At 65.9% G+C, this 57,671-nt stretch carries 46 protein-coding genes (2 of these 46 only partly in view); 18 read left to right on the top strand and 28 right to left on the bottom strand.

What is annotated here, in order from left to right:
- From ACIGJB_RS00690 to rfaE2, 3 genes are all read left to right on the top strand, one after another.
- Positions 1-548: the 3' portion of a ferritin family protein gene (locus tag ACIGJB_RS00690; RefSeq protein ID WP_483710106.1), read on the top strand. The gene continues 310 nt to the left of window position 1, outside the view; 548 of the gene's 858 nt are visible here — the last part of the coding sequence; its start codon lies beyond the left edge, outside the window; the stop codon is at positions 546-548.
- Positions 549-1,210: 662 nt separating this feature from the next.
- Positions 1,211-2,164: a LysR family transcriptional regulator gene (locus tag ACIGJB_RS00685; protein WP_483730937.1), complete on the top strand. Its 954-nt coding sequence runs from the start codon at positions 1,211-1,213 to the stop codon at positions 2,162-2,164.
- A 65-nt stretch (positions 2,165-2,229) separates the two neighbouring features.
- Entirely contained in the window at positions 2,230-2,724 is a 495-nt protein-coding gene (rfaE2, locus tag ACIGJB_RS00680) for a D-glycero-beta-D-manno-heptose 1-phosphate adenylyltransferase (protein ID WP_483730936.1), read from the top strand.
- Between the two features lie 57 nt (positions 2,725-2,781).
- Here rfaE2 and ACIGJB_RS00675 read toward each other — a convergent pair whose 3' ends face one another.
- The 3 genes from ACIGJB_RS00675 to ACIGJB_RS00665 form a co-directional block, all read right to left on the bottom strand.
- Complete coding sequence (locus tag ACIGJB_RS00675) at positions 2,782-3,531, bottom strand: SPOR domain-containing protein (RefSeq protein ID WP_483730935.1); 750 nt, start codon at positions 3,529-3,531, stop codon at positions 2,782-2,784.
- 83 nt (positions 3,532-3,614) lie between these two features.
- The gene (locus tag ACIGJB_RS00670) at positions 3,615-4,442 is read right to left on the bottom strand and encodes a type III pantothenate kinase (protein ID WP_483730934.1); all 828 of its coding nucleotides are present in this window, start codon (positions 4,440-4,442) and stop codon (positions 3,615-3,617) included.
- Positions 4,439-5,299, bottom strand: a complete 861-nt coding sequence (locus ACIGJB_RS00665) for a biotin--[acetyl-CoA-carboxylase] ligase (RefSeq protein ID WP_483730933.1) — start codon at positions 5,297-5,299, stop codon at positions 4,439-4,441. Before ACIGJB_RS00665 ends, ACIGJB_RS00670 begins: the two co-directional genes overlap by 4 nt.
- A gap of 306 nt (positions 5,300-5,605) precedes the next feature.
- On the opposite strand from ACIGJB_RS00665, the gene ACIGJB_RS00660 reads away from it, so the two are divergent.
- Genes ACIGJB_RS00660 through ACIGJB_RS00640 form a run of 5 tightly spaced genes read left to right on the top strand, consistent with a single transcriptional unit; the run spans position 5,606 to position 10,379 of the window.
- Complete coding sequence (locus ACIGJB_RS00660) at positions 5,606-6,619, top strand: MlaE family ABC transporter permease (RefSeq protein WP_483732368.1); 1,014 nt, start codon at positions 5,606-5,608, stop codon at positions 6,617-6,619.
- Positions 6,616-7,485 (top strand): ABC transporter ATP-binding protein, encoded by an 870-nt coding sequence (locus ACIGJB_RS00655; protein ID WP_483730932.1) that lies wholly within the window; start codon positions 6,616-6,618, stop codon positions 7,483-7,485. The genes ACIGJB_RS00660 and ACIGJB_RS00655 overlap by 4 nt, the downstream gene beginning before the upstream one ends.
- On the top strand, positions 7,482-8,423 hold the full coding sequence (locus ACIGJB_RS00650; protein WP_483730931.1) for an MlaD family protein: 942 nt from the start codon (positions 7,482-7,484) through the stop codon (positions 8,421-8,423). The genes ACIGJB_RS00655 and ACIGJB_RS00650 overlap by 4 nt, the downstream gene beginning before the upstream one ends.
- Positions 8,424-8,471: 48 nt before the next feature.
- The gene (locus ACIGJB_RS00645) at positions 8,472-9,107 is read left to right on the top strand and encodes an ABC-type transport auxiliary lipoprotein family protein (RefSeq protein WP_483730930.1); all 636 of its coding nucleotides are present in this window, start codon (positions 8,472-8,474) and stop codon (positions 9,105-9,107) included.
- A gap of 12 nt (positions 9,108-9,119) precedes the next feature.
- Positions 9,120-10,379, top strand: a complete 1,260-nt coding sequence (locus tag ACIGJB_RS00640; protein ID WP_483730929.1) for a VanZ family protein — start codon at positions 9,120-9,122, stop codon at positions 10,377-10,379.
- A 13-nt stretch (positions 10,380-10,392) separates the two neighbouring features.
- Here ACIGJB_RS00640 and ACIGJB_RS00635 read toward each other — a convergent pair whose 3' ends face one another.
- The 11 genes from ACIGJB_RS00635 to pxpB all read right to left on the bottom strand — a co-directional run bounded on the left by ACIGJB_RS00635 (position 10,393) and on the right by pxpB (position 27,812).
- Entirely contained in the window at positions 10,393-11,940 is a 1,548-nt protein-coding gene (locus ACIGJB_RS00635) for a ShlB/FhaC/HecB family hemolysin secretion/activation protein (RefSeq protein WP_483730928.1), read from the bottom strand.
- 193 nt (positions 11,941-12,133) lie between these two features.
- Positions 12,134-12,592, bottom strand: coding sequence for a hypothetical protein (locus tag ACIGJB_RS00630; protein WP_483730927.1), 459 nt, complete (start codon positions 12,590-12,592; stop codon positions 12,134-12,136).
- A gap of 66 nt (positions 12,593-12,658) precedes the next feature.
- Positions 12,659-13,039, bottom strand: coding sequence for a DUF6984 family protein (locus tag ACIGJB_RS00625; RefSeq protein WP_483730926.1), 381 nt, complete (start codon positions 13,037-13,039; stop codon positions 12,659-12,661).
- A 150-nt stretch (positions 13,040-13,189) separates the two neighbouring features.
- Positions 13,190-13,414 carry a hypothetical protein gene (locus ACIGJB_RS00620; protein WP_483730925.1) on the bottom strand — a complete coding sequence of 75 codons (225 nt, stop codon included), beginning with the start codon at positions 13,412-13,414 and terminating at the stop codon, positions 13,190-13,192.
- A 2-nt stretch (positions 13,415-13,416) separates the two neighbouring features.
- Entirely contained in the window at positions 13,417-22,380 is an 8,964-nt protein-coding gene (locus ACIGJB_RS00615; RefSeq protein WP_483730924.1) for a two-partner secretion domain-containing protein, read from the bottom strand.
- 563 nt (positions 22,381-22,943) lie between these two features.
- Positions 22,944-23,594 (bottom strand): pyroglutamyl-peptidase I, encoded by a 651-nt coding sequence (gene pcp, locus ACIGJB_RS00610; RefSeq protein WP_483730923.1) that lies wholly within the window; start codon positions 23,592-23,594, stop codon positions 22,944-22,946.
- A gap of 15 nt (positions 23,595-23,609) precedes the next feature.
- The gene (locus tag ACIGJB_RS00605) at positions 23,610-24,560 is read right to left on the bottom strand and encodes a DUF979 domain-containing protein (RefSeq protein WP_483730922.1); all 951 of its coding nucleotides are present in this window, start codon (positions 24,558-24,560) and stop codon (positions 23,610-23,612) included.
- A gap of 3 nt (positions 24,561-24,563) precedes the next feature.
- Positions 24,564-25,292 carry a DUF969 domain-containing protein gene (locus ACIGJB_RS00600; RefSeq protein WP_483730921.1) on the bottom strand — a complete coding sequence of 243 codons (729 nt, stop codon included), beginning with the start codon at positions 25,290-25,292 and terminating at the stop codon, positions 24,564-24,566.
- Between the two features lie 100 nt (positions 25,293-25,392).
- On the bottom strand, positions 25,393-26,133 hold the full coding sequence (pxpA, locus tag ACIGJB_RS00595; protein WP_483730920.1) for a 5-oxoprolinase subunit PxpA: 741 nt from the start codon (positions 26,131-26,133) through the stop codon (positions 25,393-25,395).
- Between the two features lie 12 nt (positions 26,134-26,145).
- Positions 26,146-27,165, bottom strand: coding sequence for a 5-oxoprolinase subunit C family protein (locus tag ACIGJB_RS00590; protein ID WP_483730919.1), 1,020 nt, complete (start codon positions 27,163-27,165; stop codon positions 26,146-26,148).
- Positions 27,162-27,812, bottom strand: coding sequence for a 5-oxoprolinase subunit PxpB (pxpB, locus tag ACIGJB_RS00585; protein ID WP_483730918.1), 651 nt, complete (start codon positions 27,810-27,812; stop codon positions 27,162-27,164). Before pxpB ends, ACIGJB_RS00590 begins: the two co-directional genes overlap by 4 nt.
- Positions 27,813-28,226: 414 nt before the next feature.
- Here pxpB and ACIGJB_RS00580 point away from each other — a divergent pair, with 414 nt between their 5' ends.
- The 3 genes from ACIGJB_RS00580 to ACIGJB_RS00570 all read left to right on the top strand — a co-directional run bounded on the left by ACIGJB_RS00580 (position 28,227) and on the right by ACIGJB_RS00570 (position 33,712).
- Entirely contained in the window at positions 28,227-30,194 is a 1,968-nt protein-coding gene (locus ACIGJB_RS00580; RefSeq protein ID WP_483730917.1) for an IucA/IucC family protein, read from the top strand.
- Positions 30,191-31,438, top strand: coding sequence for a rhizoferrin export MFS transporter (locus tag ACIGJB_RS00575; RefSeq protein WP_483730916.1), 1,248 nt, complete (start codon positions 30,191-30,193; stop codon positions 31,436-31,438). Before ACIGJB_RS00580 ends, ACIGJB_RS00575 begins: the two co-directional genes overlap by 4 nt.
- A gap of 159 nt (positions 31,439-31,597) precedes the next feature.
- Positions 31,598-33,712 (top strand): TonB-dependent receptor, encoded by a 2,115-nt coding sequence (locus ACIGJB_RS00570; RefSeq protein ID WP_483730915.1) that lies wholly within the window; start codon positions 31,598-31,600, stop codon positions 33,710-33,712.
- 103 nt (positions 33,713-33,815) lie between these two features.
- Here the strand turns inward: ACIGJB_RS00570 and lipA are convergent, their stop codons facing one another.
- The 3 genes from lipA to ACIGJB_RS00555 all read right to left on the bottom strand — a co-directional run bounded on the left by lipA (position 33,816) and on the right by ACIGJB_RS00555 (position 36,105).
- Positions 33,816-34,811, bottom strand: a complete 996-nt coding sequence (gene lipA, locus ACIGJB_RS00565) for a lipoyl synthase (RefSeq protein ID WP_483730914.1) — start codon at positions 34,809-34,811, stop codon at positions 33,816-33,818.
- A gap of 49 nt (positions 34,812-34,860) precedes the next feature.
- Positions 34,861-35,571, bottom strand: coding sequence for a lipoyl(octanoyl) transferase LipB (lipB, locus tag ACIGJB_RS00560; protein ID WP_483730913.1), 711 nt, complete (start codon positions 35,569-35,571; stop codon positions 34,861-34,863).
- A gap of 165 nt (positions 35,572-35,736) precedes the next feature.
- Entirely contained in the window at positions 35,737-36,105 is a 369-nt protein-coding gene (locus tag ACIGJB_RS00555; protein ID WP_483730912.1) for a DUF2917 domain-containing protein, read from the bottom strand.
- 203 nt (positions 36,106-36,308) lie between these two features.
- Between ACIGJB_RS00555 and ACIGJB_RS00550 the strand changes: the two genes are divergently transcribed.
- Entirely contained in the window at positions 36,309-37,268 is a 960-nt protein-coding gene (locus tag ACIGJB_RS00550; protein ID WP_483730911.1) for a transcriptional regulator GcvA, read from the top strand.
- Between the two features lie 4 nt (positions 37,269-37,272).
- Here ACIGJB_RS00550 and ACIGJB_RS00545 read toward each other — a convergent pair whose 3' ends face one another.
- From ACIGJB_RS00545 to ACIGJB_RS00515, 7 genes are all read right to left on the bottom strand, one after another.
- A complete protein-coding gene (locus ACIGJB_RS00545) occupies positions 37,273-38,319 on the bottom strand; it encodes a tyrosine recombinase XerC (RefSeq protein ID WP_483730910.1) in 1,047 nt (348 codons plus the stop codon).
- A gap of 35 nt (positions 38,320-38,354) precedes the next feature.
- Positions 38,355-39,026 (bottom strand): DUF484 family protein, encoded by a 672-nt coding sequence (locus ACIGJB_RS00540; protein WP_483730909.1) that lies wholly within the window; start codon positions 39,024-39,026, stop codon positions 38,355-38,357.
- A gap of 83 nt (positions 39,027-39,109) precedes the next feature.
- Positions 39,110-40,252 (bottom strand): rod shape-determining protein RodA, encoded by a 1,143-nt coding sequence (rodA, locus tag ACIGJB_RS00535; protein WP_483730908.1) that lies wholly within the window; start codon positions 40,250-40,252, stop codon positions 39,110-39,112.
- 11 nt (positions 40,253-40,263) lie between these two features.
- Entirely contained in the window at positions 40,264-42,561 is a 2,298-nt protein-coding gene (gene mrdA, locus ACIGJB_RS00530; RefSeq protein ID WP_483730907.1) for a penicillin-binding protein 2, read from the bottom strand.
- A gap of 37 nt (positions 42,562-42,598) precedes the next feature.
- Positions 42,599-43,111, bottom strand: coding sequence for a rod shape-determining protein MreD (gene mreD, locus ACIGJB_RS00525; RefSeq protein WP_211945930.1), 513 nt, complete (start codon positions 43,109-43,111; stop codon positions 42,599-42,601).
- Entirely contained in the window at positions 43,111-44,076 is a 966-nt protein-coding gene (mreC, locus tag ACIGJB_RS00520) for a rod shape-determining protein MreC (protein WP_483730906.1), read from the bottom strand. The genes mreD and mreC overlap by 1 nt, the downstream gene beginning before the upstream one ends.
- Before the next feature lie 187 nt (positions 44,077-44,263).
- Positions 44,264-45,307 carry a rod shape-determining protein gene (locus tag ACIGJB_RS00515; protein ID WP_483710076.1) on the bottom strand — a complete coding sequence of 348 codons (1,044 nt, stop codon included), beginning with the start codon at positions 45,305-45,307 and terminating at the stop codon, positions 44,264-44,266.
- A 620-nt stretch (positions 45,308-45,927) separates the two neighbouring features.
- Between ACIGJB_RS00515 and gatC the strand changes: the two genes are divergently transcribed.
- From gatC to gatB, 5 genes are all read left to right on the top strand, one after another.
- Positions 45,928-46,227, top strand: a complete 300-nt coding sequence (gene gatC / locus ACIGJB_RS00510) for an Asp-tRNA(Asn)/Glu-tRNA(Gln) amidotransferase subunit GatC (RefSeq protein ID WP_483730905.1) — start codon at positions 45,928-45,930, stop codon at positions 46,225-46,227.
- A 64-nt stretch (positions 46,228-46,291) separates the two neighbouring features.
- On the top strand, positions 46,292-47,797 hold the full coding sequence (gatA, locus tag ACIGJB_RS00505; RefSeq protein WP_483730904.1) for an Asp-tRNA(Asn)/Glu-tRNA(Gln) amidotransferase subunit GatA: 1,506 nt from the start codon (positions 46,292-46,294) through the stop codon (positions 47,795-47,797).
- Complete coding sequence (locus ACIGJB_RS00500) at positions 47,794-48,258, top strand: hypothetical protein (protein ID WP_483730903.1); 465 nt, start codon at positions 47,794-47,796, stop codon at positions 48,256-48,258. The genes gatA and ACIGJB_RS00500 overlap by 4 nt, the downstream gene beginning before the upstream one ends.
- An 8-nt stretch (positions 48,259-48,266) precedes the next feature.
- Positions 48,267-49,349 (top strand): dienelactone hydrolase family protein, encoded by a 1,083-nt coding sequence (locus tag ACIGJB_RS00495; protein ID WP_483730902.1) that lies wholly within the window; start codon positions 48,267-48,269, stop codon positions 49,347-49,349.
- 85 nt (positions 49,350-49,434) lie between these two features.
- Positions 49,435-50,892, top strand: coding sequence for an Asp-tRNA(Asn)/Glu-tRNA(Gln) amidotransferase subunit GatB (gatB, locus tag ACIGJB_RS00490; RefSeq protein ID WP_483730901.1), 1,458 nt, complete (start codon positions 49,435-49,437; stop codon positions 50,890-50,892).
- A 725-nt stretch (positions 50,893-51,617) separates the two neighbouring features.
- On the opposite strand, the gene ACIGJB_RS00485 is transcribed toward gatB, so the two are convergent.
- The 4 genes from ACIGJB_RS00485 to ACIGJB_RS00470 all read right to left on the bottom strand — a co-directional run bounded on the left by ACIGJB_RS00485 (position 51,618) and on the right by ACIGJB_RS00470 (position 57,019).
- Entirely contained in the window at positions 51,618-52,529 is a 912-nt protein-coding gene (locus tag ACIGJB_RS00485) for a transglutaminase family protein (protein ID WP_483730900.1), read from the bottom strand.
- Positions 52,526-55,147: a circularly permuted type 2 ATP-grasp protein gene (locus ACIGJB_RS00480; RefSeq protein WP_483730899.1), complete on the bottom strand. Its 2,622-nt coding sequence runs from the start codon at positions 55,145-55,147 to the stop codon at positions 52,526-52,528. The genes ACIGJB_RS00485 and ACIGJB_RS00480 overlap by 4 nt, the downstream gene beginning before the upstream one ends.
- The gene (locus ACIGJB_RS00475; protein ID WP_483732367.1) at positions 55,144-55,815 is read right to left on the bottom strand and encodes a tetratricopeptide repeat protein; all 672 of its coding nucleotides are present in this window, start codon (positions 55,813-55,815) and stop codon (positions 55,144-55,146) included. Before ACIGJB_RS00475 ends, ACIGJB_RS00480 begins: the two co-directional genes overlap by 4 nt.
- Before the next feature lie 232 nt (positions 55,816-56,047).
- Positions 56,048-57,019 (bottom strand): magnesium and cobalt transport protein CorA, encoded by a 972-nt coding sequence (locus tag ACIGJB_RS00470; protein WP_483710067.1) that lies wholly within the window; start codon positions 57,017-57,019, stop codon positions 56,048-56,050.
- Between the two features lie 198 nt (positions 57,020-57,217).
- Here ACIGJB_RS00470 and minC point away from each other — a divergent pair, with 198 nt between their 5' ends.
- Positions 57,218-57,671 carry the 5' portion of a septum site-determining protein MinC gene (gene minC, locus ACIGJB_RS00465; protein WP_483730898.1) on the top strand. It continues 347 nt past the right edge of the window, so 454 of the gene's 801 nt are visible here — the first part of the coding sequence; it begins with the start codon at positions 57,218-57,220; the stop codon falls past the right edge of the window.

The raw sequence follows: 57,671 nt of genomic DNA, 5'->3' as shown, positions 1-57,671 counted from the left end.
CGGTGCGCTTCGAGTTCGACCCGGCCCCGCCGCTGGAAACGCTGATGCTGCATTTCTGCGGCGAGATCCGCCTGAACCACTGGTACCGCCGCGCGGCCGAGTGGCATTCGGAACCGGTCATCAAGCATATCTACCGCACCTTGTCGCAGGACGAAGCCCGCCACGGCGGCGCCTACCTGCGCTACATGAAGAAGTACCTGGCGCAGTTCGGCGACAACGCGCGCGCCGCGTTCGCCAAGATCGGCGTGCTGATGGCCTCGGCGCGCCGCACCGAGAAGCCGCTGCATCCGACCAACCTGCACGTCAACAAGGCGCTGTTCCCGAACGACACCGTGCAGTCGCGCCTGCCCGATCCCGATTGGCTGGAAACGTGGCTCGACGAGCAGATCCGCTTCGACGAAGGCTGGGAAAAGAAGGTTATCGAGCGGATCCTGCACAATATGTCGCTGCTGTTCGAGCGCACCTTCGAAACGGTGCAGGACCTGAACCGCTATCGCAAGGAACTGAACGCCAGCCTGCAGGCCGGCGGCGGTGAGCAACCGGCCTGAACCCAGGACTGACTCCCGCTGACTGAAAAGCCCCATCGCATCGATGGGGCTTTTTTCATTGGTGCCCGCCGTTTTGGATGGACGAACGCACCGGCATGGTGACATCCGCCCGAAATCCCCCTGACACAATCGTCGTGTAGCGATGGGGCGAAACAACGCATCAATACGCTCAAAATCGCCGCGGCATTCAAAAGGGGCCAGGATGCTACCGGCAATATTGCCCGCCCAGGTAGTAACGGGTTACCACATCGCTTGCATCGTCGGACACCTCGCCCTCGCGGCGGGCTTGCCGTCTGGGTTTCCGGGTTTTTCACGAAATCCTTGAAATCACAAAAAAGAAAAACTAAATCACCACCGCAGATTAATGTGGTAACGATTTTTCATTATTAATGTTTGTTTCCACAAACATTAGACGATTCAATCTAGTCATTTTGTAAGGGCCTGGAATATACGATAAGATAATCGCACCTCCTGTTCTGGAGAGGTCTTGCTGTAGTGCCCATAGCCCGAATGGGTGAGCCACCCTGCGTTGAAGCGGGAATCCCATTCCGATATATCCGGATTTTCCACCAAAGCATGGAAATTCCCGTACAAGACCGGTTATTCGATCGGCCGGAATTTTAATTCGGCACGCGGCAACATAATCGCTAGGGAGTTGAATATTGCGTCACATTGATTTCAAGGCCCTCGATGTCTTTCTCCACGTCATGCGCCACGGCGGTATTGCCAGCGCCGCCGCGGCACTTGGCATGCGCGCGCCCACGGTGGTCTACGCCATCCGCAAGTTGCGTGAAGTGACCGGCGACCCGCTCTTCCTCGAACGGCGCGGCAACCTGGTGCCGACCGCGCGGGGGCTGAAACTCGAGAAAGCTGCCTCCGGCATGCTGCAGAACTGGCACGGCCTGATCGAGCACAACCGCCAGGCGCCGCGGCTCGCAGGACCCAGGCAGACGCTGCGCATCGGTCTGTCGATGGCACTCGGCGACCCGGCGCTGACGCAAATCCTGGCGCGGCTCTCGGCCGCGCTGCCGGAGCGCCAGATCGTCTCCAGCGTGCTCGACAATGGCCGCCAGGTGGGCCTGGCGCTGCGCAAGGGGCTCATCGATTGCGCGGTGACGGTCGATGGCGTGGTATCGCTCGACGGCATCGCGAGCGAGCACATGCTCAGGGCCCAGCGCTGCATGATCAGCCTGCCGACGGTGGACACCGGCCTGTGCAACGGCCAGCGCGAGCATTGGACCCTGCTCAGCGACGATGCCGATTCCGACAGCCCGGTGCGGCGCTACCTGGCCGGGGCGGCCGATGGCGTGCGCCTGACCGTGGCGCCGTCCTGGAACGGCCAGCTGGCGCTGTGGCGCTCGCGCGGCGGCCTGACACCGGTGCTGAAATTCAACGTGCCGTGGATCGATGGCGCCAGCGCGGCCTACGTGACCGAGGTGCCGCCGGGCTTCCCTGCCTGGGCCAACCTGAGCCTGTTCTACCTGGCCGGATGCGCCGAAGCGCCGTGGCTCGACACGGTGCGCCGGGAGCTGCTGACGGTGCTGCGCGGAATTGCGGCGGCCACCATGCCGCTACCGGCCAATGACGACGCCCTGTCATGGCGGCGTGCCGGCTGAATCGGCTGCCAGCGGACCAACCGGCGTGGGGTACCATTCCGGGGATGAAAAACCTGGCCCCAGACATGTCCGTACCCGCCTTCGAATCCAAACTGACCCTGCCCGACGATGCCGCGGCGCTGGCCGCGCGCATCGCGGCGCTGCCGCGCCCGCTGGTCTTCACCAACGGCGTCTTCGACATCCTGCACCGGGGCCACGCGACCTACCTGGCCCAGGCGCGCGAGCTCGGCGCCAGCCTGGTCGTGGGCGTCAACAGCGACGGCTCGGTGCGGATGCTGGGCAAGGGCGACGACCGCCCGCTGAACCATGAATCCGACCGCATGGCATTGCTGGCCGCGCTGGCTTCGGTGGACCTGGTGGCGATGTTCCGCGAGCAGACCCCGGTGGAGCTGATCCGCCAGGTGCGCCCGGATATCTACGTGAAGGGCGGCGACTACGACATCGAGACGCTCGAGGAAACGCGCCTGGTGCGTAGCTGGGGCGGCACGGCCATCGCCATCCCGTTCCTGCACGACCGCTCGACCACCAAGCTGCTGACCAAAGTCCGGCAGCATCGTTGAAGCAACGGGCCGGCGCCCTGGCCCCCACATCCGCTTTCTTCCACCGAATCCGGATACTCAGGCGGCGCCGCAGGGCAGCAGCGTCTCGGCGCCGTAGCGCTGGCGCATTGCGTCCAGCCGTGCGCGCGCCGCTTCGTCGGCACCGCGCACGCGCAGCCACGGGCGCATGAACGGGTGCGGCGCGTCAGCCAGCACGGCGGTGCGCACGCCCTGTCCACGCAGCGTCTCCAGGTAGTGTTCGGCGTGTTCGCGCTCGCGGAACAAGCCTAGCGATACCGTGAACCACTCCGCGTCTGGCGTGCCGCTGGTGACCACCGCATAGTCGGTCACGTTGCGGCGGCGAAGTTCGGCCAGCTTGCGTTCGAGATTCTCGCGCGTGGGCTGGGACGGCAGGTGGATCCACCAGCGCACCTGTTCGCGGCGCTCGAACTGCTCGACCTGCCAGGAACCACCGGAAAGGTCTTCGGCCGCGCGGCGAACGGCCTGCGCGCTGAACCCGCCGATTTCCACGCACTGGCTGTTGTCGCTGCCCGCGCCCGCTGCCGCTGCCGCAATGACCTTGCCGGCCGGACCCGCGCTGCGCGGAACCGCCTCGGGCGCCGGCGGCGCGGGGCGAAGCTCCATGCGTTCGGTGCGCACCTGCTGCCGCAGCCGTGCCGGTTCGCGCGGCGTGCCGAGCCAGCCCGACATCGGGTCCGGGCCGAACGCGCCCAGCACGGCCGCGAGCAGGAAAACGTTTGCCAGCAGCAACAGCGGCAGCAGGATCGACAGCCAGTGCGGCCGGTCGGGCGGGCCAAGGCGGAACATGGGGCGGGGCGATGTGAAAGGGTCGACGCGTGGACGATTGCCGGGGCGCAGCGATAACGGCGGCGGCGGCGGCGGCGTGGCGCTCAGGCCGTTGCCATCGCGTGCAGCCCGAGCAGCACGAGATTATCGTGCATCTCGAACGGCACGGCGAGCGCTCCCGCCAGCGCGTCCCGCGCGCCGCCCGACAGCAGGCAACGCGTGTGACTGCGCGCGCTCAGCGTGCGCCAGGTCCGTTCGACGGCGCCGGCCTGCGCGGCCAGGCAGCCCGCGGCAATGGCGTCATGGGTGTTGTCAGCCCACGACAGGCGCATGGCAGCTGCGGTGCCGGTGTCTTCCACATCCAGTGCCGGCAGTTGCGCCGTGTTGCGCGCCAGCGTGCCGAGCATCAACGCCAGGCCCGGCAGGATCAGGCCGCCCTCGAAGCATGCCCGGCCGTCCGGCTGCGCCGTGATGATATCGAGCGTGGTTGCCGTGCCCGCCGTGACGATCAGCAGGGTCTCGCCAGGCAGCCAGCGATGCGCGCCGACGCTGCTGACCCAGCGGTCCACGCCAAGCTGCGTGGGCTCGCGATAGCCGTTGACGAGGTCGCCGTGGCTGGTCGCGCTGCGCACCCATTGCACGGCGGGGCATTCGCCGAATGCGGCCACCAGCATGGCGTCGACCTGCGCGGCAATCACCGGTCCCGCGACATTGGTGATCCATACCGGCGGCATCGGCCCCTCGCCACGCAGGGCGCGCAACGTGCCGGCCAGTGTGTCCATGGCGCCGCCTTCGGTGTGCGCAAGGGCGCCGCCGTGCCGCCATGGCGTGGGCAGGTGCCCAGGTTCGGCCACGTGCGTCCGGCCAGCCTCGCACCAGGCCCATTTCAGCCTGGTGTTGCCGATATCGACCAGCAGCAGCGGCGCGCTCATGCCGCGCCCCCGGCGGGCCGCAACGACAGCTCGCCGCTGTTAATGCGCTCCATGCCCGCTGGCGTTTCCAGCAGCAGCTGACCATCGCCGTCGACGCCCCGCGCGATGCCTTCGGCCAGCACCTTGCCATCGTGCAGCAGCCGGACGGGCTGGTCGCGATACGCATCCAGTGCGGACCATGGCGCCGCCATGGGCGCAAAGCCCTGCGCCAGGAACAGCTCGCGCATCGCACCCAGCCGCGCAAGCACGGCGGCCAGCAGCGCGGTGGCGTCGCGCTGCGCGTCAAAGCCCGGCACGGCCTCGGCCACGCCGGCCAGTTCGCGGCCGAGCGCAAGCTCCATTTGCGGATCGCGCACCAGGTTCAGGCCGATGCCGATCACGGCCCATACGCGTTGCGGGCCTGCCGGCACGGCCTCGATCAGGATGCCCGCCAGCTTGCGCCCGTCGATCTGCAGGTCGTTCGGCCATTTCAGGCCAACGCGCGCACCCAGGCCCGCGTCGACATCGTCAAGCGCCTGCGCGAGCGCCAGTCCGACGGCCAGGCTCAGGCCGCTCAGCTGCGACGGCGCCAGCGCCAGCGGCAACGCCACCGAGAACGTCAGCCCCGCCTGCCCCTGCCATGGACGGCCCTGGCGGCCACGGCCGGCGGTCTGGCGGTAGGCCAGGCGCAGGGTGCCCGCATCCGACCAGGGCGCCTGCCGGCAGGCCTGCGTCAGGTCGGCGTTGGTGGAGCCGGTCTCTTCGACCAGCTCCAGCGTCCACCCCTGCAGCGACTGGGGCAATGCCGCGCGCAGGGCGGCGGCGTCGATGCGCCAGGATGGCGCGTGGGCGGGCTGCGGATCGGGGGCGGCGGTCATGGGAAAGCGAGGAAAGGACGTGGCAAGGGCATGGAAAGCTGGTAGGCGGCGCCGGTCCGGCTGGCGCTGGGAACCGCCGTGATGCAAGCGCCGGTTCCAAGGCCGCATTGTAGCCGCGGGCGCCCTTTCCTCGCGCCACCCCGGCCTGTGGCTTAGAATCGGGACTAAGCCATCACATTGTCCTTGCCCTTGGAAAGTCAGACGACGCCTGCCTTCAACATCACACACGAGGACGGAAACGTCAGCGTGCAGCTGTGCGGTGACTGGACCGCGCTGGCGCTGGCCGGTTGCCATCAGGCGCGCACCATGCGCTCCCGCCTGCACGCGCTGGCGGATGCGCCCGACGATGCCCACTGGTCGCTGGCCGGCGTGGACAAGCTCGACCACGTGGGCGGGCAACTGCTGTGGCAGGCGTGGAACGGCAAGCTGCCCGAGCGGCTCGATGCCAGCGACGGCCAGCGCCGCGTGTTCGAGCGCATCGCCAACCTGCATAGCGAAGGCTGGAAGAAGCATATCGTCGAGCGCTTCAACCCGATCACGGAATTCGGCGGTTCGGTGCTGTCGTTCGGCGCGCAGGCCGCCAACGGCGTCAGCATGCTCGGTCAGCTCGCCTTCGACCTGATCCGCTTCGCACGCGTGCCGCAGCGCGGACCGTGGCGCGAGATTTCAGCCAATATCTACAACATCGGCTACAAGGCGCTCGGCATCACGGCACTGGTCGGCTTCCTGATCGGCATCGTGCTGTCGTACCTGTCGGCCAACCAGTTGCGCACCTTCGGCGCCAGCACCTTCATCGTCAATATCCTCGGCATGGCCGTGATCCGCGAGCTGGGCCCGGTGCTGGCCGCGATCCTCGTTGCAGGGCGCTCGGGCTCGGCCATCACCGCGCAGATCGGCGTGATGCGCGTAACCGAAGAACTCGACGCCATGCGCGTCATGGGCATTTCGCACGGCTTCCGCCTGATCATGCCGCGCGTGGTCGCGCTGGCCGTGTGCATGCCGCTGCTGGTGGCATGGACCGACGTGCTGGCACTGGCCGGCGGCATCATCTCCGCGCGCATGCAGCTCGGCATCAGCCCGACGTTCTTCCTGCGCGCGCTGCCCGACGCCGTGCCCGTGGCCAACCTGTGGCTGGGCCTGGGCAAGGGCGTGGCCTTCGGCATGCTGATCGGGCTGGCCGCCTGCCACTTCGGGCTGCGTATCCGGCCCAATACCCAAAGCCTGGGCGAAGGCACCACGGCCTCGGTGGTGGTGTCGATCACCATCGTGATCATCGCCGATGCCATCTTCGCCGTGATGTTCAAGGACGTGGGCATATGAGCACCGCGACCAGCACGATCCCATCGGCCACCTTGCCCGCCGCCTCGTCCACCTCCCCGCCCGCGCGCGGCGAAGCCGTCATCGAGGTGCGCGACCTGGTCAAGCGCTACGGCAAGGCCGTCGTGCACGACGGCGTGAACCTCAATGTGTACCGCGGCGAAGTCCTGTCCATCGTGGGCGGATCGGGCAGTGGCAAGACCGTGCTGCTGCGGCAGATCGTCGGGCTGGAGCGGCCCACGTCAGGGTCGATCCGCGTCTTTGGCGAAAGCCCGGCCCGCCTGAAGCCCGCGCAGCTGCAGGCGCTGCGCAATCGCTGGGGCCTGCAGTTCCAGGGCGGGGCGCTGTTCTCGGCCTTGTCGGTCATCGACAACATCGCGCTGCCGCTGCGTGAACTCCGGGCCCTGCCCGACAATCTTATCTGCCAGGCTGCCCTGCTCAAGCTGCAGATGGTGGGCCTGTCGGCGCGCGATGCCGACAAGATGCCGTCCGACCTGTCCGGCGGCATGATCAAGCGCGTGGCGCTGGCGCGCGCGCTGGCGCTGGAGCCGGAGCTGCTGTTCCTGGACGAACCCACCGCCGGCCTCGACCCGATGGCCTCCGACGGTTACGTCGAGCTGATTCGCGAGTTGCGCCGCGAACTGGGACTGACCGTGGTGATGATCACCCACGATCTCGACACGCTGGTGGCGCTGTCCGACCGCGTCGCCGCGCTCGCCGACCACAAGGTGCTGGCCGCGGCGCCGATCGGGGAAGTCGTCAAGGTGGACCACCCGTTCATCCGCGACTATTTCCTGGGCGAACGCGCGCAGCGCGCGATGCAGGCCCTGCAGCCGGCCAAGGGCGGCGCGCAACCTGGAGAAGCATGATGGAAAACAAGTCACACGCCTTCCTTGCCGGCCTGTTCACGATCGGCCTGGCCGTGCTGGTGCTGTTCGCGATCTTCTGGTTCAGCAGCGACCACGCCGTGCGCGTGCCCTACGACCTGATCACGCGCTCCACGGTGAACGGCCTGGGGCCGCAGGCGGACGTGAAGTACCGCGGCCTGGAAGTGGGCAAGGTGGTGTCGATCCGCTTCGACCCGCAGGTGCCGGGCCAGATCATCGTGCGTGTCAACGTGAACCAGGACACGCCGATCACGCGCACCACGTATGCCACGCTGGGCTTCCAGGGCGTGACCGGGATCGCCTACGTGCAGCTGGACGACACGGCTGCGGAAGAAGGCGCGGTCACGTCGCCGCCGCTGCGCACCTCGCCCAAGGCCGTGGCGCGCATCGCCATGCGGCCGGGATTCTTCGAGGAACTGGAAAAGCGCGGCGACTCGCTGCTCACGCAGGTCGAGACCATGATGACCTCGCTCAACGACATGTTCCAGACCAGCAACCGTGCCGAGCTGATGGCGGCCATCCGCTCGATCCACAAGACCGCTGAAGACTATTCGAAGCTGTCGGCGTCGCTCGAACCCGCGGCGGCACGGCTGCCGCAGGTCGCCGAGAACCTCAACGTGACGCTGCAATCGACGCGCCGGCTCACGCAGGAGCTGGCCAATCCGAACGGCACGGTGCTGCGCACGGTCGATACGGTCGGGCGCGACCTGCAGGGCGCGGCCGAGTCGATCCAGTCGGCCGCCGGCACGCTCAGCCAGGAAACGCTGCCGCAGATCAACGGCCTGGCGCGCGACGCACGCCAGACCGCGCGCACCTTCGAACGCGCCGCCGGTCAGTTCAGCGACAGCCCGAACAGCCTGCTGTTCGGCTCGCCGACGCCGGTGCCGGGCCCGGGCGAGCCCGGCTTCAGCGCGCCGTGACCCCGCCGTGACCCATATGCCAGCCCTGATGAACCAACGAGGCCAATCGTGACATCGACACCAGACCTGCCCACCGCACGCCGCGCCGCCAGGACCCTGTTCGCCGCACTGGCCGTTGTGTCCGCTCTTGCCGGCTGCGCGCTGACCCGTTCGTCGCCGCCCGTCACGACCTATGACCTGGGGCCGCCGCTGGCCGCGGAACAATCTGCCGGGACGCTGCCCAAGCTGCCGAAACTAAGAATCGCCCAGACCGACGGCCCGACCTGGATGGAAAGCAATGCGCTGTTTTACCGCCTGCAGTACTCGCAAGCGCAGCGGATGCAGTCCTATGCGACGCAGCGCTGGGTGATACCGCCCACGCAGCTGTTCGATGGCCGCCTGCGCGAAGCCGTGGCCGCGCGCGGCGCGCTGACGTGGTTTGGCGATACCACCGTGCCCGCGCTCAAGATCGACATGCTCGAGTTCGAGCAGGTGTTCGACAGCGCCACCGAAAGCCGCGGCGTGGTGCGCGTGCGTGCCACGGTGTACCTCCACGGCATGATCGGCCAGCAGACCTTCGCCGCGCGCGAGCCCGCGCCCAGCGCCGACGGCGCGGGTGGCGTGAAGGCGCTGGCGGACAGCACCGACAAGGTCATCGCCGACATGCTGGCCTGGGCGGCCACCCTGCCCATGCAGGGCAAGTAGGACGACAGCACCATGGTGCCGGCCCGCACGCCGCCCGCCATGCCGCCGCAGGCGCCACTGCCTGAGGTGGACGCGCCCCGGCACTCGCCGCTGGCGCGCGTGGGGCTGGTGTGCTTCTCGCTGCTGGTGGTCTACGCGAGCCTGTACCCGTTCAGCGGCTGGGTCGACAACGGCATCTCGCCGTTTGCATTCCTGACGGCGCCCAAGCCGCGCTACATCACCGAGTTCGACCTGCTCACCAATGTGCTCGGCTACTGTCCGTTCGGCGCGCTCGTCGTGCTCGCGCTGCATCCGCGCATGTCCGGTGCGCGCGCCACGCTGATCGCACTGGTAGCGGGTGCGCTGCTCTCCGCCTGCATGGAAGCGCTGCAGACCTGGCTACCGAACCGCATCTCGTCGAACATCGACCTCATCACCAATGCGCTGGGGGCGCTGCTCGGCGGTGCCGTGGTGGCGCCGTTCACGTCCGCGCTGATCGACCGCGGCACGCTCACGCAGCTGCGCAGTGCGTGGTTCGAGCCGCATGCGAGCTTTGCCATCATCCTGCTGCTGCTGTGGCCGTTCGCGCAGATCTTTCCGCAGGAGCACCTGTTCGGCATGGGCGGCATCGTGCGCGAATGGCTGACCGATCCGGACTCATGGCCGATGCAGGTTTTGCAGATGCTGGTGCCGTCGCTGCCTGCATGGCAGGAGAGCATTGGCCTGCGTCCTGACGACATGCAGAGCCAGCAGTTGCTGGAAACGATGGTGACAGCCAGCAGCTGGCTTGGCACCGGTCTGTTCGCTTCGATCTCGATGCGGCGGCACGCGCCGATGCTGCGAATCCTGGCCGGACTGCTGGCCGCGGCGCTGCTGCTGAAGGCCGCGGTGGCGGAACTGCAGTTCCCCGATGGCAACGCTTTCATCTGGCTGTCCGAAGGCGGCCGCTTCGCGCTGCTGACGAGTTCGCTGGCGCTGGCGCTGTTGCTGTATGTGCCACGCTGGCTGCGCGCGGTGCTCGCCATGGCTGCGCTGATCACGCTGGTCATGCTCACCAATGTGCTGCCATCGAATCCGTATGCATGGATCTCCGAGCAAGGCTGGAGAATGGGGCGGTTCGTGCATTTCAACAGCCTGGCGCAGTGGCTCGGGTGGCTGTGGCCATTTCTGGCGTTCTGCTATGTGATGTGGCGGTTTGAACAAGTGAGCCTGATCCGGCATGAGCGGCGCAAGGCGGCTGCGGCGCGGCGGGAGGCGGTCAAGCGGGAGAAGGCGGTGGTATCGGAAAATTGATGGAGGCGCGCCATCAGAACTCTAATCCCATCTGCGCGGCAATGTTTGTACCGTGGGTTCGGAAGTTGTCCGGCTTCATGACCGGCGTACCGAGTGTGACCTCGTACGACAGCGCGGCCAGGCTCCCGAGCCGCCATCGTCCACGTGCACCGATGACGGCACCCATCAGCGTCTGTCCGACCAGAAACGCCGCAGACGGGCCGCTGATGTGGCCCATGTCGAAGCCCACGAACGCCTCCTGCCCCGTGTTGCCGATCTGCCAGGCCAGGTCGTTGCGCATCGTCACGCCGTTCTCCGCGGCGAGCGTCAGTTGCTCATCGAAGCCGCGTACCGAGTAACGGTTGCCGATTACGAAGTAGTCGGAGGGCAGGATGCGCGTCGGCGCGTATTGCATCCGCACGGTGCCCTGGTAGCGCAGGCGTTGGCCGCTGACCTGGAACGGAATCATCAAGCCCAGGTTGCCTAGCAGGATTTCGGACTCGCCGTCCCAGGCAGGATCGCCCAGTACGAAACCGGGAGATTTTGAATGGCTCGGCAGTGACTGGCGCCATGCCGCGCCGATATCGAAGACGCTCGCCCCGAAGTACTGGCGATGCGAGGCGCCGAGTTCGTAGCCGACGAAGTCCCGATGCTGCACGGGCAGGTCAAGGCCGTTAATGGTGCTGCTGGCCGATTTGCGGAATACCTTGCCGTAGAGGCTGGTCTTGCCCGAGGCATTGCGAAACGGCACATAGCCGAGGCCCGCTTCAATCTGCGTGTTGCGTCCGCCATAGACGATATCGCCATCGAAGCCCGCGACGGTCTGCTTGTAGTGCGACTGGTTCGCGTTGAAGAAGGCGTTCCAGTAGCCGAACGGGATGCTGTAGTTGATCGCCGACGAGCGCGTGCCAGCCGAGCCGTTGCCGTAGTTGGCGTTGGTATTGCCGGAGACGGTGAGGCTGTCGTACAGGAACAGCGGCGAATCCACGGTCAGGGTGCCGCCCATCTGGTACTTGCCCGTGTTGTCGAGACCGGCGTTGTCCGCCATGATGAGGCCGTGCCAGCGCTTGCCAGTGCCGGGCTTGACGACCAGATCGGCTTCGCCCGGGTTGTCACCCGGAACCAGATCGATGGTCGCGTCGGCCTGGCCTTGCAGGCGGCGGATGTTCTCCGTGCCCTGGTCAAGGTCGCGCTGGTTGACCAGACCATCTGGTCCGGTGGGCAGCGCCGTGCGCCACCAACCGGGTGTGCCTTCGGATTTCAATTGATTGATACGGCCAGCGACAACCTGAAGGCGCAGCGTGCCAGTGGAAAGGTTCTGTTCGGGAATGAATACGCGTGTGGTGACGAAGCCTTCGGTCACGAGGCGTGCTGCGAAGTAGTCGCGAATGGCTTGCAGGCCCTGCTTGCCGGCGCATTGGTTGATGAGGATGTCTGATTCCCGGGTCAGCCAGGTGAAGGCGTCGGCGCCATCCCAGACTACGGACTGGATGGGAAAGCAAGGTGTTTCGGTTGGGAGGATCAAAGGGCTAGACCTGGCGGGCTCGGCAGCGGCGGGCGAAAGCACGTCCGGGCGGGCCATGGCGCGTTGCCTGACGGCTTCCTGCTGCTGCTCCTGGCGGCGCTCGATGGCGTCGTTGGGAGTGACTGAGGGGAAGAATGGGAGGGATTGGGCTGCGGCAACTGAAGGCAGGGTTAGGAAAAACGAGGCAAAAAGGGGGACACCGCGCGCCTTGCGGCGAGCGTCAGAAATGGATGACCACATGGAATCGCGCCTACTCGTCTTGTTCGTAATCCGTGCTGACTTCTCGGAGAACTGAACTCTCCTTTCCGACGAGAAGCGAGCCAAGTCCGAAGATCGCCAATGCGAATGCGACCAGCGGGAGCAAATTTACCTGGGCAAGCAATTGCAGCGCAGACGCAATGATTTGCAACAGCATGACGCCAACACACAATCGCCAGACTATTTCATTGATATCGCTTTGCAGCTTGTACGACAGATAGACTATCCCGGCGGTCCAGAATGCGTTCTGAATGGCAGGAATCGCATACAGCAGCAGGCGGCTCCCACCTGCCGGGATTTGCGCAGCAGGCGTAGCGAGGGCTGCCACCAATTGAAATCCTGCCGTGACGCCCGACGCTAACGCGAAGATATAGAGCGCGACTTGCGCAAGTGCATAGCGGTCCGATGTCAGTACGGAAGGCGGTTTGAATTGTATTCCGAATAAATTCATAATGTATTCCTGATACTGTTCACAACAGAAGCAGGTTCCTGACTTAGCCGAGGGAACCTACAAAGCCTATGCCGCGGTTCCGCCAGTACCTGACCCAGGAAATCTCGGAAAATCTTCCTTTTCCCAGTTATCTGGAAGCTCAATTATTGGTGAAAAATCAACTTTCCAAACATCAACTGAACAAGGAAAGTCATTTCCATTCAAGAACAATGTGGCAATCAAAACAACACCATCCTTATCCACTGATTTCGCGGCCGCGCCTACCATATCTATTTCTTCATTCTCGTACTCCGGCGGCAGCTCTATCCAAAAACTACCCATTCCGCCATCACCAAAGGACTCCACACGCAGATCTTGCATATCCACGAGCGATCGTACTTTTTGGACAGCGCCTATTTCCCCTAATCGCAGGAAAAGGTTCCTTTCCTTTTGTGAAATTAGCCTCACCTTTTTTACCCCTAACGGTTATTCGCCCCACGTTTACGCTGCCATCGAACCAAGCCACCTCCCTATTTGACACCGAGCAGCTCAGGGGCCAGATCGGGCCAGCCAGCACTGCCACGGCGCACGTCGAAGTCAAAGAACGCCTGCTGCCGATCAACTGCTCTCTCCAGCATCACTTGATTCGACTGTCGCAAGCACATAAACGTCGTCGTCCCGCATGAAGGCTTCCACTTCATAAGCAGCAGGAAAACTTGGATCCCCGAAGACTAGTACCACTGTAACGACGGTGCCAGCAGGCAATATTACGGTCCGAGTTTCGCCAATTACCGTGGCTTCGACAGGTTTTGACAACTTAAAGGTGTCGTTCTCTTTCATCATTTTCACTTCTTTGCAGGAATGCCCGTTACAAGGCGGACTGTACCTGATCTGTCCTTCATGAACACAAATGTCGTGTCGATGGTTTTCCCATTGGCGCCGTTGATGGAAATCACTTGCTCATACGTTTGCCCATACTGAGTTGCCTTCGTCGGTACGGCTTTCGCCGGGTCAAAGTACAACTGCTTGGCAAGATCTTGCCAATTACTCTGATCGAAGCCCAATGCCTGACTAAACCAATTTGCCTTTGTTTGATTCTGCGTGTGTGTCGGATCAAGCAGATATCCATTCAGTTTGTCTTCAATGTTTGAAGGGTCGAACCCCTTCTCACCATTTGCGCTGCTATTCCGTCCTCCCACGTGTTCATTGTCACTTGACGCGAGAGCGTTGCTCGGCACTTGCGTCTCAGGAGAGCCAGGAACCACAATTCCGGGAGCTATAGGGACCGGCATACCATTTGGCGTCATTCCCGTTACCGGACCGGTCACCACAGCGGGCGTTGGTGGCGTCCCGTTACCCCCGTCTTTCACATCGATCAGCGGATTCGGGTCGCCTTGCGGAGCACCGCCGCCAATTCTCGGGAACTGGTTCACCACATCGCTCGGGAAGTTGAGGACGTCCTGCCCGATCTTCTGGACACCACGACTGAACTGATCCCACTGACGCGACACAATGTCCTTCGCCTGTTGAGGCAGTGTGTAATCGAACCGCCCACCTGCCAGCCTCTGGCTGTCCACCCAAGCCAGCTCAGAGCTCAGCCTGGTGGCGTCCGCGTCGCTGACGTACTTTGCCAAGTATTCCGGACTGTTCGGCGAGAATTCCGCCCAGCACTGCACTCGATAACAGGCCGCATCGGTCAGCCGCTTTTCCTCTGCGGCATCACCGTTAGCCTTCGCGTGAATCAGGTCCTTTTCGCTCTGATGCAACTGCCGATTAAACCGATCCACATTCGCCGCCGTAGCAGCGCCGGAACCCCCGCCAACTAACCCACCAAGCCCGCCACTCGCAATATTCGCCGCAAAATTCCCCAACGCCTCATCCACCGCCGCATTGCCCGTATCAGCCCGTCCGGCAATCGCCCTGCTCAACTCCCCAAGCTTCTCCCCGGCAAGCGATGCCGCAGCAGCGCCGCCGGCCCCGGCCAGCGCATTGCCGCCACCCAACCCCGCAATAAATGCGCCGCCAGCCGCATGCAACGCCGCCCGATAGCCGCCGCCGTCCCTCCAGCCATCGATATCAGCCTGCGCCGCCTCCATTGCCGCCTGATTCTCGGCACTCGGATTTACCCGGTTCGCTTCGGCCGCTTCGGCATACCGCTTGTTGGCATCCTCAAGCTTGGCCTGCGCAATATCCCCAACCGTCTTCGCCACCGCCTCACCCGCCGCCTGCGCCGCCGCCATCGTGTCGGCCTGCTTGTTCAGCAGCTTCTCCAGATCCGGATTGCTCCCCACCTGGCTGTTGGTGCCGGTCGTATCCCGCCTGAGCGTCGCAAGATCCTGCTTTTGGTTGGCCGAGTCCGTGATCGTGATGGTTCCATCGGCAATCGCCGCTTGCGCCGCGCCATCCTGGCTGCCGCTCTTGTGCTGCGGAATCATCGGGCTGATGCCGCCGGTGTTCTTGCCTGACGTCTGCCCGCTGCTCTTGTCGCTGTTGTTGCTGCCAACAGTCCCGCCACCCGACACGCCGTACGATGTAGCGCCGTAGTCCGAATGGTTGGCGATATCGCTCCACGAGAGCGTGCCGGTGCTCAGGCGGTTTTTGTCCTTGCCGGCCTCGCTGTCAATCAGCGCGCCCTTCAGGTCGGTGTTGCCCTTCACCGTGATGTCGAAGCCGCCCTCGCCTGCAAAGATGCCCGACTGCTCCGAGACATTGGCATAGCTGCCATCGGCCTTGCCCTTGGACGCCGAGAAGCTGCCGCTGGCACCGCCCTGGCTGATGCTGATGCCGCCGCCAACGCTCTGCTGCCGCGCGTGGGAATCACCGGTGTCCTGACGGCTCGCTAGATTCAGGCCGCCGCCCACGTCCATGCCGACCGTGCCACTATGGATCGTCGCGCCCTGGATGTTGGTATCGTTCCCCGAAACGATCACGACGGACTCCTTCCCCCGCACATGACTGTTGCTTTGGGTCGCACCCACGCTGTCCGAGTTGCCCTTCGTCTGCGACGCGGACGCGGAAACGCCGAAGCCCGCGTTGTCCTTCCCCAGTCCGTACGAAACGCCAACGCTCGCGCTGGTGGACTTGTTGGTGCTATGGCTTTCATCGGTATCCGTGGCCGAGACGATGTTGACATCGTGCTTCGCCCCAAGCGCCACCTTGCTCGCGTCGATCTCCGACCCGACGATGTTCAGGTCGCCCGCAGTCCGGTTGCCGTCGGCATCCACGCCGGTAGCAACGAACTTGGCAGTGCCGCCAGCCCTCACGCTTGAGCCGTCATGGCTGGTGCTGTCCTGCGTCAGCGTCTGCTTGCTGTGGGTGGTCCCATACGAAAGCGTCACCGCTGCGCCCTCCATGGCCCCCTTGCTGTCCATCAGCTTGCCGGCGTCGTAGATATCCCGCGTCGCAGCCATGCCCCACAACGCGGAGGCACGTCCGTCCTCGCTCTTTGAGGCGTTGCTGATCTTGTTGCCCGCATCGAGCGCCGCTCCGGGCGCGCCGCCCGATACACCGAGCGTGAAGCCACTCTGCTTTACCTCGTGCGTCTCGTCATGGTGCTGCCGGTTCTTCGCCGCATCGATGTTCACATCCGCGCCGACGCCCGTGATGTCCTGCTTCGCAATCAGGTCGCTGCCGTTGACCGTCAGCGTGCTTCCCGCCTTCATGTTCACGCTGCCATCCGTCGAGCCCACCAGGCTGCCCGCCTGTTGCGTGCCACGGTCGTTGATGGTGTCCTTCTGGTTCCGGCTGCCATAAGAGATTCCACCGCCCGTCGCGCCGAAGCCGGACTTCTTCTCTTCTCTGAAGCTATATGCGGAGGATTCCGTCTCGGTCCCCGTAATGCCAAGGTTGCGTTCCGCCGTCAGATTGAGGTCGTGTGTCGCAACCACCGTGCTGCCCGCGACAGCAAGATCCCGGTCGGCCTTCATCGTCACCGTGTCCCCCGAGAACGTACTGCCCATCGCCTCCATCCGGCTGATCGCGTCGATCGTATGCGTCGACGACTTCGACAGGAAGCCACCGCTTGTGCTGCCCTGCTCGTCCCGGATCGCCACGCTGGCCTGGCCTGCCGTCACGTTGATATCGCGCCTGGCGTGGACGTCCAGTTTTTCCCCCGCGTTGACATACGCCGCCTTGGCGTTCACGTCCTGGTCGGCGGCCAGCGTGACGTTCTTGCCCGTTATCTGCGTGCCGATGTCCGCGCTGTACGCAGTGCTGGTGCGATTGCGCGAATCGGTCACGGAATCCCGGCGGTCGCCCACATGCACCGTGTCGAGGTTGATGTCGCGCTCGGCGTGCATGGCAAGATCGCCCGTTGCGGTGATGCTCGCTGCCAGGGCGTTGACGTCCCGGCCGGCTTTCAGCGTGGCGCTATCTACATTGAGGACGGATACGCCGCTCACCGCGGTGTGGCTTGTAGCCGTTTCGCCGATCCGGTTGCTGCCGGTAGCCGTTGTCGAGGTCAGGTTGATATCGCGCCCCGCGGTTGCCGACAGCTTGCCTGCATTGATAGTGCCCGCCAGGTTGTCGATGTCCTGCTTTGCATCGAGCTCCATGCTGCCGGCGGCGAGCGTGCCGCGCTCGTTGATGATGCTGCCGGCTTCGATCAGCATCACCTTGCGACTGGCGATCGTGCCGGCGTTCTTCACGTCGCCGTCAGTCTGGATAGTGACGTTGTTGGCAGAGATCAGCGTGCCGTCCCCCTTGATGTCGCCCACGCGCGTCATCAGGTACACCTGCGGCACCAGGACCGTCTGCGTACTACCATCCGGCAGCTGGACGGTCTTCTCCACGAGCCACACGATGTCGCTCGTCAACGCCCGCATCTGCTCCGGCGAGAGTTCCGTGCCGACGGTCAGCTGGTACTTCCGAGCGAACGTCACACCCGCGTTCATCAGGCCGATGTATTGCGATTGATTGTCGGCATAGTCGCCTGTGAAGCGCTGGCCTGTGGCGAGCATCACCGCGTCGGCCACCAGTCGTGCCTCATAGAATCCGTCGCCCAGGCGCTTGAGGACGTTGCCCGGGTCACGGCCAAGCTGATTCAGCATGTAGTCGCTGGACATCCACTGGCGCTGGCTGGTGAAACGCGGATCAGTCTCGATCAGGTAATGCGCACCCGGTTGCGTGTTGACCGTGAACAGCGCATTGCGCGGCACCGCGAGCGATGGCGTGACGGTACGGATGACAGCACCGCCGAGCCAGGAGCCAGGATCATTGGCCTCCAACTGCGGACCGGACGTCGCCCCGCCGGTGTCCAGCGACACCTGCATCATTGTCGGCGCGTTGGAGATCGGCGCAATGCCCGGCTTGGTGCCCACGTTGGTTCCCGTGCCATTCACGAGCTGGTGATCCAGCGAAGAGCCCGTCGCCAGAACGACCGGCAGGGTAAGGTCGACAGGCGGCAGCGCGCCCGGCTTGATCCGGCGGTCGGGATCATTTACCCCATAGTTGACGTAGTACCAGTCTTGCGAGCCCGAGATCGATTCGATACGGGTGCCGGTATAACCACGGTTGTCCACGGGCGCGGGGACCTTGAGCGTGCCGCCAACCAGAATCTGGCTCTTGTCGTTCACGACGGCGCCGTTCAGCCTGGCGTCCCCACCGACAAGAATGCGTGCAGGGTCCGTGCTGGCGACGGTTTCATCGCGGACGCGCGTTTGCTCCTCGAGCACGTAGAAATCCGAGACCGAACGTGCGTGAAAGTCCTTGTTGAACGCCTTGATCTTGTCGTTGAGCGCCTGGTACTTCGGGAAGTTCTCATCGTGCCAGGCCTGGTAGGCCCGCTGGGCGGTCTGACACGATGCCGGCGCGTCGTTCGCGCATGGACCCTGGAATGGCGGAGGAGCGGAGCCCGGACGTGCAACATCGAACTTGTCCCAGATCGCATCGTCGGGCTTGTAGTAGAAGCGCTCATTGGTCACGCTCACGACATTGCCCACGTTGTCCGTCTCACTGAACTGGGCAAAGGCGAGGCCCACGGGCGACCACTGGTCTACCGGTGCAAAAGAGTTGTCGCCCTCCACCTGATAGCTGCCCCACGCGAGGACAGGCCCGGCCGTTCCGTCCATCCGGCGCGACCAGTCGAAGGGCGGGCCAAACTGCGAGAACGGATACTGGTCCGAAGGCAGGACCAGCCAGCGCGGGGCGCCCCGTTCATTGCCATCCTGGTGGAGCCACCCGAGATCTGTGGCCGGATGATAGTAATCGGTCGCGCCGTACTTCCAGTCGAAGAAGATCGCCGTGGCGGGATCAATGTCGACCGCAGTGCCTTTGAGGCGATAGATGAGTTGAGTGACCGTCCCGGTGTCCGTCACCGTCGTCGCAAAATGACTGTTCTGATTGAGGATGCTCGCTGCATCGATATTCGCATTGCGCGCCACGTCAATCGTCGCCGACGCGTTCGTCAGTGAGCTGGCGCGACCCACGACGTTTCCACTGTCGTCCAGCGCGCCGCCCACATTCAGGTCTTGCGACGAATAGATCAGCGCGTGTTCGCGGTTGACGATATCGGGCGCGCCAAGATTCACGTCTCCGACGCGCGAAGCAATGACGCCACCATTGCCGGTTGCGGGATTCGCATCATTGACGATCTTCTGGCCGGCGCCAATGGATACCGAATCGCCGTAGATGCGGTCCACGTTGGTCACCGCGGTGCCGGCATCGACGCGCACGATGCCACCGTCGATCAGTCCGCTGTTGGTGACCGCCTGGTCCGCCCGCAGATGGCTGGATTCCTGCCCGAACAGTTCGCCGGCATTGGTGATGTTGCGGCCATGCACGTCCAGCGCTTGTCCGGCGCTGAGGATGCCGGTATTCGTGATATCGCCCGAGGTATCGAGCGTCGTGTTTTGGCCTGAGGTGACGGTGCCGGCGTTATTGAAATCGCTGGCCAGATTCAGCGTCACATCGCCCTTCGACTGCACCGTTCCGTCGCCGGTCAGGCTGGTGCCGGAGACGAGGATCGCCTGATCCGCCGACAGCAAGCCGCGCGTGTTGGTCGTCGCAGCAACATAGAGCTGGGCTGTGCCGCCGGATGTTGTCTCGCCACGACTGTTGTCCAATGCAGCGGTCGTGGCAATCAGCGTAGTATCGGCGCGCAGCGCACCCTGCGTGTTGTCGATGACGCTGGCCGCCAGCTTCACCGCTCCACCCTCCATGCCAAGCGGGTTGTCAACGGTGCTGCCAAGCGTGTTGCGATTGAAAATTGTGCCCGCCCGCACGTCGAGCGTGCCGCCGGCATGTGTATGGCCGGCGGTGTTGTCTAGGACGTTGGCAATGCGCAGCGTCGCGTCGCCATTGGATGCGACTTTGCCGTCCGCATTGGCGAGGCTGTCACCGGTCATCTCGAGCGGCCCGTCGGCAATGATCTTGCCGGAAGTGTTGTCCAGTGTCGTCCCGGTGAGTTTGAGATCTCGCCCGCCTGACACGGTGCCGCCGTGATTGTTCAGCGAGCCCGTGTCGAACGTGAGGTCCCCGTTGGCGACGGTCAGACCGCCCTGGCTGTTGTCATAGGGCTGACCGTGGGTATCGAGCGACATCGTGCGCGTCGCCTGAATCACGCCGCTCCGGTTGTTCAGCGCACCCGTTCTGGCGCTGAGGTCTCCGGCGGAAATCTTACCGGCAGCATTCGCAAGCGCGTGGCCACCGGTGTCCAGTGACAGGCGTTGGCCGGCCGACATCTGGCCCGCATCGTTCACGATCGGGCCGCCTGTTGCGGTCAGGTCGATCGCGGCCAGCGCCTTGCCGCCGGTATTGTCCAGCGGACCGGTAAGCGACAGGCTTGACTGGGACGACCCCAGCGAGCCGCGTTGATTGTTGATCTGGCCGGCGGCTACGGTCGCCGAACCATTGGCCGCCAGCGTGCCGCCCTGGTTATCGATCCTCCCCGGTGTGCGCACATCCAGCGTGCCTGCGCTCGTGATTGATCCGGCTGCATTGGTCACGTTGCCCGCGCTTAGCGCGGTGGCGCCCGTTCCGCCCTGAATGGTGCCACCGGCGTTGCTCAGTGCCTGATCGCCGGCGTCGAGCAAGACGCTTTGGCCGGCCATCTTGCCGTTGTCATTGGCGATCGTTCCTCCAGATACCTTGAGGTCTCGCGTCGCGAGCGCCTTGCCATCGGTGTTATCGATCGTGCCCTGTAACGTGAGACTGCCCTCCGTCGATCCCAGCGTGCCACTGCGGTTGATCACGCTTGCCGCGGTCACGGTCGTGTCCCCTGTGCTGGCAATGGTGCCGCCGGTGCTGTCGATGACTTGCCCCGCCGTGAGATCGAGCGCGCCGCCGCTGGTGACCGTACCGGCCTGGTTCTGCAGGCTCGCGGTGTAGATCGTAGCGCCGCTGCGGCCGGCAACCAGCGCACCGCCCTGATTGTCCAGATCGCCGCCGGCATCGATTCGCAGCGCGGCACCTTCCCCACGGGCATTGCGATGGATGATGTCGCCTGACGCAGAAAGGTTTGCCGTACCGTGCGAGATGACTGAGCCGTTCGACAGGTCGAGCGTCTCGGCGGACAGATTCGCGTCCCCGCCCGCGACGACGCTGCCGCTGGATTGCAGACTGATCTTTGCGACGAATTTCGCAGTCGCGGCGACCGTCACGTTGGCGTTCTCGTCGACCCCTGCGCCGATGGTCCCCGAGTTGGCAATGCGATCCGCCTGCGCCAGCAGGTCGGCGCCGGCGGCCAGCGTGCCGCTGTTGGCGAGTTGCCCCTGAGTCGTCGCGATGATGCTGCCGCGCGTGGTGATCGTGCCGGCATTGTCGATGTTGCTGCCGGCAATGGTCGCTGCCCCGGACGACTGCAACCGCGCACCGGGCACGATACGGACATCGCCGTTGACGTCCAGCGTGATGTCGCCCGTGGTCGCAGCGATATTGCCGCCAATATTGAAGCCCACGCCTTTCTCTGTCCCTACCAGCCGGATCGCGCCGGCATACATGGACCCGAGCGCTGACGCATCGAGTGCAATCTGCGGTGCCGCACCCATCCCCGCCTGCGGCGTTGCCCCAAGGCTTTGATGGTCGATCTGGTTGGCGCCTGTCACCGCATTGAGCCGATCGGCCCAAACCTGCGCATTGACGGAGATCGCGCGTGAGAGCAAATTGACTTGGGCCTGCGGACTGGACAGGCCCTGACCATCGATGGCGATGCCGCCCTGGCGCACGTCAAAGCCAGTCAGCTCGCCGCCGGCGCTGAAAACCGGTCGCCCCGTACTCAGCGTAAAGCGGTCGGCATTGATGGTCCCGCAACCCGAACACGTAATGCCCGCCGGATTGGCGATCACCAGCGAGGCGCGATTGCCAGCGATCTCCTGCATGCCCAGCAGTTGCGAGGGGTTGGGCGCCGTGACCTGCTGCACGATGGTGCCCGCATGGTTGTTGCCCAGCTGCATATTCCCCTGTACCCAGCCGGCTATCTGCGTCTGGCTGTTCTGGCCCGAGTTATTGACCACCACCCCGGAGGGGCCGACGTTGTACCGGATGAAGTGATTGATGCTTGTGCCGCCCGGACGGTTCGGTGGCGCGATGTTCACGACAGGCGTGCCGTTGGCTGCCGTGCCGACGTATGGCTGCGCGCCTGGCGCACCCTTGTCGACCTGGATCCGCAGGGTCTGTGCGTGCAGCGCCATCGGCAAACCCGTCATGGCTGCAGTGAGCGCAGTGAACCAGAACACTGGCACGAAGACTGACGACCCTGCACCGGCGCCCACACATGCATTGCCAGCTTTGCCGCAACCTTTCGCGCATTCCTGCACGGCAACCAGCATATCGCGCGCGGCGCTGAAGATCAGACGATATAGCTTGGAATTCATGACGCCCGCCATTGGATTGCAAACACCAACGGAGCCAGATCAGCTCCGCTATCCAGTGGCGGCACGGCATTCTGAAGTTGGATGCAGCGGCGTCGGTGGACGCCTTGAATAGTTCCATCCAATTAAGGGGAAAAGCGATAGTAAATTTCAGAAGATAAGCTGAATATTGAGGTGGATTAAAATTTGACTTCAGCCTGTCTTATATTTCGCTAAGAAATTTCTGCAAATAAATGCGGATTTTCATGATTGGGAGTGAACGCGTATTGAATAGCCGGGCGAACACCGTAATGGGAACGGCACGGCTTCAACCTGTGCTGAAATAAAATCTACGGAGAAAGTTCGCCGGACTGCTGGTCCGATCGTGCACCGGTGCGACTGACGCTGATCCGGCATATGCGGGTTTTTGGCAGGCACCGAAGCGTTCGGGGCCAGTGGGGTGATGTTGTGAGTGAGTTGACTGAGCTAGTCAGCGCCGTAACTTCGTGGCGGCTCTTGCCCTCACCCCCGGCCCCTCTCCCGCGAGCGGGAGAGGGGCGGAACCATCGGTGTCGTAATCCGGGCGCTCAATGCAATTGCCCGCCCTGCTCCCGCACATCGACTTCCGTCGTCAGCGTGGTGGCAACAGCCTGGCGGATGCCGCGAATCATCATCTCCAGCGACATGCTGGGCTGGCCCGGATGGCGCGCGGCCTGCTCGGGCAGATAGGGAATATGAATAAACCCGCCACGCACGCCTGCGCCGGCAGGCCTAGCAAGGCAATGCATCAGGCCATAGAACACGTGGTTGCAGACGAACGTTCCCGCCGTTTGCGACACAGCGGCAGGCACGCCGGCCGCGCGCATGTCGCGCGCGATCGCCTTGATTGGCAACGTTGAGAAGTACGCCGCCGGACCTTGCGCAGCAATCACCGTGTCGATCGGTTGCGCGCCGGCGTTGTCGGCAATGCGGGCATCGTCGACATTGATGGCCACGCGCTCGACCGACATTTCCATGCGTCCGCCCGCCTGCCCGACCGCGATGGCCACTGCGGGCTTCAGCTCGCGCAGCAGCGCATTCATCGCATCGATGGCCACGCCAAACACACACGGCAACTGGCGAGCGACGACCACGGCATCGCCAATGCGCTCGCCGTCCAGCGCGCGCACCGCCTCCCACGACGGATTGATCGGCTCGTTCTCGAACGGCTCGAAGCCTGTGAGCAATACGGTGCGCATGGCGGGTCTCCGGATTTACATGAGGAAGTACAGCAGCGCGATGTTCGCGACGAGGATCGCCAGTGCGGTCGGCACCTGCGCGCGAATCACGGCGTTCTTGTCTTCCAGCTCGAGCAGCGCGGCCGGCACGATGTTGAAGTTCGCCGCCATCGGCGTCATCAGCGTACCGCAATAGCCCGAGAACATGCCGATCGCCGCCATCACCGCCGGATTGCCGTGGAACATGCCGACCAGGATCGGCACGCCGACACCGCCGGTCATGACCGGGAATGCCGCAAAGCCGTTGCCCATAATCACCGTGAACAGCGCCATGCCAACGCAGTACACCACCACGGCGACCAGCTTGTAATCCATGTTGATGTAGGCAGTGGTCAGGTGCGCCACGGCCTTGCCCACGCCGGCATCGGCGAACACCAGGCCCAGCATCGCCAGCATCTGCGGCAGCACCAGCGCCCAGCCGAGCGATTCCGTCAGCCGGCGCGATTCACGCAAGCCCTGCGCGACCGAGTCGCGTGTGAGCCAGCACACCACACCCAGCGAGATCAGGCAGCCGATGCCGAGCGAAACGAAGGTCACGTTCTTCGGGTCGAGCAGCGGAATGCCGGCGATCTTCACATCCTTGAACAGTACGGTACCGATCACGGTCACCACCGGAATCAGTAGCGCCGGGATGAAGAGCTTGTTGCCGAGGCGGCGCGCGCTGGCGCGGCGCTCTTCTTCGGGTAGCGTGTCGTGCTTGCCGTGGCCGACCCCGCCGAAGCCGGCAATCAGCGCCATCACCACGGCACCGATACCCACTGCCGCGGGCGGCAGGCGGTCACCGATCAGGAAGACCGCCGCATACAGCAGCCAGAACAGGCCCGTGCTGAAGCGGCGCGGATGTTCGCGGTCAGCGAAGGTCAGCAGCGCGGTAATGGCCAGGACCAGGCCCGCCAGCCAATACAGGTACTCGATGGAAATGATCATGGCTTACTCCCCGCTCTTGGCAGCGACATCGGCAGCGGCGGCCTTGCCGCCAAGCTCGCGCTCGAGCCAGAAGTCCAGGCGCCTCAGGCGCACCGCGTGGATCAGGAATGCGCAGACCGCGGTCGGGATGCCCCACACGGCAATATGCAGCGGCTCCACGTCGATGTTCGACGACAGCAGGAACGTGTGCATCAGCGCGATGGCGCCGAACGCCACGAAGATGTCCTCGCCAAAGAACAGCCCCACGTTGTCGGTGGCGGCGCAGAACGCCAGTATGCGCTGACGCACGGGCTCCGGCAGGTGGCCGAAGCGGTTCTCCGCAGCACCTTCCGCCATCGGTGCCAGCAGCGGGCGCACCATCTGCGGATGGCCGCCGAGGCTGGTCAGGCCAACGGCTGCCGTCAGCTCGCGCACGCCGAGATAGACGATCAGCAAGCGGCCGACGGTGGCCGACGCGATGCGCGCGATCCACGCCTGCGCATGCTCGCGCAGCCCGTGCCGCTCCAGCAGACCAATCACGGCCAGCGGCAGCAGGATGATCAGCGGCAGGTTGCGCGCCTTGACGAAGGCGGTGCCGATCGCGGAGAAGATCTGCATCACCGGCATCGACGCGGCAATGCCCGTGGCAATGGCCGCAAGGGCCACCACCAGCATGGGATTAAAGCGCAGCACGAAGCCGATGATGATGACGCCGACCCCGATGAGGGGCCAGAGGTTCACTGCCTGTTCCATGGGGGCACCAATAAGAGTGTGATGGAGGCAAGCGGCCTTCAGCCGTCAGACGGCACGACGGGGAAGGCCGCGGGAAATGCCGGAGGCCACGGTTGTGGGCCTAGGCTCCGGCGCGGACTGCAATGCCTTCGGCGCCGAGCCGCTCGCGGATGCGGCGCGCAAAGGCCAGCGCATGGGCGCCGTCGCCGTGCAGGCACACGGTCTCGGCGCGGATCGGTACCCAGCTGCCGTCGATGGCGCGCACGCGCTGCTCGCGCACCATGGTCAGCGTCTGGTTCAGGGCGACTTCCTCGTCTTCATGCAGCGCGCCCGGCGTGCCGCGCTTGACGAGCGAGCCGTCGGGGTTGTAGCCCCGATCGGCAAAGACTTCTTCCTTGACGCACAGGCCAGCCTGGCGCGCCACGTCGATCATCTTGCTGCCGGCCAGGCCGAACAAGACGAGATCGGAATCGAAATCGCGCACGGCGCGCACGATGGCCTCGGCCAGCGCCGGGTCGCGCGCGGCCTGGTTGTACAGCGCGCCGTGCGGCTTGACGTGATGCAGCTGGCCGCCCTGCGCGCGCACGATCGCGGCGAGCGCGCCGATCTGGTACAGCACGTCCGCATAGACCGCTTGGGGGTCGCGCTGCATCTCGGTGCGGCCGAAATTCTCGCGGTCGGGGAAGCTCGGGTGCGCGCCGATGGCCACGCCCTTTTCAATGGCCCACTTCACCGTCTGCAGCATGGTGGCAGCATCGCCCGCATGCCAGCCGCACGCCACGTTGGCGGAACTGATCAGCGCAAGCAGCGCCTCGTCATTGCCACAGCCTTCGCCAAGGTCGGCATTCAAATCGATCTGCATTGCGGTTCTCCTTCAGGCTGCGGCGCGCGTGCGGGTACGGCGGCGCGCGGCTATGGTCATGCCATCGCCCTGCCATTGCAGGGCCTGGTCGATCTGGCGCAGGTAGCGATCCACCGCTGCCTGCGCGGCGGCCGCCTCTTGGAGCGTGACGCGCACGAAACGCACCGGTGCGCCCAGCGGCACCTGCGCCAGGCGCCAAAGGTCTGCGCCGATCACGACGCCGATCTTTGGGTAGCCGCCGGTGGTCTGCGCATCGGCCATCAGCGCGATCGGCTGGCCGGCCGGCGGCACCTGGATCACGCCCGGCACCACGCCGTGCGAAAGCAGGTCGGCGCTGCGCTCCGTCTTGCGCGCGAGCGCGGGGCCCTGCAGACGCAGGCCCATGCGGTTGCTGTTCGGCGTGATGGTCCACTCGGATTCCCACAGCGCAGCCTGCGCAGCGGGTTCGAAATCGTCGTACTCGGGGCCGGGCAGCATGCGGATGGGCATGACACCGCCGGCATCGGCACACGGCAGCGCCCACGACGGCGCCTGCACGCCGAGCCAGTCGGAGCCCTCCGCCACGCCGGGACGTGCAGCGGCAAGCCGGTCGCCCTCATGCAGGGCGCGGCCGCCAAAGCCGCCGAAGCCGGCTTTCAGGTCAGTGCTGCGCGAGCCCATGACAGGCTCCACATCGATGCCGCCCGCCACGCACAGGTAGACACGCGTGCCGCCGCGCGTGGCGGGCAGCGTCAGCGTCTCGCCACGGTGAACATCGAAGGCGTGCCATGACCAGACCGATACGCCGTCGAGGTTGGCGTTGCACTCGGCGCCGGCCAGCGCCACGCGCATATCGTCGTGGAAACGCATGGCCGCACGGCCCAGCGTGAATTCGACAGCGGCGCAGCCGGGGGCGTTGCCGAGCAGCCGGTTCCCGATGGTCAGCGCCAGCGGATCCATGGCGCCGGAGCGACCCACGCCGAAACGGCGAAAGCCGGTGCGGCCAAGGTCCTGCACGGAGGCCAGCGCACCAGGTCGGATGATCTCGATCATGCGATGACCTCCTCGGCAACAAAACGCACGGTATCGCCGGGGGCGAACAGCGAAGGCGGGTCGCGGTCAGCCACGAACAGCGCGGCATCGGTACGCCCGATCAACTGCCAGCCGCCCGGAGCCGAGGCCGGATAGATGCCGGTCTGCTCGCCGCCGATGCCAACCGAACCGGCCGGGACCGCCAGCCGCGGCTCGCGCCGGCGCGGCGTGGCCAGTTCCGGCGCCAGTCCGCCCATGTAGGCGAAGCCCGGCTGGAATCCGAGGAAATAGACCACATACTCGCCCGCGCTGTGGCGGCGCACCACTTCCTGCGGGCTCAGGCCCGTATGCGTGGCCACATCGGCCAGGTCGGGCCCATGCTCGCCGCCGTAGCGCACGGGGATCTCGACGAGCCGGCCGGTGGCCTGGCTCGCCTCGCCCGAGGCCCAGGCGAGCTTCAGGTTGCGCTCCAGCGCGGCGACATCGGCCGTGCTGTCGAAGATCACCGTCAGGTTGTTCATGCCGGGCACGACGTCGACCACGCCGCGCCAGTCGGCGGCGCGCGCTGCCATGGCCCAGATGCGGCGCTGGACTTCCAGCGAGGCCGGCGGCGGCGCGCTGTAGAGCAGCGCCTGTTCGGCAAGACGGTGGACGGTGCATTGGGACATGGCAACTACAGGCGGAAACAAGACTGGCCACGGTGTATGCAGTGTAGGCACCAAAATACCGGGGCACGAAGGGCGTCGAAGGCATCGAACGACACCGGCGCGATTTAATCGTACTTCATCGACAATTTATCGATGAATTCATCATATCGAAACCCTCTCGTGGCCGGCACCGGGGATGACCCTAGGTTTTTGGTGGGCCAAGGAGGGGTCCCGCATGACAAGATCGAGGAGGAGGCCAAAAGCCATATGTAATTGCAAATGATATTCGTTTACGTTTAAACTACCGGGCAGAAAAAAACACACCATTCCCGGATCGCGTATCCGGTCATCGATCGGTCCCTACATCAGACCCCCTTGCGTCGCGGGGCGAGTCTCTGGCTCGTCCGCACGCGTCCCTGACCCGTAGGAGCCATCGTGCAACGCCAAGCCGATTCCGCCGCCCTTGCCACCCCTGTCGCCGCGGCCGACAACCTGTCTCTCGAAGCGATTCCCGCGCTCGCCCAAGCCGGCGTCCATGCCGCGCACTGGTCCGACGCCCGGCAGATGGCACGCCGGCGCGTGCTGTCACGCCTGTTGCAGGCGCTGTTTCGCGAAGCCTTGCTCAGCCCCGACCAGTTGATCGTCGACACATGCGCGGACGTCATGCTGCTGCCGGTCTGGCAGCAACGGGTGCTGCTGCGCTTCACCGGCCTGCGCCCTGGGGCGCTTGGCAGCTGGATCCTGGCCGGCGACGTGACCGTCCTCGCGCACGGTCGCCCGCCCGTTCCTGTGGAGCGACCGTCGGCCCTGCTCAATTGCCTTGGGCCGCTGCTCGATACGCAGGATGCCGGCGCCGAGAGCCTGGCCGCCATCATCCGGCTATCGATCGAACTCGACAACAGCCAGGACAACGACACGCTGTGCCAGGCGTACCGGCTTGCCTGGGGTGAACGGCTGGCGGCCGAACGCGCCGCCACCGGGGCACGGGACGCCATCAGCCTGCTTACGGGCGATGGCACGCCTCCCGCTCTGGCGCGCACCGAGCAATGGGGCACGGGCGGGCATCCCTGGCACCCGGCCTGCAAGACTCGCCTGGGGCTGGCACCCGGTCAGGTGATCGCGTTATCGCCGGAGTTCGAGGCCCAGGTGCAGGTCGGTCTGACCGCGGTGGCCGCGCACCGTGTCAGTGTGACGACCATGGAAGGCACGCCGCGGTATGTCGCATGGTTCGCCGCCACCTTCCCCGAGGCGATGGCCGGGTTCCGCAAGGCACTGGCGCAACGCGGTCTCGCACCCGAGGCATGGCTGCCCTTGCCGGTGCATCCGTGGCAGCGCGATGCGGCGTTGCGCGAGACCTTTGCCGCCGAACTGACCACCGGCGAGCTGATTCTCCTGCCTGACCTGTCCATCGCCGCACGCCCCACGATGTCATTTCGCACCGTGGCTGCCGACGGTGCGCCGGGTGGCCCGATGCTCAAACTGCCCGTCAGCATGAGGCTGACCAGCGTGGAACGCACGGTATCCCCCAAATCCGCCGTGATGGGGCCACGCGTCAGCACCCTGATCGAGCGCATCTTGTCCACCGATGCGGCGCTTGCTCGCGTGCTGTCGGTCGTTCCCGAACGCCATGGCCTGCATCTGATCGACGCCGACGACAATCGTGCGCGCCATCTGTCGATGATCGTGCGCGACAACCCGACCACGTGCGTTGCCGGCAACCATCGCCTGCTGCCGGTCGGTGCGTTGTTCACCCCGGACTTCACCGCCGACATGACGGCCACTGCCGCGCCTGTGCTGCTCGACACCGTGCTCGCGCGCCAGGCCAACGGCAGCCGCGCCGAACGGGCCATGCGCTTCTTTGACGCCTATCTGCACGTGGCGATCCCGGCCATCGTCGGGCTCTACCTGCGCTACGGCATCGCGCTGGAAGCGCACCAGCAGAACACCTTCGTCGTGCTCGACGCGGCGGGCATGCCGCAACGGCTGGTGGTGCGCGACTTCGGCGACGTGAAGATCGCGCTGCCAGCGCTCGAGGCGCAAGGCTTCTCCATCTCGCCGTTCCGTGCCGGCCACACCACGTACCCCGATCGCACCATTGCGCGCAGGAAGCTGATCCATGCCTTCCTGCTGTGCCACATCGGCGAACTGGCGCTCGCGCTGTTTCCCGAGCACGGCAGCGCGCAGGGCTTGCGCCAGTGGCATGACGCCATGCATACCGTGTTCGAACAGCATCGGACCATGCTGGATGCCGACACATGGGCGCACGAGCGTCACGCGCTGCTGCAGGCACCGTGGACCTTCAAGACCTTCGTCCGCATGCGCCTGCGCGACCAGTCGGACGACATGCACGCCACGCTGCCCAATCCATTGGCGAACGTTGCCGCGCCGGCGGTGCCAGCATGAATCCGTCGACTGACGCCGGCGCCTGGCGCCGCGCCATCCGATGGCTGCTGGTCATCCAGGCGCTGTCGATGGGCGCGATGGAAATGACCGGTCCATTCTGGCCTCTGTTCCTGCGCGAACTGGCGCCGGTGCCGCACGTGCCGTTCGCATGGGTGGCCAGCGCGGCGTACTTCGCGCCAATGGCCGCCACGCTGCTGACCGCGCCGTGGTGGGGACGCCTTGCCGACCGCGTCGGCGCCAAGCCGATGATCCTGCGCGCGCTGATCGCGCTGGCGGCATCACAGCTGTGGACGGTGTATGCCGATTCCGCCGCCAGCGTGCTGCTGGCGCGTACCGTGCAGGGCGGCCTGGCCGGCTTCCTGGCGGCGGCACAGGTCTACGCGATGCGCGTGGCACCGGCCGATGCGCGCCGCCGCGTTTTCGCCGACCTGCAAACCGTCACCGCATGCGGCAGCTTCATGGCGCCGCCGGTTGGCGCATGGCTGGTGAGCGCGACGGGCTTCCGGCTGGCCAACACAGCCGGCGCGGCGATCATCCTGGCTTGCATTCCGCTCGCCATGCTGTGCCTGCCATCGGCCGCCCCGGCGCCGCGCCGCCAGGCGCCTCTCGCCGCCACGTCAGCTGCGGCGGCTCCCACGCCGCTGGGCGGCCTGGTCATCGGCCTGCTGCTCGGCACCATGGCCGTGCAGGCCGCGCGAATCATGCCGCAGGCCTTCCTCGCGCCGTACATCACCGAGACGCTGCACGGCTCGGTGATGCTGGCCGGCATCGCCTACAGCGCCACGGCGGCCACGCTCGCGCTGTCGGCGCGCTGGTGGGCAAGGCGCTTCGCGGGATTGCCGATCCACCTCACGCTGGGCCGTGTCTGCGCGCTCGCTGCCGTGTGCGCGGCAACGGCACTGTGGCAAGGCTACGCGCAGGGCGAGACCGGCTTCATCGCTGCGCGCCTGGCGTGGGGACTTTGCCTTGGCGGCCTGCTTCCGGTACTCAACAGCCTGGTGACCGAAGCCAGTCCGGAAGACCGACAGGGCTTCGCCCTGGGCCTGTGCAGCAGTGCGGCCAAAGGCGGCGCGCTGGTTGGCCTGGGCGTAGCCGCGGTCTCGACCGGGCTGTTCGGCTGGCGTGCGGGATTCGTCGCCATGGCGGCCGTGTACGGCGTGGCGCTCGTGACGCTGCTGTTCGTGCGTTGGGCAGCCACACCTGCTGCCACAGCCCCGGCGGGCCTGACCATGCCCGGCGGCTGATTTTCGGCAATCGCTGGCATATGGGCCAGGCCGCGATCAGGTCTGACCGGATCCAGCCATGCCTGGCACGCGAATTCGTACATCGACAAAGCGAGGGCGCCCGCCCGCGCACCTTGCCTGATCACCAACCAGGTCAACTTTCTTTTCATGGAAACCGCAATGCCAACGAAACGCCTGTGCCTGTCCCTGGCCGTCCTTGGATCCCTGCCGTTAGCGCCTGGCGTCCGTGCCGCCGAGGGGGCGCCCGACGCAGGCACGCTGCCGGCCGCCACCGTCTCGGCCAAGCGCGACGATACGAGCTACGACGCGCCAGTCTCGGGCACCGCCACCAAGATCCCGGTGCCGTTGCGCGAGATTCCGCAATCGGTCAACGTCGTGCCGCACGCGGTGATCGAGGACCAGAACGCGCTGTCGATCAACGACACGCTGCGCAATGTGCCGGGCGTGTCGGCGTCGCTGGGCGATGCGCAGCGCGACCAGGTCACCATCCGCGGCTTCTCGTCGATCAACGACCAGTACGTGGACGGCCTGCGCGACGATTCGCTGTACTTCCGCGACTTATCGAACATCGACCGCATCGACGTCCTGAAAGGTCCGTCCGCCGTGCTGTACGGCCGCGGCTCCGCGGGCGGCATCATCAACCGCGTGACCAAAAAGCCGGTGACGCCGACCATGGCGGAGATCGGCGTGCTGTTCGGCACCAAAGGCCAGAAACGCGCCGATTTCGACCTGAACACCTCGGTCGGCAACGACGCGGTGCGCGCGCGCCTGAACGGCGCCGTGGAGGACTCCGGCGGGTTCCGCAACGACTACTTCCTGCGCCGGCAGGCGCTTGCACCGTCTTTCCTGTTCAACCTGGCGCCGGACACCAGACTGACCCTGCAGTTCGACTACCTGCACGACAAGCGCATTGCCGACCAGGGCATCCCGTCGTACCACGGCCGTCCCGCGAACGTGCCGATCAGCACGCGCTACGGCTCGGCCAACGCGGGCGATGGCAATGTCGACAGCACGGTCAAGAGCGCGACCGCCACGCTGGACCACCGCTTCAACGACAAATGGTCGTTCCACAGCGCGGTACGCACCTACGAATACTCGCTCGGCCGCAACAACTACGTGACGGTCAAGAGCGTGAACGACGGCCCGATCCCGACCGTCACGCTCAACGTCAACCAGCGCAACCGCAGCGACCGCGGCACCTTCTGGCAGAACGAACTGACCCAGAAGGCCGAGACCTGGGGTATTGAGCACACGCTGCTGTACGGCATCGAACTGGGCTACCAGGACAAGAGCGACCGCGTGGCGGGCCTGAAGCAGAGCTTCACCTACAGCCTGTTCGACCCGGTGCTGCAGGTGCTGCCGACGGTGCCGGCCAGCGCGGTGCCCAACAACTACGGCCTGTCGCACAACGAAACCTACGCCATGTACGCGCAGGACCTGATCAAGCTCTCGCAGCAGTGGACGGTGCTGGCCGGCCTGCGCTACGAGCTCCTCAAGCAAAGCCGCGACGACCTGACGCCGAAGAACCAGGACATCTCGCGCAACGACCGGCCGTTCAGCCCGCGCGTGGGTGTGGTCTATCACCCGGTCGAGCCGCTGTCGCTGTATGCCATGGCAAGCCGCTCGTTCCAGCCGGTGTCCGACAGCTTCGTGTTCTTTCCCAACAGCAGTTCGCTGGCCCCGCAGTCGACCACCAACTACGAGATCGGCGCCAAGTACGACCTGTCCGCAGGCGCCAGCGTGACGGCCGCGCTGTTCGACATGAAGCAGACCAACCTGACCTCGGCCGACCCCGTCACGCTGCAGGGCGTGCCCATCGGCACGCAGCGCACGCGCGGACTGGAGTTGTCGTTCACCGGCGAGATTGCCAGGGCGTGGTCGCTGATCGCGAGCTATGCCTACCTGAACGGACGCCTGGACAATCCGTACGACAAGAGCGGCGGCGTGGCCGTCAGCGGCAACCAGCCGTCGCTCACGCCACGGCATAGCGGCTCGCTGTGGCTCAAGCACGACCTGCCCTACGGCTTCTACGTGGCCGGTGGCATGCGCGCCGAAAGCGCGCGCTTCGCCTCGCAATACAACGTGACGACGCTGCCGGGCTATATGACCGTAGACCTCGGCGCCGGTTATCGCAGCCGTCATGTCGACGTGACGCTCACCCTGCAGAACCTGTTCAACCGCGCCTACTTCATTTCGGCCCATGGCGCGGCCGAGAACTACAACATGCCCGGTGCGCCGCGCACGGCGCTGCTGGCGTTGCGCTACAAGATGTAGGGCTGCTGGCAGCGCGCCAAAAGGAAAACGCGCCGGCCGGGACAGAACCCGGCCGGCGCGTCAGCGTGGCTGCGTGACAGCCTGATCGCGTCAGGCGAAGCGCTCAGGCAAACCCGGCCTGATGCGCCTGCTGATCCGCATGGTACGAGCTGCGCACCATCGCGCCCACAGCGGCGTGCGTGAAGCCCATCTTGTAGGCCTCGTCCTCGAACATCTTGAAGGTGTCGGGATGGACGTAGCGCAGCACCGGCAGGTGGTGGTTCGACGGCGCCAGATACTGGCCGATGGTCAGCATGTCGATGTCGTGCGCGCGCATGTCGCGCATGACTTCGAGGATTTCCTCGTCGGTCTCGCCCAGGCCGACCATCAGGCCGGACTTGGTCGCCACGTTCGGGTTGCGGCGCTTGAATTCCTTCAGCAGCGTGAGCGAGTGCGCGTAGTCGGCGCCCGGGCGAGCCTGCTTGTACAGGCGCGGCACGGTTTCCATGTTGTGGTTCATCACGTCCGGCGGGCAGGCCTGCAGGATGTCCAGCGCCTTGTCGAGACGGCCGCGGAAGTCAGGGACGAGCACTTCGATGCGGGTCACGGGCGACAGCTCGCGGGTCTGGCTGATGCAGTCGACGTAGTGCTGGGCGCCGCCGTCGCGCAGGTCGTCGCGGTCGACGCTGGTGATCACCACGTAGTTAAGCTTGAGCTGGGCGATGGTGCGCGCCAGGTTGCCCGGCTCGTTCACGTCGAGCGGATCGGGGCGGCCATGGCCGACGTCGCAGAACGGGCAGCGGCGCGTGCACTTGTCGCCCATGATCATGAACGTGGCCGTGCCCTTGCCGAAGCATTCGCCGATGTTCGGGCAGCTCGCTTCCTCGCACACCGTCACCAGGTTATTGGCGCGCAGGATGTCCTTGATCTCGTAGAAGCGCGAGTTGCCGGTGGCGGCCTTCACGCGGATCCAGTCCGGCTTCTTGAGCTTCTCGGCCGGCACGATCTTGATGGGGATGCGCGCGGTCTTGTCGGCAGACTTCTGCTTGCGGGTCGGATCGTACTGCTCCGCGGGGGATTGCGGGGCTTCGCTGGAGGAGGCGATCAGGGCGTCGCTCATAAATTTCTCCGCACGCGCAACGGCGTGCAATTCGCTTGTCAGCTTGTCACTAAGAGGCCAGGGCCGGCGTGGCGGCAGTCTTGTCGGCCGCCAGCGCACGGGCCTCGCGCGCTGCCAGCACCTCGCACAATGCCGCCGCCAGGCGTCGCGCGATGTCAGCTTGTTGTGCGGCGGTCACGGGCTGGTCCTGCCAGTGTCCACCGGCAGTGGCCATGTCGACCGTTTCCAGTCCGGCATAGCCGCACGGATTGATGCGCAGGAACGGCGCCAGATCCATCTGCACATTCAGGCTGACGCCGTGATAGCTGCAGCCATTGCGGATCTTGAGCCCGAGTGCGGCAATCTTCGCGCCCCGGTGCGGCCCGTCCGACAGGTAAATGCCGGGGGCGCCGGGCTTGCGCTCAGCCGCGAGATTATACGCGGCAAGCGTGTCCAGCACGGCCTGCTCGATGTCGTTCACCAGCTCGCGCACCATCAGTTTGCGACGCTTGAGATCGAGCAAGAGATAAGCCACCACCTGGCCCGGGCCGTGATAAGTGATCTGTCCGCCACGGTCGATCTGCACCATCGGGATGTGCGCATCCGGCGCCAGCAGGTGCGCGGGATCGCCCGCCTGGCCCAGCGTGTAGACCGGCGGGTGCTCGACCAGCCAGACCTGGTCGGGCGTCTCGGGCGTGCGCGCGGCAGTGAAGGCGCGCATCGCGTCGAAGCAGGGCTGGTAATCCTCGCGGCCTCGCTCGAAGACTTGAATCGGATGCATGGCGAGAGTGTAACGAAAAGGGCCGGCTTACGCCGGCCCCTGCCACGTTCATGGGGAATTAGTCAGTCCGGCCGCGTGTCCGGGCTGCCGGTTTCATCACGCGGCCTCGACCAGACCAGGCGCAGCCTTGGCGCATGGGCTTCGGACGTCTCTCCGCCCATCGCGTCACGCGGCCTTGGCGTGGTCGTCGCCCGGCGTCCATTCCGTGCCTCGAACCAGGCGCCGGAGGCTGCGGTACACAAGGTGCGGGACATCGGCCAGGGTCAGCGCCGGGCGGCGCGCCTCGGCGATCAGCGCCAGCCGTACGGAACGGCGGGCACGCGGATCGATGCTCAAGACCACTTCATCGCCACGCCGCAGCAGCAGGCTCCCGCCACAACGGAGCCAGTAGTCCTCGGAATCGCCTTCGCGGGTAATCCACAGGTCGGTGCCGGCGGCATCTTCCACATGGAGGCGCTGTGCCACATGCATGGACAGCGCGGTGACTTCGCCGGGATTCAGGGTGAAAACTGTCGTTGTGAGCAGAGCTTGCATGATGGATCTCCTGTCCGCCGGCCTCGGCACGCTTGCCGAGTCTTGCCACATGACCCGTACTGGCCTGGTTTTCCTGCCAGTACACTTCGATTCACCGTGGTAGTGGGGCGCCGGTGAACTGAATTCTAGTGATTGCCCGGGCACTGGCAAAACGATATATTTTTAATGTTCTTGTTAGCCAAGCTCACAAAGCGGAGCATGTCATGGCATGGAAGGGTGCATGGGAAAGGGATATGCCGCGTGGCTGGCACCGCGAATTGCCGCGCCTGCCGGCGCTGACGGCGTTGCGCGCCTTCGAAGCGGCGGCCCGGCACGAGAGCTTTTCGCGCGCGGCGACGGAACTGTTCGTCACGCACGGCGCGGTCAGCCACCAGATCCGCGCGCTGGAAGAGGAACTTGCGATGCCGCTGTTCGAACGCCACGGCAAGCGCGTGGCGCTGACACCAGCGGGGCGCCTTTATGCCGAGCGCATCCGCGATGCCCTGCTGCAAATCGCCGACGCCACGCGCGTGCTGCAGTCCGGCAACCGAGACAAGCGGCTGACGATCAGCACCATGCCGTCATTCGCCGCGCGCTGGCTTATGCCGCGCATCGGCAGCTTTATCGAACGGCATCCGGAACTGGACGTGGAGTTACTGTCATCGAATACGCTCGTGGATTTTGGCCAGGAAGAGGTCGATATCGCGCTGCGCATGGGCACTGGCGACTATCCGGGCCTGTACGTGGAAAAGCTGCTCGACGATGTGTTCTTTCCGGTCTGCAGCCCGGGCTTCAACGGCGGACGCCTGCCGGAGCGGCCTGCCGACCTGGCAGGCCTGAACTTGCTGCGCGGCGAGGGCGACCCGTGGAAGCCATGGTTCGAAGCCGCCGGGCTGGACTGGCCCGAGCCGCGCAAGGGGTTGCTGCTGGAGGATTCTTCGCTGCTGCTGCAGGCGGCGGCCGAGGGCCAGGGCATTACGCTGATCCGCTCTTCGCTGGCCTACAACGACCTGCTGTCCGGCCGCGTGGTGCGGCTGTTCGATGTCAGCATTCCGTGCCCGTGGCTGCTGTATTTCGTGTGCGCGCCCGGGGCGCTGGATTCGCCGAAAGTGCAGGCGTTTCGAGGTTGGCTGTTGCCGGAGATCGACCGGTTCCGGGAAGTGCTGGCGCAGTGGGCGGACTGAGAACTCAGTCCTTCGGGGACGACGCCTTGTCATCGTCGTCATCGTCCTTTGTCGACGCCGCCCTTCCGGCCCGCGGATGCGCCTTGTCATAGACCTTCGCCAGATGCTGGAAGTCCAGCGACGTGTAGATCTGCGTCGTGGAGATGCTGGCATGCCCGAGCAGCTCCTGTACGGCCCGCAGGTCGCCCGACGATTGCAGCATATGCGTCGCAAACGAATGCCTGAGCATATGCGGATGCACGTCGGCGGGCACGCCGGCACGAATCGCCTGCTCCTTGAGCCGCAACTGCACCACGCGCATCGACAGCCGCTGTCCGCGCGCACCGAGGAACAGTGCGGACGCATCCTCGGGCGCGGCACCCGGCCGCAATAGCTGCTCGCGCACGGCAAGCCAGCCGCGCAACGCTTCCATCGCCTTGCTGCCGACCGGCAACGTGCGCCGGCGCGAGCCCTTGCCGGTCACGGTCAGTTCGGCGCCGGACATATCGAGCCAGCCGGCCGATTCATAGCCATCGCGCTTTTCATAGCGGGCGTCGAGCTGCACCAGTTCCGACAAGCGCAAGCCGCTGGAATAGAACAACTCCCACACGGCCTGGTCGCGCAGCGCGGCGGCATCGGTCCCCGCCGAATGCGAGACCAGCGCCACGGCATGCTCGACGGATAGCGCCTTGGGCAACCGGTGACCGGAACGCGGCGCGCGCACGCCATCCACGGGATTGGCCTGGACCCCCAGGCCGTGCTGCGCCGCCCAAAGATAGAAGCCGCGCCAGGCAGACAAGGTACGGGCAATCGTGGTGCCGGCCAGCCCTTCGCCATGCAGGCGCGCGGCAAAGGCGCGGATATGGCGCGTCTGCAGCGCCAGCAGCGCAAACCCCGGCGCGTGCCTGGCGGCGTGCGCCTGCAGTGCGGTCAGGTCGCGGCGATAACTGCTGATGGTGTGTTCGGCCAGCTTGCGGCTGCCTTGCAGCCAGGCCAGATATTGCGCAATGACGGGGTCGGCCGCCTGCGGTTCCGTATCCGCCGCTGAGACCTTGGTCGGATCATGGGTCATGGAAGCAAGGCGTGGACGACGCGGCCCGCTGGAATTCAGTCGCGCAGGCGATTCAGCGCGGCACCGGCCACTTCGCCGATCTGCGTCAGGTAGGCCGTGCCCATGCCCTCGAGGAAACGGCGCGGGTCGGGCGAGCCCAGCACCAGCAGGCCGAAGGCCGGGCCCGGCACCTCGCCGGCGGTGCGCACGGGCGGACGCAAAGCCACCATGGCGAGCGAAGCAACTTCGTCGAGTTCCAGCAGGCCGGCCGCCTCGAAACCCGCGTTGGCGCCACAGTACGGTGCACGCAGGCCTTCGGAGAACAGTTGCAGGTCATCGCTGCCGCCCTGCGCCACTTCCATATGGGCATACTGCTCCGCCACATCCCACAGCTTGAGCGCCACGGCGGGCACATCGAACACCTGCTGCAGGCCGTCCTGCACGGCATAGGGCAACGCGTGCGAGTCCGGCTCGCCCATCAGCCGCATTTGCCAGGCATGCATGCGCTGCTGGGTGCGGTCATTATCGTGCCCGTGGCGCATCAGGTCGGCCAGGCGCAGTTCCAGTACCTTGTTCTTTTCACGCAGGATTTCCATCTGCCGTTCCTGCAGCGACACCGCACGGTGGCTGTGCGGGCTGGTCAGCTGCACGGTGGCGAGCAGCTCGGCATGGTCTTCGAAGAACTGGGGATTGCTCTGCAGGTAGGCGGCGACGTCTTGGGCGTTCATGGGCTTCGAACCGAGAGAATTTTGCATGGCAGTTTAGCAAAGCGGGGCGCCGGCGCCCCGCCCCTGGCCATCTTCCCGCTGTATTACGTCTGGATCAGCCGCTTCTGTCGGGAAATCGCCATCAGGATGCCGATGCCCGCGCCCAGCGTCACCAGCGCCGTGCCGCCGTAGCTCATCAGCGGCAGCGGCACGCCCACCACGGGCAGGATGCCGCTCACCATGCCCATGTTGACGAAGGCATAGGTGAAGAAGATCAGCGTGATGGAGCCGGCCAGCAGCCGCGAGAACAGCGTCGGCGCGTTGGCGGCAATGAACAGGCCGCGGAAGATCAGCAGCAAGTACAACACCAGCAGGATGGCATTGCCGATCAGGCCGAACTCCTCCGAATACACCGCAAAGATAAAGTCGGTGTGCTTTTCCGGGATGAATTCCAGGTGGGTCTGGGTGCCCTTGAGCCAGCCCTTGCCCTCCACGCCGCCCGAGCCGATCGCGATGATCGACTGGATCGTGTGGAAGCCCTTGCCGAGCGGGTCGGTGGTCGGATCGAGCAGCGTGCACACGCGATGCTGCTGGTAGTCATGCAGGACCGGCCAGGTCACGCCGGGCGCGCAGATGTCGTTCTGGAACGTGATCAGCAGCGAGACCGCCACCACCAGCATCGCCATCAGCGGCACGATGATGCGCCAGGTCAGGCCGGCAAAGTAGATGACGTAGATGCCCGCCGCCATCACCAGCAGCGCGGTGCCCAGGTCGGGCTGCTTGGCGATCAGGCCGACCGGGATCAGCAGCAGCACCAGCGCCACCGCGAAGTCATACCATCGGACCACGCCCTCGCGCTTCTGGAAGTACCAGGCCAGCATCAGCGGCATGGAAATCTTCATGATCTCGGACGGCTGGATCACCATGCCCACGTAGAGCCAGCGGCGCGCGCCCTTGCGGATCAGGCCGAACATGGCCACCGCGATCAGCAGCGCCACGCCGATGGTATAGATCGGCACCGCCACGCGCATCAGCGTCTGCGTGGGCAGGTAAGCGATCACCAGCATCACCACGTACGACAGCAGGATATTGCGCAGCTGGTCCTCGACCCGTCCCGGCATGTCGATGGCGGCCGAGTACAGGGCCACGATGCCGGTGGCGAACAACAGGAACACGATCAGCGCGAGCGGCTTGTCGAAGCCGGTGAACGCTGTCTTGATCAGCGACAGGACGCGACGCTTGTCCATGCGCGTCTCCTTCAACGGGTGACGTCGGCGCCCGTGGCCGGCGTGGCGGCTACAGGCTTGACGCGTGGTTTGGGCGCGGGCGCCTTGGCGGCGGCGGCCGCGGAGGCCGGTGCCACGGGCTTCGGCTTGCTGTGGCCCAGCGCCTGCAGCATGCGCTCGTCCAGCGTCTCGACGGCCGAAGCCGGCGCGATCGCGGCGGGGTCGAGCGCCACGGCCGCGGAGGCGCCCGCCACCGTGGACGCCGGCGCCGCCGACGCCACGGAAGCGGCACCAACCGCGCTGGCCGCCACGGAACTGGCACCGCTCGACATCACCGTCGCGCTGGCGATGCTCGCGGTGTTGCCGGTGGTGAATACGCTGGCCGTATCGACCGGCGGGCGCTCGGCCGGCGGCGGCGCCGAGGCCTCCAGTTCCGCCGGCCACTTGCCGAGCAGGTAGTAGTCCATCACCTTGCGCGCGATCGGGGCCGCCACCGCGGCACCGAAGCCCGCGTTCTCGACGATCAGCGCCAGCGCGATCTTCGGGTTGTCGGCAGGCGCGAACGCGGTGTAGAGCGAATGGTCGCGCTTGCGCTCGTCCAGCGCGTGGTGGTTGTACTTCTCGTTCTTGCCGAGCGTGTAGGTCTGGGCCGTACCGGTCTTGCCGGCCGACTCATAGGCCGCACCGGCGAACACGCGCGCGGCGGTACCCGAGTGCGTCACCGCGACCATCGCGCGCTTGATCACGTCGATGTCGGCCTGCTTGAAGTCGAGCCGGTAGCTTTCCTTGGGCACCGTCAGCGTGCGCTTGCGCGTGACCGAATCCTCCACGGCCTTGACCAGGTGCGGCTTCATCGCCGCGCCGTTATTGACGATGATGGAAATCGCGTTGGCCAGCTGCAGGATCGTGAAGCTGTTGTAGCCCTGGCCGATGCCCAGCGAGATGGTCTCGCCGTCATACCACTTCTGCTGCTCGGGCTTGCGGTAGGCCTTGCGCTTCCAGTCCGTGGACGGCAGGATGCCGCGGCTTTCGCCCTCGATGTCGATGCCCGTGATCTGGCCGAAGCCCAGCGGCTTCATGAAATCATGGATCGCGTTGACGCCCATGTCGCGCGCGAGCGCGTAGTAGTAGGTATCGCACGACTGCACGATCGAGCTGTGCATGTCGACCCAGCCGTGGCCGCCCGGCTTGTCGTCGCGGAAGGTGTGGTTGCCCAGCGTGAACGAGCCCGGGTCATGCATGCCCCAGGCGGCCGTACGCTTGCCCGTGGTCAGCGCCGCCAGCGCCATGAACGGCTTGTAGGTCGAGCCCGGCGGATAGGTGCCCCGCAGCGGCCGGTTCAGCAGCGGCTTGTCGGGTGAACCGTTGAGTTCGTTCCAGGTATTGGTGTCGATGCCTTCGACGAACAGGTTCGGATCGAAGGTCGGCTTGGACACGAAGGCCAGGATGTCGCCCGTGGAAGGCTCGATCGCCACCAGCGCACCGCGGCGGTCGCCGAACAGTTCCTCGGCGAGCTGCTGCAGGCGGATGTCGAGCGACAGGATCAGGTTATTGCCTGGCGTGGCGGGCGACGTCGACAGCGTGCGGATCGGCCGCCCACCGGCGCTCACTTCCACTTCCTCGAAGCCGGTCAGCCCATGCAGCTCGGTTTCGTAGCTCTGTTCCAGCCCGATCTTGCCGATGTAGTTTGAGCCCTTGTAGTTGTCGGCGTCCTTGCGCGGGTCGTACTTGGCGCCATCGGCGTCGTTGGCCTCGTCCATGGCCTCGATGCGTTCCTGGTCGCGCTGCGAGATGCGGCCCAGATAGCCGATCACGTGCGAGGCCGATTCGCCGAGCGGATACTGCCTGAACAGCCGCGCGCGCACATCCACGCCGGGGAAGCGGAAACGCTGCGCGGAAAAGCGCGCCACCTCTTGGTCCGTCAGCTGGCTGCGGATCGGCAGGCTTTCGAAGCTGCGCGACTCTTCCTGCAGGCGCTTGAAGCGGCGGCGGTCGCGTGGCTGGATGTCGACCAGCGTCGACAGCGCCTCGATGGTGTTCTCCAGCGTATCGGTCAGCTTGGACGGCGTGATTTCCAGCGTGTAGGCCGAGTAGTTGCGCGCCAGCACGATGCCGTTGCGGTCCATGATGATGCCGCGGTTAGGCTCGATCGGCGCCACGGAGATGCGGTTGTCCTCGGCCTTGGCCGAATACTGGTCGTGCTTGTACCACTGCAGCCAGAGGAAGCGCGTGAACAGCAGCCCGAAGCAGATCACCGTGAACAGCGCCGCGGCCGCTACGCGGAGGCGAAAGCGGCCGATTTCCAGTTCGACGTTGCGGATTTCGGTCATGGTACTGCCGGGTTGCCGGGTTGGATATTTGTCGCGCTCAGATCGGACGCGTTTCGTCGACGTCGACCGAGCGGCGCTGCGGCGCGAGCAGCACGGCGGTAGCCAGCGGCCAGAGCAGCGCTTCGATGCCGGGCGCCAGCAGCAGCGGCCAGCCCGGCAGCGGCGCGCCCATGGCCAGGCGGATCACCACCGGCACCGCGTGCGCGACGAACAGCAGCGGCAGCACGTGCAGCGCCTGCGTGTAGACCGTGAACCACAGCACGCGGCGGTGGATGGTGATGGCGAAATAGGCCAGCAGCGTATAGGCCACCGCATGCTCGCCCAGCAGGCGCGCGTCATGCACGTCCATCAGCAGGCCCAGCGCGAACGCCACGCCCATGCCGACCTTGCGCGGCTGGTGGATGTTCCAGAACACCAGCACCAGCGCCACCATGTCGGGGATCCACAAGGTGGTGCCCCACGGCATCAGGTTGAACAGGAACGCCATGACAAAGCTGAACGCGATGAACGCGGGGTTCACCGGGCGCAGCAGGTACTGGGGATTGGTCACTATTGAGCCTCCTTGGCGGCGGTGGCAGCCTTGGCCGCCGCCGCACTGGCCGCCGCGGCACGCGCAGCCGCCGAGCGGGCCCCCTTGGCGGGCGCCTCGGCCTTGTCCTCGGCCGCTTCGCGCGGCGGCATGGCCGAGTCGTAGCGCACCACCAGCAGCTGGCGGTGCGCACGCACGCCGGCCACCGGTTCGCACCACACGCGCGAGAAGGCGGTATCGGCCTTGCGCTCGATATGCGTGATCTTTGCCACCGGCAGGCCAGGCGGGTAAGTGCCGTCGAGTCCGGAGGTCACCAGCAGGTCGCCCTGCTGCAGGTCGGCCGCCGCGGCCATGAAGCGCAGGTCGAGCTGGCCGGCGCGCGCGCCGCCGAAGGCCACGCTGCGCAGGCCGTTGCGCACCACCTGCACGGGAATCGCCAGGTCCTTGTCGGTCAGCAGCGTGACTTCGGACTGGAACGGCGAGACCCGCGTCACCTGACCCACCACGCCGCGTTCGTCGATCACCGGGTAGCCGGCGCGCAGCCCTTGCTGGCTGCCCTTGTCGATCACGATGCGCTGCGAATACGGGTCACGTGCGTCGTAGAGGATTTCCGCCGCCGTGACCGGCGTGGCGGACTGCTGCTGCAGGCTTAGCAGCTTGCGCAACTGGTTGTTCTCGGCTTCGAGTTGGGCCTGGCGCACCGAGGCTTCGGCCTGCTGCACGGCGCCGAGGCGCAGTTCACGGTTCTCGCTGGCCAGCGCGGCCGACGATTGCGCATAGTCGAACACGGCGCGCAGCGCATCGCGCGGCACCAGCACGACGCGCTCGATAGGCATCAGCACCGTGGCGGCCACCTGGCGCACCACGCTGAGCGCGTTGAAGCGCGCATCGACGATCAGCAGCGCCAGCGCGATGGCCACGTACAGGACCAGGCGCGCGACGGCCGAAGTCCCTTGCTTGAAAAGCGGCGGTGGAGAGTAATCCATTTAGCCGGGCGCGGGCGTTGACGGGATGGAAGACGGAAACACAAGCGAGAGCGCAAAGACGTTGCCGCCCCGGCGGGCCGGGGCGGCAATGGGTGCCGCGAGAGCGTTCCCGCGGGCGCGGCGCTGCACCGCAGCCCTGATCAGCAGATCCGGCAAGCGGTGCATCGTCGCGGGCACTGCGGTGGCCTTACTCGTACGAGAAGATGCCGCCCAGCTTGTCCATGCGTTCCAGCGCCATGCCGGAACCGCGCACCACGCAGGTCAGCGGGTCTTCGGCGACCAGCACCGGCAGGCCGGTTTCCTCGGCCAGCAGGCGGTCCAGGTCGCGCAGCAGCGCGCCGCCGCCGGTCAGCATCATGCCGCGCTCGGCAATGTCGGCGCCCAGTTCGGGCGGGGTCTGTTCCAGCGCGATCTTGACGGCCGATACGATCTGGTTGAGCGGATCGGTCAGCGCTTCCAGGATTTCGTTGGACGACACCGTGAACGCGCGCGGAATGCCTTCGGACAGGTTGCGGCCCTTGACTTCCATCTCGCGCACTTCGGAGCCCGGGAAGGCCGAGCCGATTTCCTTCTTGATGGCTTCGGCGGTCTGTTCGCCGATCAGCATGCCGTAGTTGCGGCGGATGTAGTTGACGATGGCCTCGTCGAACTTGTCGCCGCCGACGCGCACCGAACCCTTGTAGACCATGCCGCCCAGCGAGATGATGCCCACCTCGGTGGTGCCGCCGCCAATGTCCACCACCATCGAGCCCGACGGCTCAGACACCGGCAGGCCGGCGCCGATCGCGGCCGACATCGGCTCCTCGATCAGGTACACCTGGCTGGCGCCGGCGCCCAGCGCCGATTCGCGAATGGCGCGGCGCTCGACCTGGGTCGAACCGCACGGCACGCAGATGATGATGCGCGGGCTCGGACGCAGCAGCTTGGTGTCATGCACCATTTTGATGAACTGCTTGAGCATCTGCTCGGTGACGGTGAAGTCGGCGATCACGCCGTCCTTCATCGGGCGGATCGCCTCGATATTGCCCGGCACCTTGCCCAGCATCTGCTTGGCTTCCTTGCCCACTGCCTGGATGGTCTTCTTGGCGTTGGGTCCGCCTTCCTGGCGGATGGCCACGACCGAAGGCTCGTCCAGGACGATGCCCTTGTCGCGCATATAGATCAGCGTGTTGGCGGTGCCGAGGTCGATGGCGAGGTCGTTGGAGAAGTAGCTGCGGAGAAATCCGAACATCAGGAATCCTGTTTCTGTTGGGTTCGCGGGTAGGCGAAGTGGCCGGCACCGCCTGCGGGCCGGCCACAATATATGTTCATGCGGGTAAGGTCGAGGCTTCCCGGGTGCCGGCCAGCCGGCCATCCGCCCCCTCGCAGGGGGCGTCGGCAAACCGCCGCAGTGCGCTGTCGCGCACCACTCTTACGGGAACCTTTGATTAGACCTCACGAAAAAGTTCGCGAAAAGATCACGTCGATGCCAGTTTGCTGAAGATCAGCAATGCAGCGGAGGGCTAATCAGAGGGACCCAGACCATCGCGCCTCGGGCAGCGCACGGCACATGGCCAGTGCAGTCCGGAGCACGTTTGACGGCAGCAAGCTTACGCCGAAAAAGTGACAATTTGCGCACCCGCGAGATAACGCCGGCGGTCATGTGGCGTAGACGCTGCCAAAGGTCGGGAGGCACGCAATGATACCTTATAATTCCTGCTGAATCGGGCGTTTACGGCCTGAAAACCACAGCTGATCCGACGACCCCGGGGCGCTCCTCCGGCACCTGCCCCGGCCGCGCGACGCACCCGCCGCATGCCCCCGGCGCCTGTGCCGCAAGCGCCTTTTTGCACCCGAACTATCCACCTCGCCATGGCCCTCGACCTATCCGACGTCAAGCGCATCGCCCATCTGGCCCGCATCGAAACCACCGATGAAGAGGCGTCCCAGACGCTTGCGCAGCTCAATAATTTCTTTTCGCTGGTCGAGCAGATGCAGGCGGTCGACACCACCGGCATCGAGCCCCTGGCCCACCCGCTGGCCACCGTGCGCGACATGGCCCAGCGCCTGCGCGAAGACGCCGTGACCGAACGTGACCGGCGCGAAGACTACCAGCGCCCCGCGCCGGCCACCCAGGATGGCCTCTACCTGGTGCCCAAGGTCATCGAATGACCCCGGCCGGATGTCCCGACCGCACCGCACCGACGCACGCCACCCCTGATGCCAACCGACTGTCATGCCCTTTTCCGCTGATTCCGTGACCTCCCTGCGCCAGCTTGCCGATGCCCTGGCCGCGCGCACCGTCTCCGCCGAGGAACTCGCCCGCACCTACCTGGCCCGCATCGAGCAGGCCGGCGCGCTGAACGCCTTCACCCATGTCGACGCCGAACGCACGCTGGCCCAGGCGCGCGAAGCCGATGCGCGCCGCGCCCGCGGCGAGGCCACGCTGCTGACCGGCGTGCCGCTGGCCCACAAGGACGTGTTCGTCACGCGTGGCTGGCGCTCGACGGCCGGCTCGAAGATGCTGGCCAACTACGAAAGCCCGTTCGACGCCACCGTGGTCGAGCGCATGGCCGCCGCCGGCATGGTCACGCTGGGCAAGACCAATATGGACGAGTTCGCGATGGGCTCGTCCAACGAAAACTCTTTCTTTGGCGCCGTGCGCAACCCGTGGGACACCGACCGCGTCCCGGGCGGCTCGTCGGGCGGTTCGGCCGCTGCCGTGGCCGCCGGCCTGGCGCCGGCCGCGACCGGCACCGACACCGGCGGCTCGATCCGCCAGCCGTCGTCGTTCTCGGGCATCACCGGCATCAAGCCGACCTATGGCCGCGTGTCGCGCTACGGCATGATCGCCTTCGCGTCGTCGCTGGACCAGGGCGGCCCGATGGCTCACACCGCCGAGGACTGCGCCCTGCTGCTCAATGCCATGGCCGGCTTCGACCCGAAGGACTCGACCAGCATCCCACCCGAGCAAGGCGGCGTGGATGAGGACTTCACGCGCCACCTGGGCCGCGCGCGCGCCGGTGCCTCGGAAAGCCAGCCGCTGGCGGGCCTGCGCATCGGCCTGCCGCGCGAGTATTTCGGCAAGGGCCTGTCGCCCGACGTGGAAGAGACCGTGCGCGCCGCGCTACGCCAGTACGAGCAGCTTGGCGCCACGCTGGTGGAGGTCTCGCTGCCCAAGACCGAGCTGTCGATCCCCGTTTACTACGTGATCGCACCGGCCGAGGCCTCCTCGAACCTGTCGCGCTTTGACGGCGTGCGCTACGGCCACCGCGCGGCCGGGTACCGCGACCTGCTCGACATGTACAAGAAGACCCGCGCCGAAGGTTTTGGCACCGAGGTCAAGCGCCGCATCATGGTGGGCGCCTACGTGCTGTCGCACGGCTACTACGACGCCTATTATCTACAGGCGCAGAAGATCCGCCGCATCATCGCCGACGATTTCCAGCGCGCGTTCGCGCAGTGCGACGTGATCATGGGCCCGGTCGCGCCGACCGTCGCGTGGAAGCTCGGCGAGAAGACTTCCGACCCGGTGCAGATGTACCTGGCCGACATCTTCACGCTGTCGACCAGCCTGGCCGGCCTGCCCGGCATGAGCGTGCCGTGCGGCTTCGGCGAGGGCAATATGCCGGTCGGCCTGCAGCTGATCGGCAACTACTTCGACGAAGCACAACTGCTGCAGACCGCGCACGCGTTCCAGCAGGCCACCGACTGGCACCTGCGCCGTCCCGCCAAGGCATGAAACGGCTAGCGCAAGGCTTCCGCCTGATCATCGCCGCTGCCCTGGCCGCGGTGGTGGCCGGCTGCATCCAGTTGCCGTTCATCGGCAAGCCGACGCCGATCGCCAGCCGCGATATCGACCTCGTCGGCGACTGCCGCCGCACCGAGGAAGACGGCTTCCGCGAGGACGCCCAGCTGCGCGTGTCCGACAACAGCGTGCAGCAGCTCTCGTGGAAGCTGTGGGTCGGCAAGCGAGGCTCTTGCACGTTCAACCTGGCCGATTTCCGCCAGACGCAGAAGAAGCCGCATATCGAGCTGCGCGCCAACGACGGCAGCGGCTGCAAGCTGATGGTCTGGCAGGATCCGCGCCGCGTCACGCTCGCGCACGCCAACTGCGCGCAGCGCTGCACGCCGGGGATCTACGAACAGGCCTGGCCGGTGATGTTCGAGCCGGGCACCGGCGCCTGCGCGCAAACCCGCTGAGGCCTGCGATGACCGCGACGCCCGCCAGCTACTGCCTGCATCGTCTGCACCGGCTCGCCACGCGCGTGGCCGGCGCGGCCGGCATGCTGCTGGCTGGCGCCGTTTTCGCGCACACGCCCGCGCCGCCGACGCCGGCACTGGTGCAGCCGGCCAATACGGCGCCGCTCACCGCGCTCGCGCCCGGCGCCACCACGCGCACGGCGCCGGCCGTCCGGCCGGCCACGCCGGCACTGCGCGTGCAGTTGCCGGGCGATCAGGGCGCACCGCCGCTGAACGCCTACTGGTTCGTGCCGCGCGAAGGCAGCACGCCGCGCACCCAGCCGCTGCCGGTGGTGATCGCGCTGCATGGCTGCAGCGGCCTGATCGGCGCGCGCCCGGAAGCCGTGCGCGTGGAAGCGGGACACGCGGGAAGCACTGGCGGCGACAGCGATGCCGCGTCCGCGCTGCAACCGCGCTATCGCGATTACGCGCAATGGCTGAGCGAGCGCGGCTACGCCGTGCTGATGCCCGACAGCCTGTCGGCGCATGGCAAGCTGCCAGGCTGCGGCGATTCGCCGGAGGCGCGTGGCCTGGACGAGCGGGTGCGCCGCGCCGACGCGCTGACGGCACTGCGCTGGGTGGCGCGCCAGCCCGGCATTGACGCCACGCGCATCGTGCTGCTGGGCTGGTCCAACGGCGCGCAGGCGGTGCTGGCCACGGTCGATGCAAGCCGTCCGTGGCCGGCCAACACGCCGCAAGTGGAACGTGCCGTGGCGTTTTATCCGGCCTGCAAGCGGGCGGTGCAGCAGCACAATTTCCGGCTGCGCGCACCGGTATTGCTGATGATCGGCGGGGCCGACGACTGGACCCCGGCCACGCGCTGCGCGATGCTGCAGAACGCGGTGCTGGCCCGCCAGCCAGGCGCGCGTTTCCGGCTGGAGATCTACCCCGGCGCGTATCACGGCTTTGATGGCACCAGCGAATTGCAGGTGCGCCGCGACGGGCCGGGCGGCGCGCGCGCCGGCCGTGGCGTGACCGTCGGCGGCGATGCCGTGGCGCGCGTGGCCGCCATGGCCCAGCTTGACTCCTGGCTCGCCAGTCCCGATCCCTGAGCGCGCAAAAACAAACACATGAGGTCGGCGGTTGCGCCGGCCCTTTGCAACAGACAGAACCCAAGAACCGAACAGGAATACCGCCATGCAATGGGAAGTGGTGATCGGCCTCGAAACGCACACGCAGCTTTCGACGGCCTCCAAGATTTTCTCCGGGACCTCCACCGCCTTCGGCGCCGAGCCCAACACACAAGCCTCGCCGGTGGATCTTGCGCTGCCGGGCGTGCTGCCGGTGCTCAACAAGGGCGCGGTGGAACGCGCGATCCAGTTCGGCCTGGCGATCGGCGCGACCATCGCGCCGCGCAGCATCTTCGCGCGCAAGAACTACTTCTACCCCGACCTGCCCAAGGGCTACCAGATCAGTCAGTACGAGATCCCCGTCGTGCAGGGCGGCACCATCACCATCCAGGTCGAAGGCAAGAAGGGCGAGGTCTATGAAAAGACCGTGCAACTGACGCGCGCCCACCTCGAAGAAGATGCGGGCAAGTCGCTGCACGAGGACTTCGCCGGCATGACCGGCATCGACCTGAACCGCGCCGGCACGCCGCTGCTGGAAATCGTGACCGAGCCGGACATGCGCAGCGCGGCCGAAGCGGTGGCCTACGCCAAGGCCCTGCACTCGTTGGTGGTGTGGCTGGGTATCTGCGACGGCAATATGCAGGAAGGCAGCTTCCGCTGCGACGCGAACGTGTCGGTGCGGCCGGTCGGGCAGAAGGAATTCGGCACGCGCCGCGAGATCAAGAACCTGAACTCGTTCCGCTTTTTGCAGCAGGCGATCGAATACGAAGTGCAGTGGCAGATCAACGAGATCGAGGACGGCCGGAAGATCCAGCAGGCGACGGTGCTGTTTGATCCGGACACCGGTGAAACGCGTGCCATGCGGACCAAGGAAGATGCGCACGACTATCGCTATTTCCCTGACCCCGACCTGATGCCGCTGGAAATCGACGCGGCCTGGATCGAGCGCGTGCGCGGCGAACTGCCGGAACTGCCGGCGGCGATGCAGGCGCGCTTTGTTTCGCAATATGGCCTGTCGGCGTATGACGCGAGCATGCTGACCGCCAGCAAGGCGCTTGCCAGCTACTACGAAGCTGTCGTCACCGAGGCCGGTGCGGCCAATGCCAAGCCTGCGGCCAACTGGCTGATGGGGGATGTCGCTTCGCAATTGAATCGCGAAGGCATGAGCATCGATGCGGCGCCGGTCAAGCCGGCGCAACTGGCCAAATTGCTGGCGCGCATCGCTGACGGCACGGTGTCGAACAATACCGCCAAGAAGGATGTCTTCCCCGCCATGTGGGCTGGTGAATCGGACGGTGACGCCGATGCGATCATCGCGGCCAAGGGGCTGAAGCAGATGTCCGATACCGGTGAACTGGAAAAGATCATCGACGATGTGCTAGCTGCCAACGCCAAATCGGTGGAAGAGTTCAGGGCCGGGAAAGAGAAGGCGTTCAATGCCCTGGTCGGGCAGGCTATGAAGGCGACCAAGGGGAAGGCGAATCCGGCGCAGGTGAATGAGTTGCTGAAGAAGAAGTTGGGGTGAGGGAGTTGGGCCCCCGAGGATGCCGGCTTTCACAAAGCGATGGGTTGTCGCTTTGGCAGGCGCTGCTGTTTCGCCGGCGGAGCCGGCGAGTCACTTTCTGTCCGAGCGACAGAAAGTAACCAAAGAACGCGTTTACTTGCCTAGCGGCCAATATTGATCGTAGCGTGCTGAGGGTGTTGTACGGGTATTCGCTTCAGAGTCTGCCCGGCTGCCTGCCGCGTGGAGCGCGACGGTATGCAGGCTCTCACACAATGATTGAACGAGCCCCGAAACTGTCCGTGGCCCGATACTGCGAGCGCTATCGCATCATCGCCTACGGCTGCGCTGCGCGCGGCTCAGCAGAGAACAGTCAAAGAACAGAGGGAGAAGCGAAGCACCGCGCCTGCGTCGATGATGTCTCTCACCAACCGACTAGTGAGCCGCGCAGCAGCCGAAGGCGATCATGCGATGACGTTGTCAGCAGGGGCCACGGACAGGTTCAGGGCTCGTTCAATCATTGCCCGAGAGCCTACATACGGTTGCGCACCACGCGGCAGGCAGTGGGGCAGACTCTGAAGCGAGTACCCGTACGAAATTCTCCGCACGCTACGATCAATATTCGTCCGCTAGGACAAGGAAACGCGTTTTTTGGTTACTTTTTGTCGCTCGGACAAAAAGTGACTCGGCGGCTACGCCGCCGAAACAGCGGCGCCTGCCAAGCGCGACACCCCGCCAAATTACCCAACCTACCCAACCGGCCTGACTGTCACCCCCACATCCACCCCATGCTCCCCCCCGCCCACGATCACGCCATGCAGCAACGGCACATCGCTGTAATCCCGGCCTAGCGCCAGCGTAACGTGACGCGTATCCGCCAGCACATTGTTGGTCGGATCAAGATCCACCCAGCCCACCACCGGGCAATACACCGACACCCACGCATGCGAAGCATCGGCGCCAATCAGCCGCGGCTCGCCGGGTGGCGGTTCAGTACATAGATAGCCGCTGACATAGCGCGCCGCGAGTCCCACGGAGCGCAGGCAACCAATCATGACCTGCGCATAATCCTGGCACACGCCGCTGCGCTGCGCGAAGGCCTGCATGGCCGGTGTATCCACCTCGGTGGATTCGCTGTGATAGGTGAAATCTCCATGGATGCGCCACATCAAATCCATCGCGCCGGCCACGACGGGCACACCCGCGCCAAAGCTTGGCAGCGCGTATTCACGCAGCGCCGGATGCAACGCGATATTGGGCGAAGCGAAGACGAATTGCGTGGCCGGCTCGAACGGCTGGCCCGCGTGGAAACGCAGCGACTGCGCGACCGTCTCCCACGGTGCGGATGCGGACACGTCCAGCGCCCGCCAGCGCGGCGTCAGCACCACGGTGCTGGAACAGGTCAGCTGCATCTGCGTGTGCGGCACGTCGAGCATGTAATGCAGCACGCGATTGCCAAACGCGTCGGTACGCACGTGCTCGTGCGTGGGCGCCGGCTCGATGCGGGTGTCGTGCGCGGTGACGGCCTGCCACGGCAAGTCAGGCGGCGTGACGACGGCACGCTGCTGCGCGTGCTCGACCGGCTGCGAATAGCGATAAGTGGTGGTATGCAGCACGTTGAGCGTGCTGCTTCCGGCAGGAGAGGTCACGGCGTCGCTCACGGAAGCTCCTCGTCCGGATTGGCCGCCGCGTGGCTGAAGTAGCGCGCGCTGATCTCGTCCGACACGCGCGCCATGCGCTCGATGAACAGGCGGCACAACGCCGACAAGTTGGCGGCATCGCCCTCCCCATCGCAAAGGGCCTCGCACAGGGCTGCGCGCGTTGGCAGCGCGCTCGGCGCGGGCAGCAGCTCCGCGAGCGGCACACGCGCCTGCGCGCTGCCGCCCGGCGCGAGCTGCGCCAGCTTGCCGCGCAGACGCTCCAGCACACCGTACAGGCCGCGCGGATTGGCTGGCTCCAGCACGAGCAAGTCGACAAGCGCCGCCAGGTCGGTGCGGCCCGGATAAAGCGAGCGGTACGTCAACGTGCAATCGAACAGGTGCAGCAACAGCTCGAAGCCGCTGCGCGAGCGCAGCGCGCCGGTGTCGATCGCGGCCAGCAAGAAGCCGCTCATGGTGGACAGGCGTTCGATATGGCGGCCGATGAAGACCAGTCGCCACGCTTCGTCGCGCGACATGCGGTCGCCTTGCGCGCCGTTGATGGCACCGAGCTGCATCGCCAGATGCTCAAGCGCGGCCAGTACACGCGCGCGGTCGTAGCTGTCGGCGCTGCCGTCGGCGGCAGCCAGCGTGGCTTGCGTCATGGCGTCGCCGAAATCGTTGCGCGCGGCCAGGATGGTGCGCCAGTGGTCGTTGGACAGGCGGTTGCGGATCTCGTTGGCGGTGGCCGCATGCGCGGCGAGGTTCCGCACCAGACCCGTGCTGGCGCGGGAGTCCGCCAGCGTGGCCACGACGCTGCGCTCGAACCCGCTCAGCGATACGTTCGGCTGCGGTGCCCCGGCCGGCACCAGGCCCGCCAGTTGCGCGAGGCGGCCCAGCATCGACAGCGTACCGTCATCGGTATCGTCGCTGCTTTCGATGGAACCGAGGATCTGCCGGCACAGCCTTACGTTGTTCTCGGCGCGTTCGGCGTAGCGCCCGGCCCAGAACAGGTTCTCGGCCGCGCGGCTCGATACCGCCAGCGCCCGCGCGGGTGTCGGTGCGGCGAGCCCGGCGCGGCTCGCCAACGGTGCGGCGGGCACCGGCTGGCCGGACAGCACCCATGTATCGGCACTCGTGCCGCCGAGCTGCATCGACACCGATTCCAGCCCCGGTGCCGCGAGCCGGCTGAAGCCCCCCGCCATGACTTGCCAGCCGCCGTTGCCATCCGCCACGGCGAATACGCGCAGCATGGCCGCGCGCGAGCCGATCCGGTCGCCTTCCCAGCATGGCGTGTGCGATAGTGGCAGCGGCGGCTGCAAGGTGTAGCGGTCAGGCATGCGGGCAATGTGCTCGTGCCAGCCATCCAGCGCCTGCAGGCCGAGTTCCATGCCGAGCACGGGCTCGTCGCTGAAATCGGCGCGGCGTGGATAGGTCGGCATGACGAACGCTTCAGCTAGCGTGGCCAGCGCCTGCTCGCGCGCGGCATCTTCACCGCACCACCAGCTCGGAACACCAGGCAGAAGCAGCGGCTCTCCCAGCAACGCCTGCGCAATGCCGGGCAGGAAACCATGAATTGCCGGGGATTCCAGGAAGCCGGACCCGGGCACGTTGGACACCATGACATTGCCCGCGCGCATCGCCTCCAGCAGCCCCGGCACACCAAGCGTGGAGTCATGGCGCAGTTCGAGCGGATCGCAAAAAACATCGTCCAGGCGCCGCAGCACCACGTCCACGCGTTCGAGTCCACCGAAGGTCTTCAGGTAGACCACGTCATTGCGCACGGTCAGGTCCTTGCCCTCCGCCAGCGTGATGCCAAGGTAGCGCGCAAGAAACGTGTGCTCGAAATAGGTCTCGCTGTAGGGGCCCGGCGTAAGCAGCACGATGTGGTGGCCCGTGCCGGAAGCGGCCGTGCCGCTGCCCGTTTCTGTCGCCGCGGCCAGCGGCGCATGCGCGAGCGTGGACACCAGTTGCGCGAACGCCGGCGGCAGGCGGCGCACGTGCAGGCCGCGGAAGGCATCGGTGAACAGGCTGGAGATGATGAGCCGGTTTTCGAGCGCGTAGCCCATGCCCGAAGGCGTATCGGTGCGGTGCGCCATGACGGTCCAGCCACCTTCGGTGTGCACCAGGTCCACCGCGACGATCTGCAGAAAGCTGCCGCCCGGCGGCCGGTAGCCGCGCAGCGGATGCAGGTAGCCCGGATGCCCGTACACCAGCCCCGGCGGCAACAGTCCGCGCGACAGCAGCGTCTGTTCGCCATAGATGTCGGCCATGATCGCATTGGCCAGCGTCGCGCGCTGCGCGGCGCCGCGCTCGATGACGTGCCAGTCCTGCTCGGTCACCAGGAACGGAAACAGTTCCAGCGGCCAGGCGCGCGCCGCGCCGTGGTCGGTATGGACGTTGTAGGTCACGCCGTTGTCGCGGATCTGCCGCGCCATGGCCACCGCGCGCGGCGCCAGCACGTCAGCGCCAGGCTCGCCCACGACGGCGAAGAAGCGCGCCCACGCCTCGCGCAGCGAACCGTCGGGCAACCGCAATTCATCGAGGTGTCCCGCCGGGACCGGCTGTGCCAGGCCGAAGGCGGGGGCAATTGGCGCCGCGGCCTTGGGGGCGAGACTTGTACCCTCCCGAGGGCCGCTCACATCGTTCCGCCGGCTTTCGCGCGCACGGTCTCCTCGAGCAACGAGCGCAGCTTGGCCAATGCACCCGGATCGCCATGCGCCGCCGAGCGCGCATACCAGATCTTCGCCTGTTCGATGTCCTTGCCCACCACGCCGGGCTCGCCGCGCTCGTAGTAGCTGCCGACGATGTACTGGGCCCCGCCGTCGCCCGCGCTGGCAGCGCGGCTGTACCACTCGAACGCCTTGGCATAGTCGCGCGGCATGCCGCGGCCGGTGAAGTAGTTGGTGGCCAGCGCCATCTGCGCTTGCACGTGGCCGCCTTGCGCGGCGAGTTCATACCAGCGATTGGCCTCTTCCAGCGAACGCGGCACCAGTTCGCCGCGCTCGTACAAGTCGCCGAGGGTGAACTGTGCATGGGTCATCTGGTTGTCGGCAGCCTTGCGCAGCCAGGTCAAGGCTTCCTGCGGCTTGGCAGGCGTGCCTTCGCCGCGCAGCAGCATCATCGCGTAATTGAACTGGGCCAGCCGGTTGCCGTCGCGCGCGGCGGCGGCAAAGCCGCGCAGTGCGGCATCGAACGCTCCGGACTCGTAAGCCGCGAGCGCCTCGCGGGTCTGCGCCTGAGCTGGCTGCACAGGCGCGGTTGCGGCGTGGATGCGGGCGCCGGGGCAGGCCGCCAGCATGATGGCCATCACCGCAACGGCCAGCGGACGACGAGGCACCGGGCCGGCTGCAGCTGCGGGCCAAAGCGGGGGGTGGGCTAGTGGCATGGCGGACTCCGGATGCGCTGGGCCTTCTTGAATCCAGTGTAGGAGGCAGCGATGCGTGCCGGAAGCCGATGACGGAGGCCAGATTATTCAGGCGAATAATCAACGGCAGACAAAATTGAGTTACGAAATTTTATCCGCGAATAAATCGGGCCCATCAGATCCATCCGGCGCGATGTAGCCGGCGCCATAGCGCGGCGCACGCCACGGCCGTCGTGCCGATTACCACGGGGTACGCATAGTGGAATTTCAGCTCCGGCATGAACGAGAAATTCATGCCGTAAAGGCTGAACACTACCGTCGGGATCGCCAGGATGGCGCCCCAGCCAGCGAGCCGCTTGACCACCTCGTTCTGCCCCACGGTGACCAGGGCCAGGTTGACCTGCACCGCCGTGGTCAGCATCTCGCGCACGACATCGAGCGTGCGCACAAGGCGGCTCGCGTGGTCTTCGATGTCGCGGAAATAGGCGCGCAATTCCTTGGGCACGAGGTCTTCGTGCAGCCGGATGAGCTGGCTGCAGATATCCTCGACCGGGTTCACTGCATTGCGCAGGCGCAGCACCTGCCGCTTGATCTGGTACAGGCGCTCGATAGCGGCGCGGTCGAATTCGTCGCGGAAGATGCCCTGCTCCAGTTCGGCGAAGGTGTCCTCCAGGCGTGTGACGATGGGCAGATAGTGATCGACCACAAAGTCCATCAGCGCATACAGCACATAGCCGGGACCGTTGGCCAGGCCCTGTGGATCATGCTCGCACCGCTCGCGTACCGGCGCGTAGGTGCTGCTGGCGCCATGCCGCACCGACACCACATAGTTCGGCCCGACGAACAGATGGGTTTCGCCGACCACGACCTCGTCCTCGACCAGCTGGGCAGTGTTGAGCACGACGAAGACCGAGTCGCCATACGCCTCCAGCTTGGGGCGCTGGTGTGCATCGAGTGCATCTTCGACCGCCAGGTCGTGTAGTCCGAAGGATTGCTGGACCTGGCGCAGCAAGGCCAGGTCCGGCTCATGCAAACCTAGCCAGACGAAGGTGTCCGGGACGCTCAATGCTTCAGGGATCTCTTCGATGCCGACAGTACCGAGCCGCTTGCCCGCCCGGTAAGCCACACAATTGACGATCGCGCCCATGACAGCTCCATTCCCCAGATGGCGCAATCGTAACAAGGCGTCAGGGCATGCGTCGGACGGGGTTGGCCGCGCTGGCGCTGGCGCCACTTGGGGGCGTCCCATGGAGTGCGTGCGGCACCTGGGGACAAAGTCGCCCTATTTGTTACAGTTCGCACCGAAACCGCAGTTAGAATGTGGCATTTCCACGGTCACCCGGCTATGTCACAGAAGAAATCGCCACGCTTCGAGCTGCGCAGTGGCAATGTAGACGCCCTCCTTCTCGCGCTCCAGACCGCCGACATGGCTGCACTGCGAGACGACCTGCTCTCCCGGTTCGAAGCCACTCCCGATTTCTTTTCCAATGACGTGATTGCGCTGGACCTGCGCGCGCTCGAAAGCGACGAGGCGGTCTCGCTCGACACCGTGATCGGCACGCTGGCGACGCTCAAGGCCCGTGCCATCGGCGTGGTCGCGCGCCCGGCGCAGCACGAGTGGGTGCAGCGCTTCGGCCTGCCGCTGCTCGACAGCCAGAGCCGCCGCGGCCTGCGTGAATCGGCGGAAACCGCCGAGGCCGCCGACCGCGCTGCCGCAGAGGCCGCCGCCGAGCAGGCCGCGCGCGAGGAAGCGGCCCGCGCGGCCGCCCAGTCCGCCGCCGACGCCGCCGTCAAGGCCG

The organism is Cupriavidus sp. C2SS-8b (genome assembly GCF_057073745.1).
Note: the sequence above shows the minus strand (reverse complement) of the source record. Positions and strands in the feature narration are given on the sequence as shown.

Coding starts and splice junctions, on each gene's coding strand:
- ACIGJB_RS00515 (WP_483710076.1), bottom strand. CDS start 45,307: ATGTTCGGATTTCTCCGCAGCTACTTCTCCAACGACCTCGCCATCGAC.
- lipA (WP_483730914.1), bottom strand. CDS start 34,811: ATGAGCGACGCCCTGATCGCCTCCTCCAGCGAAGCCCCGCAATCCCCC.
- pxpB (WP_483730918.1), bottom strand. CDS start 27,812: ATGTCCCAATGCACCGTCCACCGTCTTGCCGAACAGGCGCTGCTCTAC.
- ACIGJB_RS00605 (WP_483730922.1), bottom strand. CDS start 24,560: ATGATCATTTCCATCGAGTACCTGTATTGGCTGGCGGGCCTGGTCCTG.
- pcp (WP_483730923.1), bottom strand. CDS start 23,594: ATGCGCACCGTATTGCTCACAGGCTTCGAGCCGTTCGAGAACGAGCCG.
- ACIGJB_RS00470 (WP_483710067.1), bottom strand. CDS start 57,019: ATGGGCGCGATCGTCAATTGTGTGGCTTACCGGGCGGGCAAGCGGCTC.
- ACIGJB_RS00660 (WP_483732368.1), top strand. CDS start 5,606: ATGCGCTCCCGCCTGCACGCGCTGGCGGATGCGCCCGACGATGCCCAC.
- ACIGJB_RS00630 (WP_483730927.1), bottom strand. CDS start 12,592: ATGAATTTATTCGGAATACAATTCAAACCGCCTTCCGTACTGACATCG.
- ACIGJB_RS00670 (WP_483730934.1), bottom strand. CDS start 4,442: ATGAGCGCGCCGCTGCTGCTGGTCGATATCGGCAACACCAGGCTGAAA.
- rfaE2 (WP_483730936.1), top strand. CDS start 2,230: ATGTCCGTACCCGCCTTCGAATCCAAACTGACCCTGCCCGACGATGCC.
- gatC (WP_483730905.1), top strand. CDS start 45,928: ATGGCCCTCGACCTATCCGACGTCAAGCGCATCGCCCATCTGGCCCGC.
- ACIGJB_RS00540 (WP_483730909.1), bottom strand. CDS start 39,026: ATGAACGCCCAAGACGTCGCCGCCTACCTGCAGAGCAATCCCCAGTTC.
- gatB (WP_483730901.1), top strand. CDS start 49,435: ATGCAATGGGAAGTGGTGATCGGCCTCGAAACGCACACGCAGCTTTCG.
- ACIGJB_RS00590 (WP_483730919.1), bottom strand. CDS start 27,165: ATGATCGAGATCATCCGACCTGGTGCGCTGGCCTCCGTGCAGGACCTT.
- ACIGJB_RS00555 (WP_483730912.1), bottom strand. CDS start 36,105: ATGCAAGCTCTGCTCACAACGACAGTTTTCACCCTGAATCCCGGCGAA.
- ACIGJB_RS00635 (WP_483730928.1), bottom strand. CDS start 11,940: ATGGCCCGCCCGGACGTGCTTTCGCCCGCCGCTGCCGAGCCCGCCAGG.
- ACIGJB_RS00545 (WP_483730910.1), bottom strand. CDS start 38,319: ATGACCCATGATCCGACCAAGGTCTCAGCGGCGGATACGGAACCGCAG.
- ACIGJB_RS00655 (WP_483730932.1), top strand. CDS start 6,616: ATGAGCACCGCGACCAGCACGATCCCATCGGCCACCTTGCCCGCCGCC.
- lipB (WP_483730913.1), bottom strand. CDS start 35,571: ATGCATCCGATTCAAGTCTTCGAGCGAGGCCGCGAGGATTACCAGCCC.
- ACIGJB_RS00575 (WP_483730916.1), top strand. CDS start 30,191: ATGAATCCGTCGACTGACGCCGGCGCCTGGCGCCGCGCCATCCGATGG.
- ACIGJB_RS00495 (WP_483730902.1), top strand. CDS start 48,267: ATGACCGCGACGCCCGCCAGCTACTGCCTGCATCGTCTGCACCGGCTC.
- ACIGJB_RS00500 (WP_483730903.1), top strand. CDS start 47,794: ATGAAACGGCTAGCGCAAGGCTTCCGCCTGATCATCGCCGCTGCCCTG.
- ACIGJB_RS00570 (WP_483730915.1), top strand. CDS start 31,598: ATGCCAACGAAACGCCTGTGCCTGTCCCTGGCCGTCCTTGGATCCCTG.
- ACIGJB_RS00550 (WP_483730911.1), top strand. CDS start 36,309: ATGGCATGGAAGGGTGCATGGGAAAGGGATATGCCGCGTGGCTGGCAC.
- ACIGJB_RS00620 (WP_483730925.1), bottom strand. CDS start 13,414: ATGATGAAAGAGAACGACACCTTTAAGTTGTCAAAACCTGTCGAAGCC.
- gatA (WP_483730904.1), top strand. CDS start 46,292: ATGCCCTTTTCCGCTGATTCCGTGACCTCCCTGCGCCAGCTTGCCGAT.
- ACIGJB_RS00640 (WP_483730929.1), top strand. CDS start 9,120: ATGGTGCCGGCCCGCACGCCGCCCGCCATGCCGCCGCAGGCGCCACTG.
- rodA (WP_483730908.1), bottom strand. CDS start 40,252: ATGGACAAGCGTCGCGTCCTGTCGCTGATCAAGACAGCGTTCACCGGC.
- ACIGJB_RS00650 (WP_483730931.1), top strand. CDS start 7,482: ATGATGGAAAACAAGTCACACGCCTTCCTTGCCGGCCTGTTCACGATC.
- ACIGJB_RS00665 (WP_483730933.1), bottom strand. CDS start 5,299: ATGACCGCCGCCCCCGATCCGCAGCCCGCCCACGCGCCATCCTGGCGC.
- ACIGJB_RS00675 (WP_483730935.1), bottom strand. CDS start 3,531: ATGTTCCGCCTTGGCCCGCCCGACCGGCCGCACTGGCTGTCGATCCTG.
- mrdA (WP_483730907.1), bottom strand. CDS start 42,561: ATGACCGAAATCCGCAACGTCGAACTGGAAATCGGCCGCTTTCGCCTC.
- pxpA (WP_483730920.1), bottom strand. CDS start 26,133: ATGCAGATCGATTTGAATGCCGACCTTGGCGAAGGCTGTGGCAATGAC.
- mreC (WP_483730906.1), bottom strand. CDS start 44,076: ATGGATTACTCTCCACCGCCGCTTTTCAAGCAAGGGACTTCGGCCGTC.
- ACIGJB_RS00615 (WP_483730924.1), bottom strand. CDS start 22,380: ATGAATTCCAAGCTATATCGTCTGATCTTCAGCGCCGCGCGCGATATG.
- ACIGJB_RS00600 (WP_483730921.1), bottom strand. CDS start 25,292: ATGGAACAGGCAGTGAACCTCTGGCCCCTCATCGGGGTCGGCGTCATC.
- ACIGJB_RS00475 (WP_483732367.1), bottom strand. CDS start 55,815: ATGGCCATCATGCTGGCGGCCTGCCCCGGCGCCCGCATCCACGCCGCA.